This window comes from Arthrobacter paludis (genome assembly GCF_056782315.1).
The window spans coordinates 1-57,671 of record NZ_JBXAEW010000020.1 but is presented as its reverse complement, the minus strand read 5'-3'; the positions used below and the strand labels follow the sequence as shown (position 1 = coordinate 57,671).

46 protein-coding genes and 3 pseudogenes (1 of these 49 running past the window's edge) are annotated in these 57,671 nt (G+C 68.0%); 35 read left to right on the top strand and 14 right to left on the bottom strand.

Translation table 11 applies throughout. The features are described from left to right. The 20 genes from AC1Q5D_RS15570 to AC1Q5D_RS15475 all read left to right on the top strand — a co-directional run. On the top strand, window positions 1–315 hold the final stretch of the coding sequence (locus AC1Q5D_RS15570; protein WP_481739373.1) for an MFS transporter. It extends 1,041 nt beyond the left edge of the window; the window shows 315 of its 1,356 coding nt (coding positions 1,042–1,356); the start codon falls outside the window, past its left edge; its stop codon occupies window positions 313–315. A 397-nt stretch (window positions 316–712) separates the two neighbouring features. Then, a complete protein-coding gene (locus tag AC1Q5D_RS15565) occupies window positions 713–1,702 on the top strand; it encodes an ABC transporter substrate-binding protein (protein WP_481739372.1) in 990 nt (329 codons plus the stop codon). Further along, window positions 1,699–2,691 (top strand): ABC transporter substrate-binding protein, encoded by a 993-nt coding sequence (locus tag AC1Q5D_RS15560; protein WP_481739371.1) that lies wholly within the window; start codon window positions 1,699–1,701, stop codon window positions 2,689–2,691. Before AC1Q5D_RS15565 ends, AC1Q5D_RS15560 begins: the two co-directional genes overlap by 4 nt. Further along, window positions 2,688–3,461 (top strand): ABC transporter permease, encoded by a 774-nt coding sequence (locus AC1Q5D_RS15555; RefSeq protein ID WP_481739370.1) that lies wholly within the window; start codon window positions 2,688–2,690, stop codon window positions 3,459–3,461. Before AC1Q5D_RS15560 ends, AC1Q5D_RS15555 begins: the two co-directional genes overlap by 4 nt. A 1-nt stretch (window position 3,462) precedes the next feature. Next, window positions 3,463–4,254: an ABC transporter permease gene (locus tag AC1Q5D_RS15550; protein ID WP_481739369.1), complete on the top strand. Its 792-nt coding sequence runs from the start codon at window positions 3,463–3,465 to the stop codon at window positions 4,252–4,254. 61 nt (window positions 4,255–4,315) lie between these two features. Beyond that, window positions 4,316–5,134: an ABC transporter ATP-binding protein gene (locus AC1Q5D_RS15545; RefSeq protein ID WP_481739368.1), complete on the top strand. Its 819-nt coding sequence runs from the start codon at window positions 4,316–4,318 to the stop codon at window positions 5,132–5,134. Between the two features lie 49 nt (window positions 5,135–5,183). Further along, window positions 5,184–7,505 (top strand): sulfatase-like hydrolase/transferase, encoded by a 2,322-nt coding sequence (locus AC1Q5D_RS15540; protein ID WP_481739367.1) that lies wholly within the window; start codon window positions 5,184–5,186, stop codon window positions 7,503–7,505. Window positions 7,506–7,670: 165 nt separating this feature from the next. Further along, the gene (locus AC1Q5D_RS15535; RefSeq protein WP_481739366.1) at window positions 7,671–9,461 is read left to right on the top strand and encodes a hydantoinase B/oxoprolinase family protein; all 1,791 of its coding nucleotides are present in this window, start codon (window positions 7,671–7,673) and stop codon (window positions 9,459–9,461) included. Beyond that, on the top strand, window positions 9,458–11,599 hold the full coding sequence (locus tag AC1Q5D_RS15530) for a hydantoinase/oxoprolinase family protein (RefSeq protein ID WP_481739365.1): 2,142 nt from the start codon (window positions 9,458–9,460) through the stop codon (window positions 11,597–11,599). Before AC1Q5D_RS15535 ends, AC1Q5D_RS15530 begins: the two co-directional genes overlap by 4 nt. Window positions 11,600–11,845: 246 nt before the next feature. Next, window positions 11,846–13,168, top strand: a complete 1,323-nt coding sequence (locus AC1Q5D_RS15525; protein WP_481739364.1) for an aromatic ring-hydroxylating oxygenase subunit alpha — start codon at window positions 11,846–11,848, stop codon at window positions 13,166–13,168. Then, entirely contained in the window at window positions 13,165–13,770 is a 606-nt protein-coding gene (locus AC1Q5D_RS15520; RefSeq protein WP_481739363.1) for an aromatic-ring-hydroxylating dioxygenase subunit beta, read from the top strand. Before AC1Q5D_RS15525 ends, AC1Q5D_RS15520 begins: the two co-directional genes overlap by 4 nt. After that, window positions 13,770–14,057, top strand: a complete 288-nt coding sequence (locus AC1Q5D_RS15515) for a hypothetical protein (RefSeq protein WP_481739362.1) — start codon at window positions 13,770–13,772, stop codon at window positions 14,055–14,057. Before AC1Q5D_RS15520 ends, AC1Q5D_RS15515 begins: the two co-directional genes overlap by 1 nt. After that, window positions 14,054–14,803, top strand: coding sequence for a type 1 glutamine amidotransferase (locus AC1Q5D_RS15510; RefSeq protein ID WP_481739361.1), 750 nt, complete (start codon window positions 14,054–14,056; stop codon window positions 14,801–14,803). The genes AC1Q5D_RS15515 and AC1Q5D_RS15510 overlap by 4 nt, the downstream gene beginning before the upstream one ends. A 13-nt stretch (window positions 14,804–14,816) precedes the next feature. Beyond that, window positions 14,817–16,307, top strand: a complete 1,491-nt coding sequence (locus tag AC1Q5D_RS15505) for a glutamine synthetase family protein (RefSeq protein WP_481739360.1) — start codon at window positions 14,817–14,819, stop codon at window positions 16,305–16,307. Window positions 16,308–16,361: 54 nt separating this feature from the next. Continuing rightward, window positions 16,362–16,682: a 2Fe-2S iron-sulfur cluster-binding protein gene (locus tag AC1Q5D_RS15500; RefSeq protein ID WP_481739359.1), complete on the top strand. Its 321-nt coding sequence runs from the start codon at window positions 16,362–16,364 to the stop codon at window positions 16,680–16,682. Window positions 16,683–16,687: 5 nt separating this feature from the next. Next, window positions 16,688–17,920 carry an NAD(P)/FAD-dependent oxidoreductase gene (locus tag AC1Q5D_RS15495; RefSeq protein ID WP_481739358.1) on the top strand — a complete coding sequence of 411 codons (1,233 nt, stop codon included), beginning with the start codon at window positions 16,688–16,690 and terminating at the stop codon, window positions 17,918–17,920. A gap of 84 nt (window positions 17,921–18,004) precedes the next feature. Continuing rightward, window positions 18,005–19,189 (top strand): M24 family metallopeptidase, encoded by a 1,185-nt coding sequence (locus tag AC1Q5D_RS15490; protein WP_481739357.1) that lies wholly within the window; start codon window positions 18,005–18,007, stop codon window positions 19,187–19,189. A 13-nt stretch (window positions 19,190–19,202) separates the two neighbouring features. Beyond that, the gene (locus AC1Q5D_RS15485) at window positions 19,203–21,329 is read left to right on the top strand and encodes a hydantoinase/oxoprolinase family protein (protein ID WP_481739356.1); all 2,127 of its coding nucleotides are present in this window, start codon (window positions 19,203–19,205) and stop codon (window positions 21,327–21,329) included. Further along, the gene (locus tag AC1Q5D_RS15480; protein WP_481739355.1) at window positions 21,326–23,071 is read left to right on the top strand and encodes a hydantoinase B/oxoprolinase family protein; all 1,746 of its coding nucleotides are present in this window, start codon (window positions 21,326–21,328) and stop codon (window positions 23,069–23,071) included. Before AC1Q5D_RS15485 ends, AC1Q5D_RS15480 begins: the two co-directional genes overlap by 4 nt. 122 nt (window positions 23,072–23,193) lie before the next feature. Continuing rightward, the gene (locus tag AC1Q5D_RS15475) at window positions 23,194–24,066 is read left to right on the top strand and encodes an IclR family transcriptional regulator (RefSeq protein WP_481739354.1); all 873 of its coding nucleotides are present in this window, start codon (window positions 23,194–23,196) and stop codon (window positions 24,064–24,066) included. 34 nt (window positions 24,067–24,100) lie between these two features. On the opposite strand, the gene AC1Q5D_RS15470 is transcribed toward AC1Q5D_RS15475, so the two are convergent. From AC1Q5D_RS15470 to AC1Q5D_RS15460, 3 genes are all read right to left on the bottom strand, one after another. Then, window positions 24,101–25,012 carry a dioxygenase family protein gene (locus AC1Q5D_RS15470; protein WP_481739353.1) on the bottom strand — a complete coding sequence of 304 codons (912 nt, stop codon included), beginning with the start codon at window positions 25,010–25,012 and terminating at the stop codon, window positions 24,101–24,103. 11 nt (window positions 25,013–25,023) lie between these two features. Next, window positions 25,024–26,169, bottom strand: coding sequence for a maleylacetate reductase (locus tag AC1Q5D_RS15465; RefSeq protein WP_481739352.1), 1,146 nt, complete (start codon window positions 26,167–26,169; stop codon window positions 25,024–25,026). Between the two features lie 154 nt (window positions 26,170–26,323). Continuing rightward, on the bottom strand, window positions 26,324–27,523 hold the full coding sequence (locus AC1Q5D_RS15460) for a M24 family metallopeptidase (protein ID WP_481739351.1): 1,200 nt from the start codon (window positions 27,521–27,523) through the stop codon (window positions 26,324–26,326). Between the two features lie 84 nt (window positions 27,524–27,607). On the opposite strand from AC1Q5D_RS15460, the gene AC1Q5D_RS15455 reads away from it, so the two are divergent. Then, complete coding sequence (locus AC1Q5D_RS15455; protein ID WP_481739350.1) at window positions 27,608–28,399, top strand: IclR family transcriptional regulator; 792 nt, start codon at window positions 27,608–27,610, stop codon at window positions 28,397–28,399. A 129-nt stretch (window positions 28,400–28,528) separates the two neighbouring features. Here the strand turns inward: AC1Q5D_RS15455 and AC1Q5D_RS15450 are convergent, their stop codons facing one another. The 3 genes from AC1Q5D_RS15450 to AC1Q5D_RS15440 are packed head-to-tail and all read right to left on the bottom strand — an operon-like array spanning window position 28,529 to window position 31,959. Next, complete coding sequence (locus AC1Q5D_RS15450; RefSeq protein WP_481739349.1) at window positions 28,529–29,323, bottom strand: enoyl-CoA hydratase/isomerase family protein; 795 nt, start codon at window positions 29,321–29,323, stop codon at window positions 28,529–28,531. A gap of 26 nt (window positions 29,324–29,349) precedes the next feature. Next, window positions 29,350–30,570, bottom strand: coding sequence for a CaiB/BaiF CoA transferase family protein (locus tag AC1Q5D_RS15445; RefSeq protein ID WP_481739348.1), 1,221 nt, complete (start codon window positions 30,568–30,570; stop codon window positions 29,350–29,352). A gap of 15 nt (window positions 30,571–30,585) precedes the next feature. Then, a complete protein-coding gene (locus AC1Q5D_RS15440; RefSeq protein WP_481739347.1) occupies window positions 30,586–31,959 on the bottom strand; it encodes an SLC13 family permease in 1,374 nt (457 codons plus the stop codon). A gap of 122 nt (window positions 31,960–32,081) precedes the next feature. On the opposite strand from AC1Q5D_RS15440, the gene AC1Q5D_RS15435 reads away from it, so the two are divergent. The 3 genes and pseudogenes from AC1Q5D_RS15435 to AC1Q5D_RS15425 all read left to right on the top strand — a co-directional run. Further along, a complete protein-coding gene (locus AC1Q5D_RS15435; protein ID WP_481739346.1) occupies window positions 32,082–32,834 on the top strand; it encodes an IclR family transcriptional regulator in 753 nt (250 codons plus the stop codon). 118 nt (window positions 32,835–32,952) lie between these two features. Further along, window positions 32,953–33,666: a hypothetical protein gene (locus tag AC1Q5D_RS15430; RefSeq protein WP_481739345.1), complete on the top strand. Its 714-nt coding sequence runs from the start codon at window positions 32,953–32,955 to the stop codon at window positions 33,664–33,666. Window positions 33,667–34,495: 829 nt separating this feature from the next. Then, a pseudogene (locus AC1Q5D_RS15425) lies at window positions 34,496–34,687 on the top strand (IS3 family transposase); the annotation flags it as partial. A gap of 30 nt (window positions 34,688–34,717) precedes the next feature. On the opposite strand, the gene AC1Q5D_RS15420 reads toward AC1Q5D_RS15425, so the two are convergent. Beyond that, window positions 34,718–34,849: a hypothetical protein gene (locus tag AC1Q5D_RS15420; protein ID WP_481739344.1), complete on the bottom strand. Its 132-nt coding sequence runs from the start codon at window positions 34,847–34,849 to the stop codon at window positions 34,718–34,720. Between the two features lie 655 nt (window positions 34,850–35,504). Between AC1Q5D_RS15420 and AC1Q5D_RS15415 the strand changes: the two genes are divergently transcribed. From AC1Q5D_RS15415 to AC1Q5D_RS15405, 3 genes and pseudogenes are all read left to right on the top strand, one after another. Further along, the gene (locus AC1Q5D_RS15415; protein WP_481739343.1) at window positions 35,505–36,548 is read left to right on the top strand and encodes a fatty acid desaturase family protein; all 1,044 of its coding nucleotides are present in this window, start codon (window positions 35,505–35,507) and stop codon (window positions 36,546–36,548) included. 62 nt (window positions 36,549–36,610) lie between these two features. Continuing rightward, window positions 36,611–36,814: a ferredoxin gene (locus AC1Q5D_RS15410; protein ID WP_481739342.1), complete on the top strand. Its 204-nt coding sequence runs from the start codon at window positions 36,611–36,613 to the stop codon at window positions 36,812–36,814. 129 nt (window positions 36,815–36,943) lie between these two features. Then, window positions 36,944–37,132: pseudogene (locus tag AC1Q5D_RS15405) on the top strand (transposase); the annotation flags it as partial. Window positions 37,133–37,179: 47 nt separating this feature from the next. Here the strand turns inward: AC1Q5D_RS15405 and AC1Q5D_RS15400 are convergent. The 6 genes from AC1Q5D_RS15400 to AC1Q5D_RS15375 all read right to left on the bottom strand — a co-directional run bounded on the left by AC1Q5D_RS15400 (window position 37,180) and on the right by AC1Q5D_RS15375 (window position 45,219). Next, window positions 37,180–37,434: a helix-turn-helix domain-containing protein gene (locus AC1Q5D_RS15400; protein ID WP_481739341.1), complete on the bottom strand. Its 255-nt coding sequence runs from the start codon at window positions 37,432–37,434 to the stop codon at window positions 37,180–37,182. 48 nt (window positions 37,435–37,482) lie between these two features. Further along, window positions 37,483–38,160 carry a GIY-YIG nuclease family protein gene (locus AC1Q5D_RS15395; protein ID WP_481739340.1) on the bottom strand — a complete coding sequence of 226 codons (678 nt, stop codon included), beginning with the start codon at window positions 38,158–38,160 and terminating at the stop codon, window positions 37,483–37,485. Window positions 38,161–38,231: 71 nt separating this feature from the next. Further along, window positions 38,232–38,915, bottom strand: coding sequence for an 8-oxoguanine DNA glycosylase OGG fold protein (locus AC1Q5D_RS15390; protein WP_481739339.1), 684 nt, complete (start codon window positions 38,913–38,915; stop codon window positions 38,232–38,234). Window positions 38,916–39,012: 97 nt separating this feature from the next. After that, window positions 39,013–42,171 (bottom strand): C-terminal helicase domain-containing protein, encoded by a 3,159-nt coding sequence (locus AC1Q5D_RS15385; RefSeq protein WP_481739338.1) that lies wholly within the window; start codon window positions 42,169–42,171, stop codon window positions 39,013–39,015. Beyond that, a complete protein-coding gene (locus AC1Q5D_RS15380; protein ID WP_481739337.1) occupies window positions 42,168–44,036 on the bottom strand; it encodes a phospholipase D family protein in 1,869 nt (622 codons plus the stop codon). The genes AC1Q5D_RS15385 and AC1Q5D_RS15380 overlap by 4 nt, the downstream gene beginning before the upstream one ends. Beyond that, the gene (locus AC1Q5D_RS15375; protein ID WP_481739336.1) at window positions 44,029–45,219 is read right to left on the bottom strand and encodes a DUF6361 family protein; all 1,191 of its coding nucleotides are present in this window, start codon (window positions 45,217–45,219) and stop codon (window positions 44,029–44,031) included. Before AC1Q5D_RS15375 ends, AC1Q5D_RS15380 begins: the two co-directional genes overlap by 8 nt. 120 nt (window positions 45,220–45,339) lie before the next feature. Between AC1Q5D_RS15375 and AC1Q5D_RS15370 the strand changes: the two genes are divergently transcribed. The 6 genes and pseudogenes from AC1Q5D_RS15370 to AC1Q5D_RS15345 all read left to right on the top strand — a co-directional run bounded on the left by AC1Q5D_RS15370 (window position 45,340) and on the right by AC1Q5D_RS15345 (window position 54,693). Then, a complete protein-coding gene (locus tag AC1Q5D_RS15370) occupies window positions 45,340–48,108 on the top strand; it encodes a type I restriction endonuclease subunit R (protein ID WP_481739335.1) in 2,769 nt (922 codons plus the stop codon). Between the two features lie 303 nt (window positions 48,109–48,411). After that, complete coding sequence (locus AC1Q5D_RS15365; RefSeq protein ID WP_481739334.1) at window positions 48,412–49,341, top strand: restriction endonuclease subunit S; 930 nt, start codon at window positions 48,412–48,414, stop codon at window positions 49,339–49,341. Then, window positions 49,334–50,827 (top strand): class I SAM-dependent DNA methyltransferase, encoded by a 1,494-nt coding sequence (locus tag AC1Q5D_RS15360; RefSeq protein WP_481739333.1) that lies wholly within the window; start codon window positions 49,334–49,336, stop codon window positions 50,825–50,827. The genes AC1Q5D_RS15365 and AC1Q5D_RS15360 overlap by 8 nt, the downstream gene beginning before the upstream one ends. 108 nt (window positions 50,828–50,935) lie before the next feature. Beyond that, window positions 50,936–51,994, top strand: a pseudogene (locus AC1Q5D_RS15355) (HsdM family class I SAM-dependent methyltransferase); the annotation flags it as partial. Window positions 51,995–52,585: 591 nt separating this feature from the next. After that, on the top strand, window positions 52,586–53,653 hold the full coding sequence (locus tag AC1Q5D_RS15350) for an AAA family ATPase (protein ID WP_481739394.1): 1,068 nt from the start codon (window positions 52,586–52,588) through the stop codon (window positions 53,651–53,653). Continuing rightward, the gene (locus AC1Q5D_RS15345; protein ID WP_481739332.1) at window positions 53,650–54,693 is read left to right on the top strand and encodes a hypothetical protein; all 1,044 of its coding nucleotides are present in this window, start codon (window positions 53,650–53,652) and stop codon (window positions 54,691–54,693) included. Before AC1Q5D_RS15350 ends, AC1Q5D_RS15345 begins: the two co-directional genes overlap by 4 nt. Window positions 54,694–54,810: 117 nt before the next feature. On the opposite strand, the gene AC1Q5D_RS15340 is transcribed toward AC1Q5D_RS15345, so the two are convergent. Then, a complete protein-coding gene (locus AC1Q5D_RS15340; protein WP_481739331.1) occupies window positions 54,811–55,311 on the bottom strand; it encodes an ATP-binding cassette domain-containing protein in 501 nt (166 codons plus the stop codon). A 139-nt stretch (window positions 55,312–55,450) separates the two neighbouring features. On the opposite strand from AC1Q5D_RS15340, the gene AC1Q5D_RS15335 reads away from it, so the two are divergent. Both AC1Q5D_RS15335 and istB read left to right on the top strand, forming a co-directional pair. Beyond that, a complete protein-coding gene (locus AC1Q5D_RS15335) occupies window positions 55,451–56,776 on the top strand; it encodes an IS21/IS408/IS1162 family transposase (protein ID WP_481739330.1) in 1,326 nt (441 codons plus the stop codon). Continuing rightward, complete coding sequence (gene istB / locus AC1Q5D_RS15330) at window positions 56,773–57,612, top strand: IS21-like element helper ATPase IstB (protein WP_481739329.1); 840 nt, start codon at window positions 56,773–56,775, stop codon at window positions 57,610–57,612. The genes AC1Q5D_RS15335 and istB overlap by 4 nt, the downstream gene beginning before the upstream one ends. Window positions 57,613–57,671: the final 59 nt, after the last annotated feature.

The following is a 57,671-nucleotide window of genomic DNA, read 5'->3' as shown; positions in this document are numbered from 1 at the left end:
TTCGTCGCGCTGGCCGGCATCGGCTCGATCTCCACCTCGCTGGTGCTCACCGGCTGGGTCGCCGACTACTACCCGGCGTTCGCGCGCGGCACCGCCACCGGCTGGGCCCTGTCCTTCGCCCGGATCGGCGCCATCACCGGTCCGCTGATCGGCGGGTGGATCGGCTCCATGCAGCTGCCGTTCCACTGGAACTTCGTCGTCTTCGCCGCCATCGGGGCGCTCGCGGCGCTGTTCGTGGCGCTGATCCCGAAGCCCGCGCCCGCCGCCGCGCCGTCCGCTCCGGAGGAGGAGCCGGTCGCCGCCACGGAGGCGTAGCGGCAACAGACGCAGGAGGCCGGGTCCGCGCTGAGCGGGCCCGGCCTCCTGAGTTTTCCGGCCAGCTCGTCACGGTCATTTGTGAAGTGCGTCATATTCGTGTCCGGCTCTTCCGGACACCATATCCTCGTTGAGTCCGGCGGACTTCTAGGGTGGGCAGACCACGCCAGCTCTCACTGCTCGCCGGAAACGAGATCGACCGCTGCGGTGAACGGCAACCCGTTAAAACACCACAGGCGGCGACCCGCCGTCGACCAAGATGTCGACGGGTCGCTCCCGCCGCCGAACGCCGTTAAGCAAGCCGTCGGAAAGGAATCCCGCCATGACTAGCCCGCGATGGACCCCCTCACGCTTGATCCCCCAGCCCGCACGGAGAAGGCAAGGATGGCGGCATCCATTGGCGGCGATCGTTGCGGCGGGAACGCTGGCAATCACCGGCTGCTCCAGCACATCGAGCGCGGCGAGCGCTCCCGACGGACTCGAAAAGGTCACCATCGCCCACGACGGCACGGCCGACGGGGCCGCGGTGGGGCTGGGCATCGAACAAGGGTTCTTCGAGGACGAGGGCCTCGAAGTGGAGTACCTGACGGTCGGCGCGCCCCCGGCCACGGTGGCGTCCGTCCAAAGCGGCCAGGTCGACGTCGGGTCGATTCCCACGCTGCCGGCCATCACCGCCATGTCCCAAGGCATCAAAATCACGCCATTCATGTCGGGCAGCGGCTATCCACGGGGCTCCGATGACCTGGAGCAGTACGACCAGCTCAGCCTCTATGTGGCGCCGGACTCCGATGTCACGAGACCAGCCGAGCTGGAGGGGCGCCAGGTCGCGGTCCCCGCCCGGGGTGCCGTGATGGAGATCCTGATTAGTGACGCGATCCGCAGCGACGGCGGGGACCCGTCAAAGGTCCGGTGGATTGTCCTCGACTTCGGTTCGCAGGTATCCGCGCTGGTCGACGGCAAGGTCGAGGCTGCCGGGCTCTCACTGCCCTTCACGGCAGAGGCCGCCGAATCCGGAGCCACGCTGCTCATGGGGCCGGCCATCGATTTCTACGAAGAAGGGCCTCTGACCTCCTGGATCGCCAGCCCGGAAGTGGCGGCGGACAGCGACCTGCTCATTAAGCTCCAGCGCGCCATCCAGAAGTCGAACGCCTACGCCAACGAGCACCGGGACGAGGCCATGGCCAAGGCCGCCGAGCTCACCGGCATCGAGGAACAGATGTTCCGTGAGGCCCGGGGCTTCAACTTCTACCCCGTGGACCTGCGGCTCGAGGACTTCGAACGCGCCGCCGAAAAGATGCGCGAGCTCGGCTTCCTCAAGAAGCCGGTTGACCTTGCGAGCAAGGTGCGCACGGCGGAGGCGGCCCCGGCTGAGGTTGGTGCATCGTGAAAGGCGTCCGTAGCGTCCTGCTCGCGCTGGGGTTGACCGGCGCCCTGGCCCTGACCGCGTGCGGCTCGTCGGGATCGACATCGTCCGCGGGGGGTGAGGACGGCCTCCGAACCGTCACCCTTGCGCACGACGGGACCGCAGCCGCCGCGGCGGTTTCCCTGGGGATGGAACAGGGATTCTTCGAAGAAGAAGGCCTCGCCGTGGAGCACAAGGGCCTGGGGACCCCGCCCGCGATCATTGCGGCCGTCCAAAGTAACCAGGTCACCGCCGGGTCCGTTCCGACCATCCCCATGATCAACGCCATCGACCAGGGGATCCCCCTCACCGCGTTCGCCCCCGACAGCGGCTATCCGGCGGATGTCGAGGACATGGCCGAGTTCGACACGATCGGCATCTACGTCGATCCCGAGGCGGGCATCGGGCGTCCTCGCGACCTCGAGGGCAAGAAGGTCGCCGTTCCCTCCCGCAAGGCCGTCTTCGAGGTCCTCGTCGCCAACGCTGTCCGCAAGGACGGAGGTGACCCAGCCAAGGTCCAGTGGGTCGTTCTCGATTTCGGGTCCCAGGTCGCCGCCTTGACGGACGGACGCGTGGCAGCCGCCGGCCTGCCCATGCCATTTACGGTGCAGGCCGCAAATGCCGGCGCCGAACTACTGGTGCAGCCGGGGGCCGACTTCTACGAGCAAGGACCGACGAACGTCTGGGTGGCCGGCCCCGAGGCATCCGAGGACAAGGAACTGATCATGGCCCTGCAGCGCGCCATCAAGAAGAGTCATGAGTACGCCAACGAACACCGGGAAGAGACGATGGAACGTGCGGCGGAGCTCACCGGCATCGATGTCGAGACAATCGCCGCTTCCCCGGGATTCAACTACTTCCCGCCCGTCCTCAACCCGGAAGACCTGGAGCGGACGCACGACAAGCTCCTGGACCTGGGCTACCTCTCCCACGAGGTGGAACTCAAGGACAACATCGTGGGAATGGAACAGTGAACCTGCAGGGAAGCCGCAGGAGCCTGGCCCTGGGAGTGGCCGGAGTCGCGGTCGCCCTCGTGGTGTGGCAGCTGGGGGCCCTAGCGTCGACGGGAGCCGCGATCGCCTCTCCCGTCCAGACGGGGACAGCGCTGGCCGAGGCCTTCACAACAGCGGCCTTCTGGGAGTCGGTGGGCGACACACTGGTCGTCGCCGGGCAGGGCTTCGGATGGGCCATCGCGGTGGGAGTCCCACTCGGGATCCTGGTCGGCTGGTCCAGGCTGCTGGGGCGCGCCACCCGCGTCCCGCTGGAGTTCCTGAAGCCCATCCCGCCCATCGTGATCATGCCGAGCGTCATCCTGGTCCTCGGGCCGACGTCCGACATGGCGATCTTCCTCATCTTCTACGGCTGCGTCATGCCGATCATCTATCAGACGGCGACAGGCGTGAAGGAAGTCGACCCGGTGGCGGTGGAAACGGGCAGGTCGTACGGCATGGGAAGGGCGGAGATCCTCTACCGGATCGTTTTCCCCAGCGCCTCGGCATTCATCGGGACCGCCCTGCGCATTGCGATGCCAACGGCCTTGATCGTCGCCGTCGTCGCCGGCCTGCTGGGTGGCGGCCCTGGCCTCGGCAGGGACATCTTCCTGGCCATGGGCGCCGGGCAATACGACTACCTGTATGCCCTGGTGGTGGTCCTCGGTTTCCTGGGCCTGGCGGTGCAGTTCCTGGAGCACCGGGTCGAAAGGTGGCTCTTGCACTGGCACACCTCCTACCGGACGGGAGTTTGACGTGAGCAGCAACAGACTGATCGGCAAGCCGCTGCTGACGGCGGTCGAGTACGGCGTCCCCGTGGCGCTGGTGGTCCTCTGGTGGACCGTGTCCGCAAATTCCAGCAGCGCCTACTTCCCTCCCCTCTCAGACATCGTGGGGCGCTTCCAGGACCTGTGGATCTTTGCCCACCTGCCCACGGACATCCTCCCCAGTGTGGGAAACCTCCTGGTCGGGTTCCTCGCGTCGGCCCTGCTGGGCATTGTCCTCGGGACGGTCTTCGCGCTGATCACCCCGCTGCGGGAGATGCTCTACCCATTGGTGAACTTCTACCGCGCCATCCCCATCGTGGCGGTGATCCCCCTGTTTGTCGCCGTGCTCGGGTTCGGCAACGAAGTCCGGTTGACCACCATCGTGTTGGCGGCCATGCCGCCGACGCTCATCGCGACCCTAGACGGGTTGCGGGCCATCGACCCGCAGGTGAGGGAGGTCAGCCGCGTCTACCGGTTCACGCAGGCCGAATGCCTGGGGCGCGTCTACCTGCCGGCGGCCGCTCCGCAGATCTTCTCCGGCCTCCAGGTCAGTCTGCAGTTCTCCTTCATTGTCATGATCGCCTCCGAGATGCTCGGGGCGTCCCAAGGCATCGGGGCAATGACGCTGCTGGCGCAACAGACCTTCAGCAGCGCGGACATGTGGGCCGGGATCCTGTTGCTAGGGATCATCGGGTACCTGGCCAATCTGGCCCTGACTGCCGTGCGGAACCGGGTCCTCGCCTGGTACGACGGTGCCAAGCAGACCGCGCTTTCCCACTGATCGCCTTATGACACAACGCCCAAGCAAGGGAGACGAAAAGATGACTCTTTATGGAGAGGCCATGACTGACGCGGCAGACCAGCAGCCCCCGGCCACGACAGAGCATGAAGTGCCGGTCCTGGAGGTTGACAACGTCACCAAGGCCTACGGCTCCGGGGACAAGGCGACCACGATCCTGCAAGGGCTGACACTCGAGGTCCGGCGGGGGGAACTGGTCTGCATTGTCGGCCCCTCTGGGGTCGGCAAGACCACACTGCTCAAGTCCCTGGCGGGCCTACACGCGATCACCAGCGGCGAAGTCCGCGTGGACGGCCACGCCATCGAGGGGCCGCCGGAGGAGCTCGCCCTGGTCTTCCAGGACTACAACCGGTCGCTGATGCCTTGGCTGACGGTCAAGGGCAACATCCAGATGCCGCTACGGCACATGAAGCTGGGCCGGCAGGAGATGGAGCGCAGGTACCAGGAAGCCCTGGAGGCCGTGGGACTGTCCGGCGCGGGCAAGAAGTACCCGTGGCAGCTTTCCGGCGGCATGCAGCAGCGGGTTTCCATTGCCCGCGCCCTGGCCTATCAGCCCGACATCCTGGTCATGGACGAGCCCTTCGCGTCCGTGGACGCCCAGACCCGCTTTTCCCTCGAGGACCTGACGTTGAAACTCCGGGAGGAGTTCAACATGACGATCCTGGTCGTGACCCACGACATCGACGAGGCCGTGTACCTGTCGGACCGTGTGGTCGTGCTCGGGGGAAAGCCGGCGCACGTGATCGAAACGATGGAGATCCGGCTGCCCTCGCCGCGGGACCAGATCGCCACCCGGGCCCTGAAGGAGTTCGCGGTCCAGCGGACCCGGGTCATGGAACTGATCAAGGCGGCGACCCCCTAGCCAAGACGGTCACAGCCGGCGGAACCGGTACGGTCGAGAGGAAGACATCGTGAGTAAAGTACCCCCCGGGGCGCGCGGCTATGAGGGCTTCGCCGGGCGGATCGCCCCAACGACGGCCGAGGCTGAACCGGCGTGGCCGGAGGAACGGACGGCGCCTCCTGGCAGCCCCAACATCATCGTGATCGTGGCCGACGACCTCGGGTACAGCGACACGGGACCCTACGGTTCGGAAGTGGACACCCCGGCGCTCAACACGCTGGCACGCAACGGCGTGGCCATGACGAATTACCACACGGCGCCGTTGTGCTCTCCTTCGCGGGCCGCTCTGCTCACCGGCATCAACCCGCACCGAGCCGGATTCGGCCACGTCAGCAACTTCGACCCCGGATTCCCCGGCCTGCGCGTGGAATTCGGCGACGACATCGCGACGTTGCCCGAGTCCCTCCGGGACAGCGGGTACGCCACGTTCGCCGTGGGCAAGTGGCACCTCGTGCGGGAGTCCGCGATGCATGCGGGCGCGGACAAGGGGTCGTGGCCGTGCCAACGCGGCTTCGACCACTACTACGGTTCGCTCGAGGGGCTGAATTCGTTCTTCGAACCGAACCAGCTCGTCCGCGACAACACCCCACTTGACGTCGAACAGTGGCCCGACGAGTACTACATCACGGACGACCTCACCGACCAGGCCGAAAGCTACATCCGCAGCCTCAGGGCGCACCAACCGGAAAAGCCCTTCTTCCTCTACTTCGCCCATGTCGCCATGCACGCTCCCCTGCAGGCCAAGGAGGTGGACCTGCTCAAGCACAGGGGCAAGTACGAGGCCGGCTGGGACGTCATCCGGGGCAAGCGGTTCGAGCGACAACTCGAGCTGGGGCTGTTCCCACCCGGCACCCGGGCCGCGGGGCGCAACCGGGAACCGGGGTACGACGTGGGCGCCTGGGACGACCTCTCCCCGGAGGAGCAGCACCGCTTCGCGCTCTACATGGAGGTCTACGCCGCCATGGTGGACAGCATCGACCAGTCCACGGGCCGGATCATGGACCTCCTGGCCGACTTGGGGGAGCTCGAGAACACCATCATCGTCTTCACCTCCGACAACGGCGGCTCCGCCGAGGGCGGGGCGGCCGGGTCGCGCAGCTACCTGCGCCAGTTCCCGCGCAGCCTGAGCGAGGTGGGATGGGTGGGGGACACTCCCCTGGCCGAGGAACTGATCGGCACGCGCCGTGCCGGCGCCCACTACCCACGGGGCTGGGCGCAGGTGTCCAACACCCCCTTCCGGCTGTACAAGGGCCACACGTACGGCGGAGGCGTCCGCGTCCCCCTCATCGTTTCGTGGCCCGCGGGACTGCAGGCGCGGCAAGCTCCCCTCCATGGTTACGGCTACGTCACCGACCTGGCGCCTACCCTGCTGGACCTGGCCGGCCTCGACGCCTCGGCGTTCCGGTCCGGGATCCCGGTCCAGCCGATGGATGGCGTGTCGTTGGCGCGCCACTGGCGCGAAGGCGCCCCCAGCCCGCACGTCGAGCAGTACAGCGAAGTCGGCGGCCACCGGGGCCTCTACCGGGACGGCTGGAAGCTGCTCTCGCTGCACGATCCCGCGACCCCGGTCGGCGAGGCCCGCTGGCAACTCTTCGACGTGCGCGCCGACCCGACGGAGCTGCACGACCTGAGCGACTCCCACCCGGAGAAAGTCGAAGAACTGGCCAGGGCCTGGGAGTCCGCGGCCTGGAACAACACCGTGTTTCCGCTGTTCGAGACCACGGGCGACGGGGCTGCGGCCAGGGAGCGGAGGCGCCCGTCCGACGACTACCTCAGCCGGCCCCTGCGGATCCTCCGCGGCACGCCCACCCTAGAGCGCTTCCGTTCCCTCGAACTGGTCCAGTACCGGGATTTCACGGCCACCGTCGAGCTGGCCGGCTACCACCCGAACGACCACGGGGTCCTTGTCTCCCATGGGGACCAACTGGGCGGATACCTCCTGTTCATCGAGGCGGGCCGCCTCCGCTTTGGCTACAACGCCTACGGAGACGAGGCGTCCCACGATGTATGCGCCGTGCCGGCAGGCGCCCGCTTGATTCGGATGAGCGCCGCCGTCCGGGACCCGCTCCTGTGGGACTTCTCCTTCAGCATCGACGGCTCGCCCGCCGGCGCCGTGCACGCCTGCCCCCAGATGACCGGCATGGCGCCGTGGACCGGGATCAGCGTCGGCGTGGACGCCCGCGGTCCCGTGCTCTGGGACATCCGGCAAGATCACGGCGTGTTCCGCTACACCGGCGCCCTCGCCGGCGTCCACTACGTTCCCGGACGCCTCCGGACGCCGCGGGCGCTCATCGACGAGCTCGCCCTGTCCGCGGCGGAGGCCGCCGACTAACCCGCCCGCCGGAGTGCGCGGGGTGCGCGCCGCCCCCTTGTCCGGTCCTGCCGGACGGCACCCATCGGCCCCGCCACGGGGATGACTAACCTCGGAGCAGGCGTGACGCACTTCACGGATTCAGCCACTCGCCAGTTCCTCCCTCTTTCGATTGGAAGGCCCACCTTGTCAGCCACAGCAGCTTCTCCCCATGGCACCAACGCCATCGACCCGATCCTGGCCTCGGTCCTCCAGCGCCGGCTCGACGCGATCACCAAGGAAATGGCGACGCTGCTCATGCGCTCATCGCGGTCGCCGATCTTCAACGAGATCGGGGACCTGGTCACGGTCCTGTTCGACGCCAAGGGACGGACCCTGGCGCAGGCCGAGTACGCAGCCATCATCGCCTTCGGCGCCCGCCCGCCGCTGCAGTACATCATCGAGTACTTCGGGGACGACATCAACGAGGGAGACGTGATACTCCACAACGACGTCTACTCGGGCGGCAACCAGAACGCGGACACCGGCGTGTACGTCCCGATATTCGACGACGGCGGGCTCATCGGCTGGGCGGCCGCCAAGGGCCACTTGGCCGACATCGGCGGGATGACGGCCGGCGGCTACAACCCGAACACGACCGAGGTGTGGCAGGAAGCCTTCCGCATCCCTCCCGTGAAGATCTACGAGTCCGGGGTCCTGCGGCGGGACATGTGGGACCTGGTCGCGGCGAACATCCGGTTCGACTACGTCATGGAAGACATCAAATCGATGGTCGGGGCCTGCCAAGTCGGCAGCCACCGCTTCCGGGACGTGGTCCAGCGCTACGGGCGAGACGCGTTCGACCGGCACATGGAGTACGTGCTCGAGAGCTCGGCGCGGCAAGTCCGGGCCGAGGTCTCACGGTGGCCGGACGGCGTCTACCACGGGACGAGCACGATGGTCTCCGACGGGCTCGACGCAGCGCGCCGGTACAAGATCGCCTGCACCATCACCATCGCAGGGGACGAAATCACCTTCGACTTCTCCGAAACCGACGACCAGGCCCCCGGATTCACCAACATGCCTCCCGCGTCCGCGGCCGGGGCCGTCCGCATCGGCTTCCTCATGCTCGTTGCGGCCGCCGGCATCACGATCCCCACCAACGAGGGCCTCTTCGAGCCGGTGCACACCGTCTTCAGAAAGGGCTCCCTGCTCAATCCCCGGTTCCCGGCGGCCTCGGTTTTCGGCAACCAGATGTGCGACGAGGTGCTCGAGTGCATCATGGGCGCCCTCGCCGAAGCGCTGCCCGACCGGGTCACGGCCGGGTGGACGAAGAACCTCTCCACCACTCTCCACGGCACGGACCCCAGGACGGGCGAGCCCTACGTGACGCTGACGGTTTTCCAGCGCAGCGGCCCCGGCGCGATGCGCGGCTCGGACGGGTGGGATGCCTTCGGCTTCTGCGGAACCGCGGGCCAGATGCGGTCGCCCGACCCCGAGAAGTTCGAACTCCAGTCCCCACACTTCCTCGAATACCACGAATACCTCCCCGACTCGGCCGGGGCCGGGCAGTGGCGCGGCGGGCTCGGCACGCGGTCGGCCTGGGTCTCCCACGGCGCCAATGCCCAAGGCGTGACCATGGGGGAAGACGTCCGGTCCGAGAACCCGCCCCCGGCCAAGGGTCTCGACGGAGGCGAAGACGCGAGCCTGAACCGGCTCCTCATCGAGTTCCCCGACGGAACAACGCGGGAGTGGGGGTCCAAGGAGATCGTTGACCTCCCCGAGGGCACCCGGATCCTGTCCTGGTGCGGCGGGGGCGCGGGCTACGGCGATCCCACCGAACGCGATGCCGAACGCGTCGCGCAGGAAGTCGTCTCGGGGCTGCTGTCCCGGGACAAGGCCGAGCAGGCATACGGGGTCGTGATGGCTTCCGACACCGGCGGCATCGACAAGGCAGCGACCGTGCAGCGGCGCCGTGAACTGAAGGGAAGTGCATGATGGGTCGGCGTATAGGCATCGACGTGGGTGGCACCTTCACGGACTTCCTCGTCCTGGAGGAAGACGGAACCCGGGTCGTCCACAAGACCAGTTCGGTCCCGGCCGACCCGGCGACGGCAGTCACCCGGGGCCTGCGGGAGATCGCCGCCCGGCAGGGCGAGAACCTCGAGGACTTCATCGCCGGGATCGACACGATCGTCCACGGCACGACCGTCACGACCAACGCCCTCCTGACCCGCCGGGGGGCCAAGGTGGGCCTCCTCGCCACCGACGGGTTCCGTGACGTCCTTCCCATGCGGGACGGGACCCGGGAGGAGGCCTACGACAACCGGTACGCGCCCCCCGTGCCGCTGGTGACCCGCAACCTGACCCGCCCGGTGCGCGGACGCGTGGACGTGGCGGGAACCGAGGTCGTCCCCCTCGCCGAGGAGGACGTCAGGGAAGCCGCACGCGCCTTCCGCGACGCGGAGGTCGACGCGGTCGCCGTGTCGTTCATGCACTCCTACACGGACCCCAGCCACGAACGGCGCGCCGCCGAGCTCCTCCGCCAGGAGCTGCCGGGCGTGTACATCACCAGCTCCAGCGACCTGATCTCCCAGTCCGGATACTACGACCGCACCAGCACCGCGGTCCTCAACTCCTACGCGGGGCCGATCATCAGCGACTACCTCCGGGTGCTGACCGAGACCCTGGAGGCCGTCCGCTTCCGCGGCATCCTGCTGCTGATGCAATCCAACGGGGGGGTCGCCTCGCCCTCGGAACTGAGTGCCCGGGCGGCGCTGTCCCTCCTCTCCGGCCCCGCCTCGGGGCCGACCGCCGGCCTCCTGGAGGTCCAGGCCCACGGCTGGGCGAAATGCCTGACCGTCGACATGGGCGGGACGAGTTTCGATGCCGCCATCGTCGACAACGGACGGCCCCTGGTCATGACCGACGGCTCCATCGACCGGTGGCGCATCGCCCTGCCCATGGTGGACATCCACACGATCGGTGCGGGCGGCGGTTCGATTGCCGCCGTGGATGACGGGGGCATCCTGCGGGTGGGGCCCCAGAGCGCCGGCGCGGTGCCGGGCCCGATCTGCTACGGGCGCGGCGGGGACAGGCCGACCACGACGGACGCCGACGTCGTCCTCGGGTACATCGCGCCCGAATCCTTCCGGGTGACCGGCGGCATGGACCTGGACGTGGAGAGCGCCCGCCGCGCGATTGCGGAGCAGATCGGAAACCCCCTGGGGCTCGACGCCGTTCATGCTGCCGCGGGAATCTACGACGTCGTCAACGTCTCCATGGCGGCAGGGGTCCGGGGAGTCACCGTGCGCCGCGGGCTGGACCCCCGGGACTTCCCCCTCGTCGTCGCGGGCGGCGCTGGGCCGGTCCACGCGGCAGCCATCGCCCGCGAACTCGAGATTCCGCTCCTCGTGGTCCCCCGGGAATCGTCGATCTTCTGCGCGGCCGGCATGCTGGTGTGCGATTTCAAGCACGACTACGTGCAAAGCGTCTCCGGCAAACTGCACGAAATGGACGGATCCGACATCGCCCGCATCTGGGAGGAGATGGCGGGACGTGGACGGGAAGTCCTCCTCGGCGAAGGGGTCGCCCCCGAGGAGATCTCTTTCGTTCCGCAGCTCGATCTCCACTACAAGGGGCAGTGGTTCGAGATCACCGTGCCCGTGGACCCGGGCATGCTCTCGCGGCCGGACACCGCGGAAGTGGCGCGGTCGTTCCACGAAGCCCACGAAACGCAATTCGGGTACCACACCGAGAGCATGCCCATCGAAGTCCTCAACGTGCGGCTCACGGCCATCGGCGCCGCCACCCGGCAGGGGGCCCCGGAAGCCAGGGCGCCCCACTCGGAGGGGGGTTCGCTCGTGGGCCACCGCGAGATCTGGTCGCCGCACCTGCGCCGCATGGTCCAGGCCGAGGTCCACGCGGCCGGACGCCTGGGGGCAGGGGACCAGTTGCAGGGGCCGGCGGTCGTGGAAATGGAGACCACCAGCCTGGTCGTTCTCGACGAGTTCGACCTCGTCGTGGACGTCACCGGATCCTTCGTGCTGTACAGGAAGGACCGGGCCGCGGACCTGCTCCCCACTATCCGGGTGAGGGCGGACCAGGACGTCCAAGAGGTCGCCTGGGCGAGATAGCCAGAAGGCGCCACACCAGGGGCCCGTTGACCGGTACGCCGGCCACCGGGCCCCTGGTCGTGCCCGGTGTCCCCTGGCCCGTGGGCGACCCGCCGCATGATCTAGCTCACAGGGCGTCCGGTCCTGCGGGACGGAAGGGCCGAAGCGGGCCCGGGGCGGACCTACGGTGGCTCTAACCACACGGAAGCTTCCGGGAACCGCTGCGGCGGGCCCGCGGAAGAACCCGGAGCCGCTGAGGAGGAGCGCATGACACAAAGCACGGAACAGGTCGCCCACGGGCGGGAGTACCTGGCTGGCCGGTTCGACCAGTACCTCAAGCCCGACCGCGTTCACCGCGCGTTGTACACCGATGAGTCGATCTTCCGCGAGGAGATGCGCAAGGTCTTCGGCCACACCTGGGTCTACCTCGCCCACGAGTCCCAGCTCCCCGAGCCCAACTCCTTCCTGACGCTGAACATCGGCCTGCGGCCGATGATCCTCACGCGGGACCGCCACGGCGAGATCCACGCGTTGTTCAACCGGTGCGCGCACCGGGGGGTGACCGTCTGCCGCGAGGAGGCCGGCAAGGCCAAGAGCTTCCAGTGCCCGTACCACGGCTGGACGTTCCGGAATACCGGCGACCTGGTCGGCACCCCGTGGGCCGGCGGCTACTCCCCCAACTTCGACAAGTCCGAGTTCGGCCTCGGCGGGTTCCCCCGCGTGGAGTCCTACCGCGGCTTCGTCTTCGGGACCCTGAACATGGCCCTGCCGCCGCTCGCGGACCACCTCGGCCCGGCCACCGCCTGGCTGGACTACTGGATCGACCGGTCCCCGACCGGCGAGGTGCAGGTCCGCAAGTCCGTGAAGCGGATGGGGTACCGGGGAAACTGGAAGCTGGCCTTCGACAACGGCGGAGACGGCTACCACCCGTCCTTCTCCCACCGTTCGCTGCTGGCGACGGCGTCCCGGCTCGGGGACAGCAAGGACATGTCCTACTTCGGCGAGGCCCCGGACGAGGGGCCCATGACGATGACCACCCTGGGCAACGGCCACAGCGTGTTGGACCAACGTCCCAGCTACGACGGGCCGGGCAGCATCTGGGCGAACCAGCGCCCCCAGCCCGGGCGGGAAAAGTTCGAAGAGCACATCCGGGCCACCTATCCGCAGGACGCGGACCGCCTGCTGGACCTGGCGTGTGGGTCGCAGATCAACCTGTCGATCTTCCCCAACCTGCTGATCCTGGGAAACCAGATCCAGGTCATCGAGCCGCTCAGCGTCGCGAAGACGCAGCTGAACTGGCACTCGACCTCCATCGGCGGCGTCCCGGAGGAAGTGAACACGGTCCGGATGCGCACCCAGGAGGATTTCCCGTCCTTCGGCGAGCCGGACGACCAGGCGAACTTCGAGGAAGCCCAGCGGGGCCTGGAGATCCCGGAGGCCGAATGGCTTCTCATCAACCGCGGATACGAGGTCGAGGGCTGGCAACGGCCCCTGGAGGACGGGTCCATCCAGTCCCGCGTGACCGACGAGATCCCGGTGCGGAAGTACTTCGAGGCCTGGAAGCGGGTCATGGACGAGGAGACGATGTGAGCGACCTGAAGAGCCCCGCCCCGAACTACGAGGACACCTCCCGCTACTCGTACCACGTGGACAAGGAATGGTACGACCAGCTGAGGGGCTTCACGGAGGAATTCGCCCGCGACTGGCCGACCGCGGACGCGGCCACCCTGCACGAGGCCACGGCCTTCCTGACCAAGGAGGCCCGGCTCATCGACGAGGCCCGGTTCAACCACTGGCTGGAGCTGTTCACCCCGGACAGTGTGTACTGGGTTCCGGTTCTGCCCGGCGGACCGGACCCGGATTCCGAACTGTCCCACGCCTTCGACGATTTCCGCCGCCTCTCGGACAGGGTGTACTGGCTGCGCACGGGGCTGGCCTTCAGCCAGTTGCCGGCGTCCCGCACCCGGCGGGTGATCTCCAACGTGGAGGTGCTACCCGACGAGTCCCGGGGACTGCTGCTGGTCCGGTCGAACTTCGTCGTCACGGAGTTCCGCGCCGGGGTCACGAAGATCTATTCGGGATGGTACGGCCACGTGCTCGTCCCCACCCCCGAGGGGCTGGCCATCCGGGTCAAGCAGACGAACCTGCTGGATTCGGAGCAGGGCCACGAGAACCTCACCCTGGTGCTGTGATGGGCAACCACCGTGAGGCCGACGAGGAGCGGCAACGGCTCCTCCAGGAGAACGCCCGCCTGCGCGAGCAGGTCGCCGAGCTCACCCGGGAAGTGCGGACCATGCGTCCCGTGGTCGCGGCCGCCAAGAAGATGCGGACCTGGGACCACAACCCCTACGACGTCCGCCCCGACGACGCGTGGATCGCGCTGGACCGCGAGAGCGCGGCGGTGCTGATGCAGGCCCTCGCCGGCGTCGACCACTGGGAGCCGTGGACCCACACGATCGCCCCCAGGCCGCAGCCATGAGGATGCTGGTCATCGTCCACTGGGACCGGACGGACATCGACTCGATCCTCACGCTCTGCGCCGCCCGGGGCATCAGCCCCACCGTGTGCAACCCGAGCGCCGGGGAACCGCTCCCGCCCGCCGCCGAATTCGACGCCGTGGTCTGCATGGGAGGAAAGCAAACCGCGGTCGGTGCCGTCGAGGACTTCCTGATGGAGGAGATGGATTTCCTGCGGGCCGCGATCGGCCAGGCCAAACCCGTGCTGGGAATCTGCCTCGGTTCGCAGCTGCTGGCCAGGGCGTTGGGCGGGAGCGCCAGCGTGGGGGCGACCGGCTTGGAGGCCGGGTACATCGACGTCCACCCGGCGCCGGGGGCGGACCACGCCCCCGAGGTCACGGGCCGGTTCTTCTCCTTCCACACCGACACCTTCCAGCTCCCCCCGGGGGCGTCCCTTCTGGCAAGCAGCGACCGGTATCCGCAGGCATGGTCCTTCGGATCGGCCCTGGCCTTGCAGTTCCATCCGGAGCTCTCCCTCGAGGGGATCAGCCGGCTCCTGGACATCGAGGGCGAGCGGATCGCCCAGGCCGGTGCAGACGTGGACGCCATCCGGGCCGAAGCGGAGGCGCAGGCGCCCCTCGCTCTCCAGACCACCGAAGCCTCCCTCGGGGCGTGGCTTGACCGCGCCCTCGCGGAGCACCCCCACCGGCAGCGCGCTGCCTCCACCCACCCAGGCCGGCCCGATCCGGTCCGACCGTTGTCCCGCTAGAGGAGATCGACCCATGCGTAGCAAATTCGTCGAAGTACACGGCCTCCACTCGGAGGCGCAAATCGCCGCCGCCGAAGACTCCGAGAAGGCGATTCGGGAGCAGGGCATCGAGGTCGTCCGCCTGGCCTGGCCGGACCAGCACGGCCTGCTCCGGGGCAAGTCCACCAGCGTGGACGGGTACCTGTCCGCCCTGACCGGTGGCATGGACATCACGATGGCCCCGTTCGGGTTCGACACCGCGAACTCGCCGGTGCAGAACCCCTTCACCGAAGACGGCGGCTTCGCCTTCGCGGGGATGGGCGGCAGCCCGAACATCAAGATGGTCCCGGATCCGGCGACGTTCCTGGTCCTCCCGTGGGCGCCGGAAACCGCGTGGGTGATGTGCGACCTGTACATGACCAACGGACAGCCGTTCCCCTACTCGCCCCGCGGCATCCTCAAGAAGACGCTGCAGCGCCTCTCCGAGGCCGGCTACGGGATGGTGGCCGGGTTGGAGATGGAGTGGTACCTCGCCCGCATCGTCGACGACGGCCTCGGCCCGAACGCGGACATGGGCTCCCCGGGGAACCCCGCCCCGCCGCCCGTCGTGGCCCCGGTGAGCCGCGGGTACAACTACCTGCTCGACAGCCACCTGGACGAGATCGACCACGTGGTGCGGCCCCTGCGGAAGGCCCTGGACAGCATGGGGCTTCCGCTGCGGTCCTTCGACGACGAGTGGGCCCCCAGCCAGGTCGAGACGACCTTCGACATCCTCGATGCCCTCAAGACCGCGGACGCCGCGGTGGTCTTCCGGATGGCGGCCAAGCAGATTTGCCGCCGCAACGGGCACATCGCCTCGTTCATGACCAAGCCGGCGATCAACGGCGCCTACCCGAGCGGCTGGCACCTGCATACGTCGGTGTACGACCAGGAATCGGGCCAGAACCTCATGGTCCCCGGCGACGGCGAGGTGCTCTCCGAGCTCGGCCGCCACTACGTCGGCGGGGTGCTCGAGCACGCGGTGGCGGCGTCCGTGTTCACGACGCCCACCATCACCGGGTACCGCCGGCGCCAACCCTTCTCCCTGGCGCCGGACCGGTTGACGTGGGCCCTGGACAACCGGGCCGCCATGATGCGCGCGATCTCCACGCCCCACGACCCCAGCTCCCACGTCGAGAACCGGGTCGGGGATTCCGCCGCCAACCCCTACCTGTACATGGCCTCGCAGGTCGCTGCCGGGCTCGACGGCATCCAGCGGCAGGTGTCCCCCGGCCGCCCGAGCGAGAACCCGTACGCGGAGGACGTGCGGATCCTGCCCACCTCGCTGCACGAGGCCACCGACGCGCTCGAAGCCGACACATTCTACCGCGAGGCCTTCGGCAGCGACTTCGTGGACTACATGGTCGCCATGAAGCGGCACGAGCTCGCGCGGTACGAAGCCTGGCTCGAGGAGAACCCCGACCAGGACGCCTGGGTCAACGGCGTCAGCGGCTGGGAACACCGCGAGTACTTCGAGCTGTACTAGGCCGTCGCTGGCGGCCCGTCCACCCGGCACCGAGTCCCCAAGCAAGGAGAAACAATGCCCCGCGTCAACTTCACCACGCCGGCGGGCGACGCCATCGAAGTCGAATCCCGGGCTGGATCGACGGTCATGGAGGCCGCCGTGAAGCACGGCGTGCCCGGCATCGTGGCGGAATGCGGAGGCGGGCTGTCCTGCGCCACGTGCCACGTCTACGTCGCAGCCGAGTACGCCGACGCGGCCGGGCCGGCAGGAGAGTTCGAGGACGAGATGCTGGAGGACGCCGTGGCCGAACGGCGGCCCTCGAGCCGGCTGTCCTGCCAGATCACGCTGACCGACCAGCTCGACGGAATCGCCGTCGAAGTCGCCCCGGAGCAGTGACCGGGATGGCAACCCCGGGCACGGTCATCGTGGGGGGCGGCGAGGCGGCGGTGACCATCGCCGCGAGCCTCCGCCAGAGCGGATACGGCGACCCCGTCACCATCGTCGCGAAGGAGCCGGTGCCGCCCTACCAGCGTCCCCCCCTGTCGAAGGGATACCTGGCAGGGGACGTCCCCGAAGAGGGGCTGTACCTGCGCGATCCCGACTACTACCGGGAGCAGCGGATCGGCGTCGAGGTCGGGGACCCGGTGGTTGCGGTGTCCACCAACGGAAGCGGGGGGACGGCGCGGACGGCCTCCGGGAAGGAGTTCGGGTTCTCGCGGCTGGCCTTGTCGACGGGCGCGTCGGCCCGGCACCTCGGCGTGCCCGGCCAGGACCTCGACGGGGTCTTCACGGTGCGGGACCTCCAGGACGCCGCGAGACTGCGGGATGCGCTGCCTTCGGCGCGTAGCGCCGTCGTCATCGGCAGCGGGTTCGTCGCTCTGGAGGCCGCCGCCGTCCTGCGCAAGCACGACGTCGCGGTCACGGTCCTCGTGCGGGGCTACGGGTTGATGGGACGGGCGGTCGCGCCGCCCACGTCCGACTACTTCGTCCGGGCGCACGAGGCCATGGGAACCACGCTGCGCTTCGGCACCAATCCGCGGGCCATCGAAGGCGCCCGGGGCCACGTCACCGCCGTGGTGACCTCGGACGGCGACACCATCGACGCGGACATCGTCATCGTCGGCGTCGGCGTCGAGCCCAACGTGGACCTGGCGGAGCAGCTGGAGCTGGAGCTCGACCACGGGATCGTCGTCGACCGGGCCGCCCAGACGGGGAACCCGGTGGTGGTCGCCGCGGGGGACTGCACGGTGCAGCCACACGCCCTGTATCCGGAGGAAATGGTCCGGATCGAATCCGTCCAGAACGCCCTCGACCAAGGCCGGAAGGCCGCCGCCGCAATCATGGGCCACGAGCGGCCCTCCGTGCCGGTCCCCTGGTTCTGGTCCGACCAGGCCCACCTGAAGCTCCAGATCGTTGGCCTGTCGACGGGGTACGACCGCGTCGTGGAGCGCCGGGCCCCGGGCGAAGAACGCTACTCGCTCCTCTACTACCGCGACGGCCAGCTCATCGCGGCCGACGCGGTCAACAACCCCAAGGACTTCAACGCCGCGAAGCGGGCGCTGAACGCCGAAGCGTCCATCGACGCGGACGCGGCCGCGGATCCGGCCACCCCACTGAAGTCACTCATCAGCTAGACCTCCTCAAGCCCCTGGGCGCGAGCGGAGACCCCCTCCGGGGACCGGTCCCGCTCTGGCCACACCACCTACGGAAGGGACCCCATGTCAACCGCAACCATCAACGACGGGATCATCGCCAACGTCCGCAGCGAGGCCAAGGACAGGCTCCAGCAACGGCGGGTCGAAGCGATTTGGGACCAGATGCGCGCCGACAAGCTCGATGCGCTGGTCATCGGCGGCCGCGGGCTGCTGACCCAGTACGGATTCCTGGAGTACGTGGCGGGCTTCTGCCCGCAGGTCCGCCTCTGCTACGCCGTCGTGACCCCGGACGAGCAGCCGGTCCTGGTCATGCCCACGGCGTCGGACGCCTGGTACGCGCGGCAGGCAACCCGCCTGGTCGACGTCCGCGTCGCCGGCCAGGGCGACGTCATCAGCGACAGCGACGGCCTGCCCCCGGTCATTGCCCAGGTGCTGCAGCAGCGCAAGGCCGCCACGGGCACCATCGGCATGGTCGGGCTCCAGCACATCATCCCCGCCATGGACTACGCGCGGCTTCGCCAGGCGCTCCCCCAGGCCTCGCTCGTCGACGGCACCGCCACGGTGGGGCGCGTCAAGGCCGTCAAGAGCGCCGAGGAGCAGCAGGAGGTCCTGCGCTCCTGCGCCATCGCGGACGCCGGGCTCGAGGTCTTCATGGACCGGGCCCGCGTCGGATCGACGGGCTGGGAGCTGTGGGGCGAGGTGCAGCGGGAGGTGCGCAGCCGCGGGGCCCGGGACGTGCTGATCATGGTGAGCTCCGATCCCTACTTCAACGACACGCCCCGCAACGAGCCGATCGCCCAGGGCGATCTCGTCTGCACCTACGTGGAGATCTCCGGCCCGAACGGCTACTGGGTGGAAAAGGCCAGCCTCTTCGCCGTCGGCGAGATCGGCGACGCCAAGCGCCGCATTGCGACCGCCTGCCTGTCGGCACACGCCGCGGCGGCGGACGCGATGCGGACCGGCAACAGGGCGAGTGACGTCGCCGCCGCCCTGACCGGCGCCGTCGGCGACGAGGCCGTCGAGTTCGGGATCTGGCACGGGCACGGTGTGGGGGTCGACCACGACGTGCCGGTGCTCGGCTCGGGCGACCAGACGCCCCTCGTGGCGGGCATGGCCTTGGCCCTCCACCCGAACTTCGTCAGCGCCGACGGCGCGGTCGGCGCGAGCGTCGCCGACACCTACCTCGTGCAGGCCGACGGCCCGCCGGTCCGGGGTTCACGGCACGACCAAAAGCTGTTCACGATCTGAGAGGACGAATTCGATGACCTACACCATCGGAGTTGACGTGGGAGGCACGTTCACCGACTTCCTCCTGATCAACGAAGCCGCCAACACCCAGCACCAGCACAAGACGCCCACGGTCCCGTCCGACCCGGCGACGGGCATCCTGCGCGGCCTGAGCGAGCTGGCCGAGCACGAGGGCCTGCCGGAGTCCGAGTTCTTCGACCTGATCTCGCTCATCGTCCACGGGACGACGGTCGCCACCAACGCCGTGTTGACCAACAGCGGCGCCAAGACCGGCCTCGTCACCACGCAGGGCGTCCGCGACATCCTGGAGATGCGTCGGGGCATCCGCAGCCGCAAGCACCTCTACGACAACAAGTACGTCGCCCCGGCTCCCCTGGTGACGCGGGACCTGCGCAAGGCGATTCCGGAACGGGTGGACGTCGACGGCCACGTCGTGACGCCGCTCGACGAGGAGGCCCTGCGCACCGCCATCACCGAGCTGAAGGCCGACGGCGTGGAAGCCGTCGCCGTCTGCTTCATGCACTCCTACGCCAATGGCGAGCACGAACGGAAGGCCCGGGAAATCCTCACCCAGGAAGCCCCCGAGCTGTTCCTCTCCGTCAGCAGCGAAGTCCTCCCCCAAGTCCGGCTGTATCCGCGGGTTTCGACCACCGTGATCAACGCCTACCTCGGCCCGATCGTGCAGAAGTACATGGCGACGATCGTCGACCGGCTCCAGGGCCGGGGCTTCAGGGGCACGCTCATGGTCATGCAGTCCAACGGCGGCATCACCCAGCCGGAGAAGGTCGCACACCTCCCCGCCAGCATCACGCTGTCGGGTCCTGCCGCCGGTCCCGTGGCCGCCTACGAATTCGTCAACCAGCGGGGATGGCGCGACTGCACGGTCGTGGACATGGGCGGCACCAGCTTCGATGCCTCCCTGGTTCTGGACGGGGAGGTGCAGATCACCCGTGACGGGGAGATCAACCACCACGTCATCTCGCTGCCCACCACGCACGTGCATACGATCGGGTCCGGAGGCGGATCCATCGCGTGGATCGACGACGGCGGACTGCTTCAGGTGGGCCCGAGCAGCGCCGGCGCGACCCCCGGGCCGGCCGCCTACGGGCAGGGTGGCACGGAACCGACCGTTTCGGACGCATCGGTGGCCCTCGGCTACATCGATCCCGACTATTTCCTCGGCGGCCGCAAGCCCCTGCGCCTGGATCTGGCTGAGGAGGCCATCCGCACCAGGGTCGCCGAGCCCCTCGGGCTCGACGTCGTGGAGGCCGCCGCGGGGATCTACGAGATGGTCAACCTGCAGATGGCGGCAGGGACCAAGAACGTCTCCGTCGAGCGCGGATACGACCCCCGGGAATTCCCCATGGTCGTAGCGGGTGGCGCGGGGCCCGTCCATGCGGGGATGATCGCCCACGAACTGGAGGTTCCGGTGGTCGTCGTCCCCCGGCTCTCCTCGGTCCTGTGTGCCGCCGGCATGCTGATGGCGGACCTGCGGCACGATTTCGTCCGGGCCTTCACCTCCAGGATCTCAGGGATGGACATCGCCGCGGCCGCGGCCCTGGTGCAGGAGATGGTGGCCGAGGGCCGGGGGCAGCTGGCCTCCGAGGGCGTCCCCGAGGCCGACCGCGAGTACGTGGTCTCGGCGGACGTGCGGTACCCCGGCCAGCACCACGAAGTCACGGTCATGTTCGAGGTCGACGACATCGACCCGCGGCGGCCGGAGTCCGTGGGCCGGATCGCCGGGCTCTTCCACGACCGGCACGAGCAGCTCTACGGCTTCGCGGAGCGCGACGAGGACGTCGAGCTCATGAGTCTCCGGGTGGCGGCCATCGGGCGGCGCAAGGGCCTGGAGTTGGGGCACGACGACGCCGCCCCTGACGCGGAGGCCCTCCCCAAGGGCACCCGACCGGTCTACCTGCGCTCCGAGGGCAAGAAGGTCCCCGTGCCCATCTACGAGGGCTCCGCCATCCCCGTGGGCCGGGTGATCGAAGGGCCGGCCGTCGTCGAGGAACCCACCACGACGATCTTCGTGCCCGAATACTTCGACATCGAGCTCGATCGGTCGGGGAGCTATTTCATGGTCGCCAAGGGCTTCGACTGGACCCAGCTCAAGTCGCTCAAGAAGGAGGTCAAGCTGTGACCGCTACGGTGAATGCCACACTCAACCCGATCCTGGTTTCCGTCGTCTCGAGCCGGATCAAGGCCGTCGGCGAGCAAATGGGGGTCGTCATCGAACGCAGCGCCCGGTCTCCGCTGCTGGTGGAGGGCCGCGACTTCTCCCTCGGCATCTACGACGTCGACGGGCGGCTGATCGAGCAGACCGAGTACATCCCGATCCTGGGGTACGCCGCGGCGCCCACCATGCAGTACGTGGCCCGGAAGTTCCGGGGCAAGGTCGCCGACGGAGACGTCATCCTCCACAACGACCCCTTCACCGGCGGAAACCAGCCGGCGGACTGGAAGATCATCCGCCCGGTGTTCGCCGACGGCGAGCACTTGGCGTGGGTCATCATCTCGGCGCACCAGAGCGACGTCGGGGGTGCCGTGCCCGGCTCCTACAACCCGCACGCAACGGACGTGTGGCAGGAGGCCCTCCGGCTCACCGCGGTGAAGATCATGGAGAAGGGCCAGATCCGCGAGGACGTCTGGGAGCTGGTCTTCGGGAACGTCCGCCTGGCCACCGTCGAAGACGATGTCCGCGCCATGATCGGCGCCTGCGCCGTGGGGGAACGCGAGCTGCGCAAGCTGGTGGCCCGCTACTCGGCGCAGACGTTCCGGCAGGTCGTGGAGAGCATGCTCGACGCCGCCGAGGAATCGGCGAAGCAGGTCATCCGGAGGATCCCCAATGGCGTCTACACCCAGGAGTGGGCCGCGAACTACGACGGCATCACCGAAGGCACGACCCCCACCCTGCGGGTGCGGATCACCGTCGACGACGAGCACATGACGTTCGACTTCGCCGGAACCGATCCCCAGACGCCGGGCTACGTCAACGCCCCCCTTGCGGTCACCCTCTCCTCGGTGATGATCACGTTCTTCATGCTCGCCGACATCGAGGTGCCGCACAACGACGGGATCATGCGGTGCATCGACGTCAACGTCCCGGAGGGCACCTTCCTCAACTGTTCGTTCCCCGCCGCCTGCGGCTTCGGGAACCACCTGTCCGACCAGATCTGCTCGGCCCTCATGGCGGCTCTGGCCGGGGCCCTCCCCGAACGGGTCACGGCCGGCTGGAACCCCCTGTTGAGCGCCATCATCAACGGGGACCACCCCAGGGACCACCAGCCGTTCGTGGACATCCTGATCAACGCCTCCAAGGGCGGTGGCGGCGGCACGTACGGGGCCGACGGCTTCGATCATGTCGGCCTCATCGCCTCCGGCGGCGCACTTGGTGCCCAGGATCCGGAGATGTTCGAGATCATGACCCCGAGCTTCATTGAGAAGTTCGAGTACGCCACCGATTCCGCCGGGCCTGGCCGCTGGCGCGGTGGACTGGGCATCGAATCGGTGTTCCGCTTCACCGCCGATGGGGTCCAGGCCAGCATCTTCGGCGACGGGGACGCGGAGGAGTTCGTGGCCAAGGGAAGCAACGGCGGCTCCGCCGGAACGGTGAACCTCATCGAGTTCCAGACCCCGGACGGGACCAGGCTGACGCCAAAGAACAAGGACCTGGTCACGGGGCTGCCCGCCGGGACCCGGTTCCACCAGGTCGCCGGCGGCGGAGGCGGTTACGGCAACCCCCACGAGCGGCCCGTGGAACGCGTGGCCGAGGAGGTCCGCTTCGGCTACGTGTCGGTTGAGGCCGCCCGCCGCGACTACGGCGTCGTCGTGGACGAGGCCGGCGTCGTCGACGAGCGGGAGACGGCAAGGATCCGCGGCTGACCGCGCCGCAGCCCGCCCCTGGACGGGCCGGGAGCACGGGGGACCGTGCTCCCGGCCCGTCTATACTGATGCTTGGAACCGCGCCCGCGTCTCGGCACGTTGGCACCGCAGCAGGAGTCGTCATGAGCACCCGAGACACCAACGTGCAGTCCGTCGTCAAGGCGACCGCCATACTGCAGGCCTTCGATCGCCAGCACCGCTCGCTCTCGGTCCGCCAGCTCGCGGAGCGGACCGGCATCCCCCGGAGCACGTGCCACGCGTTGGTGACGACCCTGGTGGACACGGGGCTGCTCGAGCGTCAGCACCCCAAGGACAGCTACCGCCTGGGGGCGGCCCTGGTCGTGCTCGGCGGGCGGGTCATCGAGCGGGACCGGTTCCAGGACGTGGTCCACGAGATCTCGGCCAGCCAGCTCTCGGGACTGCAGATGGAGATCCACATCGCCCAGTACGTCGGCACGGGCGTCGTCTACCTGGAGAAAAGCGGCCAAGCGCAGCGGTTGGCGAACACCACCGGGCGGTTCCGTCGCCTGAGGGACTCCGCGTGCGGCCTGGCCGTCCTCATGGCGCTTCCGGGCGAGGAGGCCCTCAAGCACCTTCTGGATGTGCCGCCCAGCCGGCGCGTGGAACTCCTGCACGACCTGCACGCCCAGTTGCGGCGCGGCTACGTCGTCACCCCGTCCAGCCAGCCCGGCTACCTGGCCTTGGCCAGCCCCGTCCGGGACGCGGACGGCAACGTGATCGGGGCGATCGGCACCGCCGACAGGCAGGGCGCCATGAGCCCGCGGCGCGTCGCCGCCCTGGGGACGGCCTTTAGGGCGGCGGCGCTGGCCTCCTCCCGCATGCTCGGCTACGAGGGGCCGAAGGAGGGGATCTTCGATCTCGAGGAGGCGGAGCTGGCGGCCGCCGGCTCCGAGTCGGCGGAGGCCGTGGCCGCCCGGGACTGGGCGCGGTCGGTCCCCAGCCAGAACGGGCACGTGCCGCCGGGGTGGCAATAGCGGTGCCGCCGGCGCGGCCGACGGCCCGCCCTCGCTAGGTCCCGGCGGGCGCCAGGACGACGTCGAACGTCGTGCGGGCCCATGCCTGACCGCCGAGGTCCCGCCCGTCCGGCGTGGGCGTTCCCGCCGGCTGCTGGTGGAACGTCTTGACCAGGGAGTCCTTGACGCCGAAGACGGAGTCGCCGATCTCGAGCTGCGGGTCCCCCTCGACGAAGATGTGGGTCACGAGCGTCCGCAGCCCCGGATGGGTGACCATGAAGTGCAGGTGGGACGCGCGCACGGGGGACCGTCCGACGGCCTCGAGCATCTTGCCCACGGGGCCGTCGTGGGGAATCGGGTAGGGCGTCGGCGTGAGTCCCCAGAAGCAGTAGCGCCCCCGGGAGTCCGTGAACAGGTGCGCGCGGCCGGCGACGCGGCCGTCGGCATACTGGACGTCGTAGAGACCCTCGTCGTCGGCCTCCCAGACTTCGATCCTCGCCCCGGCGACCGGGTTTCCCCCGGTGTCCCGGACCGTGCCTTCGACCCAACAGGGCTGGCCGGGCGCGCCGCCGGCGATATCACCCCCCAGGGGGATTTCGGGGGCATCGGCGACGAAGAAGGGGCCGAAGACGGTCGCCTCGGTCGCATCGCCATAGGCCCTGTTGTTCACGGTGATGGTCTGCATCGAGGCACCGAGGACGTCGGAGAGCAGGACGAACTCCTGGCGCTTGTCGTCGGTAATGTGGCCGGCCTCGGTCAGGAACCGGATGGCAGCGTTCCATTCGTCTTCCGTCAGTCTCGTTTCCCGGATGAAGGCGTGCACGTGCCTGGTCAGGGCCTGCATGAGGCCCCTGAGACGCGGATCGGAAGCCCGGTCGAAGGACGCGACCACCGTTTCGGTGAGCTTCTCCTCGGCGGCAACCTGTTCGGGGGAAGCGGTCGTCGCTTCCTCGCGGGTCTCGTCCATGGCGGTTCCTCTCAAATGCTTGCGGTGGTCCCGGACCAGGCGGCCTCCAGGAGCGCTTCCAGGGCCTCCGTGCCGGCCGGCCGGGGGTTGGACTCCGGGATGACGGGCAGGATCAGGGCGGCGGCCTCCGGGATGTCGGCCCGCTCCATGCCCCAGTCCTTCAGGGCCCGGGGGGCATCCAGTTCGCCCCGGAGCCGGTTGAGCCCGGCCACGGCGTCGGCCGCCGCGCCCGCCCCGGTGAGGCCGACGGCGCCGAGCGCGGCCGCGGCCCGCGCCGCGGCCTCGGGAGCGGCGGGAGCGTTGAAGGCCAGCACGTGGGGAAGCACGATCGCGTGGGTCTGGGCGTGCGGAAGGTCGTAGGCCCCGCCGAGGACGTGGCAGATCTTGTGGTGCATCCCCGAACCCGCCGAGGCGAAGGCGACGGCGGAGAGGTACGCGCCGTACAGTGCCTGCTCGCGCCCCACGACGCCGGACGGGTCCCGCGTCACCGCGGGGAGCCCGGTGGCGAGGGCCCGGATGCCCTCCGCGGCGATGGCCGCGTTGATGGGGTCCGCGCCGGGACCCCACAGGGAATCGAGGCAGTGGGCCATCCCGTTGAGCCCTGAGGCCACGGACAGCCCGATGGGCAGGGAGAAGGTCAGCGCAGCATCGTAGATCACCGTCACCGGAAGGACCCTGGGATCGGTTCCCGTGGTCTTCCTGCCTGCCTCGGTCATGCCCCACACGTTCGTCGCCTCAGACCCGGCGTAGGTCGTCGGCACGGCGACGATCGGGATCCCGGTCGTGAGGGCCACCGCCTTGGCCAGGCCCGTGGTCGACCCTCCCCCCACGCACACCAGCAGGTCCACGCCGGCGTCCAGGGCGGCCTGCCTGGCCCGCTCGGCCACGTCCACGGGCACGTGCTGGGCGACCTCCGTGTGCCACAGCGCCACCTCCACGTCGGCCGCCACGTCCTGCGCAATGGCCAGCTCGAAGTCCGAGGCGATGACCATGGTCTTCGAGGCCTGGAGCCGCTGGACCTCTGCACGGAGGTTCCCGGCGGCCTGGCCGGTCCCGAAGAGGACCCGCTGGGCCAGCGTTTCGTGTTGGAAGGTGAGCGGCCGTTGTTCGACCCCTCCCGCCGGACCGGGCGGCGCTTGCTCTGTTGCACGTGTCATGTGATCCTCGCAGTCGCCCGCCGGCGCGGGCAGTCGGGTACAAAGGGGGAGACGCTCGTCGCAAGAAGTATGCGCGGGCGGGGACCGCTTCCGGGCCTGGCCGTCCGGCGGCGCCGGACGGCACTTGGCCCGGGGCGACGGAAGGCCCGGCGGGTCAGAGAGCGTCGTCCGCAAGCTCGGTGATCTGGACTTCGCCCTTGCTCAGTCGGTAGAGACCGGTCGGGTGCTCGGACAGTTTGCGGCTTCCGCCCTGCTCGACCACGAACGTGTCCGCCATGTAGCCGCTCACCTTAGCGGCTTGGTCCAGCACCATGGGATGCAGGGCGAGGACGTTGCCCGCTTGGAGCGGAATCTCTTCGGCCCCCTCCCCGTCCTCGACCACGTCCAGGCCGATCCAGGGCTGCTCCAGGACGTCGAGCCCGAGCGAGTGCCCGGACCAGTAGGAGGACGCAGCCCCCTCCTGCTCGATCGCGGCGAGCACGGCCCGCTGCACGTCCCCGGGGAGCGCACCCTCCTTCATCTGCGCGGACCCGGCGGCGATGCCGGCGGCGGAGGCGCGGGCCATCCGCGCGTCGTCGCTCCGGGGCGGGGCGAAGGTCACCATCCGGGACAGCTCGGTCCAGTAGCCCTTCGGGCCGACGATCTCGAACGAGAACGTGAAGATGTCGTGCGGCGCGAGCTCGCGCTCGCGTGCGGGCGCGAAGCTGGCCGAGACCGTGTCCCCGTTCAGCTCCGAGTACATGGTGAGGAAGAGCGGGTCCTCTCCCCCCAGCTGGTGTCCGACGCGATGCATTTCGGCGGCGACCTCCCGCTCGGTCGCGCCGGGGCGCACCACCTCCAGCAAGCGCGTGAAGCACTGGTCGAGGATGAAGGCGGATTCCTCGGCGCCCACGACCTCGGCCGGGCTCTTGACGGACCTGATCCGCTCGAACTCGGCCGAGTAGTCGGAAAACTCGATCTGGGGGTAGGCCTCGCGCAGGGCGAGGTACTCGTCCACCTTCATGACCTGCCCCATGCCGACGATGCCCACCCTGGCGACGTCGCGCCGGCCCTTGAAGGCCTCGACGAGACCCTGCGGGATCGTCCCGGGGAACCTGTAGTCGGAGACCCAAGCGCTCTGGGGGCGCCGTGCCCCGGCCAGGTTCCCGGAGAGGATGACGCTGGGCTCCTCGCCGACGAACATGACGGCGTGGCCCGAACGGTGGAACAGGTTGTAGTCGGCGACGTAGCGCAGGCTCCCCTTGTGCCCGCGGTAGTCGTTCGCCGCGAAGATCAGGGCGTCGACCCCCGTCTCGCGCATCGACTCGTTGAGCAGTTTCCACCGGCGATCGCGCTCTGCGAGCGATTGGGACATGACTTCCGCCTTTCGATTGTGCTGGTCCAGAGAATCTAGGCTCGCTATTCTCTAGAGAACAACAAGTTGAGCTAGGATTTCTCTATGGCGAATTCCGGGCCTCCGCCGCTCGACTCTGTCCACCGGGCCCTCCAACTGGCGATTCGGCTCCGCACGGGCGAGCGGTTGAGCGTCAAGGGGGCTGCGGAGATGCTGGGGGTCGTCCCCTCGACCGCGCACCGCCTGCTGACGGCGCTGTGCTACGACGGTTTCGCGGAGCAGGGCCCGGACCGCCGATATGGGGAGGGGCCGGAACTGGGCGTCCCGCGCGGCTCCTCTTCACTCGACGAGCTTCGCCGGACCGTCCATCCCGTCTTGGAGGCCTTGAACTCCACGCTGGACGAAACGGTCCAAGCGTGGGTCTTGGCCGGCGACCGGGTCCGTTACGTCGACGGGGTCGAGAGCAACCAGTCGCTGAGCGTCCGCGCCGGGCACTGGGACAACGTCCCCGCCTATTGCTCGGCCGGGGGGAAGAGCCTCCTGGCGCGCCTGAATGCCACCGACTTGGAGTCCCTGCACAGCGCCGGGCTCACGCCGTGGCGCGATTCCCAGATCACCACGGTCGCCGCGTTGAAACGGCACCTCGCCGCGGTGCGGCGCGCTGGATACGCCCTCAACCTCGAGGAATCCGCCCAGGGCATCAGCGGGTTGGCGGTCAGCACCCGCCCGGGTCCCGGAAATCCGGCTGTCGCCGTTTCCATAGCCATCCCCGCCAGCCGGTTCAAACGAAAGGACGTCGATCACTACGTGCGCGCCCTGCACGAGGCCGTCAACGACCTCGAGGGATCCTTGGCGGCCGTCAAGGATCCCCGAGCCCAGGCCGGGCGGTCCGTGTAGCCGTCGTCCCTGGGACGGGCGGCACAACACGATCGGCCGCTACGCGGAGGGGCGGTCGTGCCGGCACGGTCCAGCAGGACCGGGGCCAGCCTGCGGACGCCGGGGCTCCGCTCCGCGCAGCCCTCACCCCTACCCCCGCTCCCCCGGCGGCACCCACGTGAACACCGGCCGCCGCCCGGCCGCGAACGCCGCCCGCCCCGCGGCCAGGTCCTCGTTGGCGGGGAACTCCCGCCACGCGGACTCCCACGCCGCGTCCAGCCCCGGCCCGGCCGGCGCGTCGATGAGCGCCTTCATCGTGTGCACCGAGAACCGCGACCGCGACGCCACGCTCCCCAGGAAGGACCGCGCCGCGTCCTCGAACCCGTCCGCGGGCAGCGTGTCGGTCACCAGCCCCCACGCCGCGGCCTGCGCCGGGGACACCTCGGCCCCGGAGAACAGCAGCCACTTCGCCCGGTGCTCCCCCACCCGCCCGACCAGCCGCTCCAGTCCGGCCCGCGGGTAGAGGATCCCCAGCTTCGCGGGCGTGATCGCGATCCGCGCGTCGTCGGCGGCCAGCACCACGTCGCACGCCGCGGCGACCTGCCACCCCCCGCCCATGCACACCCCGCGCACCAGCGCCACGGTCGGTGTGGACACGGCGCGGATCGCCGCGTCGGCCTCGGACAGCCGGTCGGTCCCGGCCGGGTCTTCGGTGCGGTCGAAGAGCACGTCGTCGAGCTCGTGCAGCGCGGCCCCGGCGCAGAAGTCCGCGCCCGTCCCGCGCAGCGCGATGACCCGCACGGCCGGGTCGGCGTCCAGCTCCTCCATGGTGCGCGCGAGTTCCAGGCACATCGCCCGCGTCAGCGCGTTGCGCTTCGCGGGATGGTTCAGGACCACGACGGCGGCGCCGCCGTCGTACTCCACCTCCACGCGCCCGGCCGCCACCGGCGCCTCCACCGCTGGCCCCGCGTTCACCGCGAGCCCCAGGCCGCGGCGGCGAGCCGCCGGGCCCCGGCGACGCCGTCGCGCTCCAGCGCGTCCAGCTCGTCCGCCCCGATCCCGGCGGCGGCGAGGACCTCCCGGGTGTGCTCGCCGAGCGCGGGCGGCGCGCAGCGCACGGGCGTGGGCTCGCCGGCCACGCTGACGGGACCGCGCAGCAGCCGCAGCGTGGAGCCGTCGGCGCGCTCGACCTCCCGGACCATCCCGAGCGCGCGGGCCTGCTCGCTCTCGACGGCCTGCCGGTAGTCGTGGATCGGCCCGGACGGGATGCCGGCGGCCGCGAACGCGTCGATCCACTCGGCGGCTGGCCGCGCCAGCAGCGCCCCGGCCAGCAGCGGCTCGAGCTCGTCGCGGTGCGCGGTGCGCGCCTGCCCGTCGGCGAAGCGCGGGTCGCCGAGCCACTCGGACCGGCCGAGGATCCCGCAGAACGCGGCCCAGTGCTTCTGGGTGGTCACGGCGACGACGACGGGCTCGGTCGCGGTCGGGAAGCTGCCGTAGGGCGCGATGCTGGGGTGCCGGTTGCCCTGGGCGCGCGGCGCGGCGCCCGTGGAGATCGCCTGCTGGCCCTGGAACGCGGAGAGCGCCAGCGCGGTCTCGAACAGGGACGTGGACACGGTGCGCGCCCCGTGGCCGCGCTCGCGGCCGAGCAGGGCGGCGACGACGGCGAAGGCGCCCGTCATCCCGGAGGTGATGTCGATGACCGGGATGCCGACCCGATAGCCGGGCCCCTCCTCCGGGCCGGTCACCGAGGTGAGCCCGGAGACGGCCTGGATGACCTGGTCCAGTCCGGGCCGGTCGCGCAGCGGGCCGGCGTCGCCGTAGGCGTTGATGGCCAGGTGGATCAGGTCCGGGTTCTCGCCGGCGAGGACCTCGGGCCCGAGCCCCATCCGCGCCATGGTGCCGTGCTTGAAGTTCTCGACGAGGACGTCGGCGGTGGCGAGCAGCCGGAGCAGGACCTGGCGCCCGGCGTCGGTGTAGAGGTCGAGGGCGACGGAGCGCTTGTTGCGGTTGACGGAGTCGAAGTAGAGGCTGCGGTCGCCGTCGAACGGGGGCCAGGCGCGGGAGGGGTCGCCGCCGGCGGCGGACTCGACCTTGACGACGTCGGCGCCGAGGTCGGCGAGCATGGTGGTGCAGTAGGGGCCGGCGAGCGCGCGGCTGAGGTCGACGACGGTGATGCCGGTCAGGGGCAGCATGGTGGTCCTTTTCGGTTAGAGCATGGACGGGACGACGAGGGCGCCGACGAGGGCCACGGGCCCGACGACGACCATGGACAGGCCCCACCGGGTGAGCAGCCGGGTCATGCGCGGGCGCTCCTCCTCCTCGGCGGTGGCCACGAGCGTGGCGCCGACCGTGGAGAACGGGGAGACGTCGACGATCGAGGAGCAGACGCCGAGGGCGGCGATGACCGCCCACCCGGTGATGTCGCCGGTGGCGACGAGCGGGATGGCCAGGGGGACCAGGGCGGCGAGCATGCCGGTGGTGGACGCGAACGCGGAGACGAGCCCGCCGATCATGCAGATGACCAGGGCGGCGACGAGCGGGGCGCCGACGCTGCTGGCGGCCTGGCCGAGGAGGTCGACGGCGCCCATCTCGTCCAGCACGTTCACGAAGGTGATGATGCCGCCGACCATCAGGACGGTGGACCAGTCGATCTTGGCGACGGCGCCCTTGCCGGTGGCCGGGTCGGCGAGCGTCAGGACGGTGGCGAAGACGAAGCAGAGGATGCCGATGTCCGGGTCCAGGCCGGCGACGGCGAGGGCGATGACGCTGGCGACGAGGCCGGCCATGCAGGCGACGGTGAGGCGCTGGACCCCGGTGAACGGGGCGGGCGCCGGGGAGGCGGGCGGGTCCTGGACGAGCTGGTCCGCGACGGCGCGGCTTCGGGCGGAGTAGCCCTCGAGCTCGAAGGGGTGGCCGGGCATCGGGGCCTTGCCCTGCAGGTTCGGCAGTGGGCCGCCGCCGAGGCCGCCCCGGGCCTGGCCGCGGATGAGGCGGAAGCCGCCGAAGAGGGCGTATGCGGCGACGAGCAGGGCCAGGTTGGCGCCGAGCGCGATCCCGAACAGGACGAGCGGGTTCAGGCCGATGCCGACGGAGTGGGCGGTGCCGTAGGTGACGATGCCGAACAGGCTGGTGGGGGCGAAGCCGCCGGCGCTGAGGCCGCAGCCGATGGCCAGGCCCATGAGCATGCGGTCGATCCCGTACTTGCGGGCCAGGGGCATGCCGATCGGGGTCATGACCAGCCCGGCGAGCGGGGAGCCCATGGCGGAGATGCCGCAGGTGAGGCCGAAGAAGACGAGCGGCAGCAGGGCGGCGCGGTCGCCGACGCGGGCGACGGCCCGCTCGATGATCCGGTCCACCGTCCCGTTGGCCTGGGCGATGGCGAAGAAGTACGTGACCCCGACGAGCAGGACGAGGATCGAGACCGGGAAGCCGGCGACGACGGCGTCCATCTCCATGCCGGCCAGCCAGATGCCGGCCCCGGCGGCGGCCGCGAACATGATGACCCCGAGGTGGACCTTGCGGAGCGTGGCCAGGGCGAAGATCGCGACGAACGCGACGAGTGCGGTGATTTGGGCCGTCATTGCGCTTTCTCTCCTTCGAGAAATGCTTGTGGTTCATCCTGTGAACCAGCGGTTCATTTAGCGACGTCGGCTGTAAGCTAGCTCACAGAAAGTTGGGCGTCAACGGCATTTCTGGAGGTTGAGTGAGCACGCAGAGCGTGGCGACGGCGATCCGCGTGATCGAGGCGGTGTCGGCAATGCAGCCGGTCGGGCTGTCGGCGCTGGCGCGGGAGCTGGGGCAGTCGAAGGCGACCGTGCTGCGGATGCTCACGACGCTGCGGGAGCTGGACTGGGTGGAGCAGGGCGAGCCGCCGGCGTCGGCGTGGTCGCTGACGTTCCACGCGTACGCGGTGGCGGCGCGCAACGAGTCCGGGGCGAGCCTGCGGGACGCGGCGATCGGGCCGATGAGCGACCTGCAGCTGGACACCACGGAGACCATCCACCTGTGCGTTCCGGACGGGCGGGAGCTGATCGTGGTCGAGCGCCTCGACACCCCGCACGTGCTGCGCGCGTTCCTGGCCCTGGGGACGCGGATCCCGCTGCACGCGTCCGGCACGGGGCTGGCGTTTCTGGCCGCGTCCGACGACGCGTTCGTCGACGAGTACCTGGCCGGCCCGCTGGAGCAGCGGACGCCGCAGTCGCTGGCGACGCCCGAGGCCGTGTGGGAGGCCCTGGGCGCCGTGCGGGAGCGCGGCTACTCGATCAACGAGGGCGGGCTGAGCGACGGGATCACGTCCCTGGGCGCCGCGATCGTGGACTCGTCGGGGACGCCGGTGGGCAGCGTGTCGATCTCCGGGCCGGCGAGCCGGATCGTGCCCGCGAAGTTCGAGGAGTTCGGCGAGGCCGTGGCCGCGACCGCGCGGGCGATCGGCGGGCGGGTGCGGGTGAGGGCCTAGGCTTTCGACTTGGCCCGGGGCAGGACCCTCCATTCCGTCACACCATCTGGCTACGATGAAAGCGGCCGTCAGGGGGCCGGCCACACAAACATCGACGTCCCCGCTTTCGGGGGGATCGATGGAACACGAAGTCTCTATCCTGACGTCGAGCGCAGCGTCCTTGGACCTGGCAGAGCGCACTCACCGGTGGGGGCACCTGTCGCCGTGCGTTCTGGATGCTACGTTCTCCATCAACGCGCGGTACAACGCCGCCGTCGCTCCTACTGTTCGCCGTTACGCGGACTGGGCCAACCTGTCGGACGCGCTGGTCGGGGCTTCGCACTCGCCCCTGAGTCCGCGCGACGGCGAACAGACGTTGTCTGAATTCCTGGCGAGCATCGACGGGATGGACGATGAGTCCTTCGCCGCGGACGTCCTTCGGAACCGCCAGGTCACGTCCACCCGCGGCGGCATCCGTAAGGCAGCGGCCGTACGGCAGCTTGCCGGTGCCCTCCGCGACCATGGGGTGGAGATCCTCGCGGACGTTCCCGTCCTGATGGCCGACCTCGACCGGCTGGCGACAGTCGAAGGGCAGCTCAACAGCGTGAAAGGCAGCGGCCTGACCGGCGTTCGCACCGGATATATCTGGATGACGGCCGGCGACGACCACACAGTGAAGCCGGACCGCCACATCCTCAAGTGGATCCAGAAGGCAATCGGGCGCCGGACGTCAGTGACGGAGGCCCGCACCCTCCTGAAGGAGACGGCCCACCGGCTTCAGGTCACGCCATGGGTCCTCGACGCCGCCGCCTGGAAGCACATGTCGCGACGCAGCGCCAAGACGGAAGGCTGAGTCGGACATGCCGATCTCCGTTGACACTCTGTTCTCGGCGGCAGGGGCGACGACGTCTGGCGTCGTTCCCTGGGGCGCCGAGATCCACGACGACCGTCCCGGTGTGTACTGCATCTCCTGGTGTGAGGACCCGAGTGTTGCGCATGTGCCGTCCCCGACCTATCGGCCCTCGATCCAGGCGTTTGCCACGCTTCTGGACGCCCACCCCGGTCTCCCCGTCGACGGGGCGGCGGCGTCCTACGAGTCCTTCTCGGACCGACTGGGTCGATTCTGGTTACCGAATGAACCGGTCCTCTACATCGGCAAGGCCGGCACCTCGATGTCATCGCGTATCGCACAGTACTATTCAACGCGCTTAGGCGCCCGTGCCCCTCACTCCGGTGGTTGGTGGCTCAAGTTGATCCATGACTTCGACCAGTCGTTCGTTCACTTCGCCGCATGCCCTACGCCCGACGCTGCAGAGCAAGCCATGCTGCAGGCATTCCGGGACGCGGCAGACCCTGCCGCGGTCGCGGGCCTGCACGATCCCGACCGGGTGGCTCCCTTCGCGAACGTCGACGTCGCCAAGCGCCTACTCAAGCGCCATGGCCTCACGAACTACAAGGAGAAGCGTTCGCCCGTCAAGGCGTCTCCCGTCCCATCCACCGCGCCGTCGGCCCCGGTCATCGGGGAACGAAGGGGTGGGATGCCTCGGGCGACACAGGTCCTGAGCCAGATCGTCACGGACAACGATCGCGCCAAGAGCAACCTCCGCATCCCGGCGGCTTCGAAGCACGCTTCTCCCGACCATCCGGTTCGCGTGAACATCGAGATCCACGGCGTTACTCGCGAGAGCTTCTTCTTGGCGCTGAAGAACGAGCGCGTCCACCGCACCGTGTACGCGACGAAGGCCCAGGCCCGGCGGGACCTGATCCGCTACATCGAGGGCTTCAACAACAGCCGCCGACGCCATTCGGCGCTCGATTACCGGCGCCCCAACGAGGTCCACTACAGTTACCAAACGCCGGCGACGGCAGCGTAGAAAACCAACGAATCCGCTGTCCGAAATCTCCTAAGCAGCCCACCTCTCGGGGATCCACAGGTGGCCGACGAACTGCTTGCCGCCCTTGGCCATGTTCACCCGCCGGTGCACCCCCGCCCACTCGTACAGGTCCTGGAACAGGTACCGGTGGATGGCACGCACATGGTCCCCGCCGAAGGACCGCGCGATGGGGCCCTACCCATGATGATCTCCGCGCTGCGCCGGGCCACGATGTGCCGCACGAGCCGGTCCTCCGGCACCGCCCCGGTGACGGTACGTCGACACCCGAATCCTGGCTGATTGCGACGACAGGTGCCGCCCGCCGCCTTGGGGGACGGGGCGGGCGGCGGATGCCGGACCATGGTGCGATGGCCGCGGGGAGCGTATTCTCGCCGTATGAGGCGCCCGGAGAAGTGCCCGCAGTGCGGCGTGGGAAGCATCGCCGAAGCGGAGGAGCAGCGGTGGGACGAGGACCAGGACGAAGCCTGGGACGACGACGGAGGAGCCGGGGCCGAGCCGTCTCTTCACGAGCAGCGCCAGGATGTTCCTTTTGTGATGCGCCGCGTCCGTTGGACGTGCCAGAACTGCGGCTGGACGGACGTGGGTTTCACTGCGGTCAGCCCCGAAGAGGGCCCCTCGAACGAACAGTAGACTCGACGGACCGGAGGCCCGGCGGGCCAGGGGCCCGGGCCGCGGCGCGGGCGCCTGCCCTTCTGGGACGCGGACCCGACGGTCCGGGTCCCCTGTCCCGGCGGCCTGATCCCGTGGTTGAATGCGCGGTAGTGGCCGCTCTCAGTTTCCGGCGGTGGGAGGACCGATGGCTGGCAACCGGTACGCCGTGGCATACCTCGATCTCTTGGTACGCGTCCACGACGCGGGTCTGATGCAACGCCGGTACGGCTTCTACTGGGCGATGCTCCTCGCATGGACACTCTCCGCCGGGGCGATTCTGGTCGCCGTGGCCACCCTGGATCACGCCTGGTACCAATTGGGGCTGGCCGCACTGCTCGGGCTGGCCATGGCCCAACTCGGTTTCCTCGGCCACGAGGCCGCGCATCAGCAGATCTTCGACAGCCACGCGTGGAACGAGTGGACCGCCCGGGTGCTGTCCGGCCTGTTCGTCGGCTTGAGCTATGGCTGGTGGGTTGACAAGCACGGCCGCCACCACGCCCATCCGAACCAGGAGCGGAAGGACCCCGACGTCGACCCCGGCGTCTTGACCTTCACCCCCGACGGCACGGACCGGCGCAGGGGCCTCGGGACGAGGATCGGGAAATACCAGGGCTATTACTTCCTGCCCCTCTTGTTCTTCGAAGGCCTCACCCTGCACGTCGCCTCCTTCCGGACCATCGCCACCGACCGGCACGTCCCGCGCCGCTGGACCGAAGTCCTCTTCCTGGGGGGCAGAACATTCGGCTATCTCGCGTTCCTGTTCACCGTCCTGCCCTTCGGTCTGGCCGTGGCGTTCGTCGCCGTCCAGGAGGCTGTCTTCGGTTTCCTGCTAGGCGGGGCGTTCGCACCGAACCACATCGGGATGCCGACCGTCCCGCAGGACGTCAGGCTCGACTTCCTGCGTCGCCAGGTGCGCATGTCACGCAACATCCGCGGCGGCTTCTGGGTGCACTTCCTCATGGGGGGACTTGAATACCAGATCGAGCACCACCTCTTCCCCAAGGCACCACGGCCGAATCTCCGGGCGATCCGGGCGATGGTCCGGGAGCACTGCGCCCGCCACCGGGTCCCCTACACCGAAACCACACTGCGCGAGGCGTACGCCAGGATCATCCCCTACCTCAATCAGGTCGGACTCAGGAACCGCGACGCCTACACGTGCCCGCTGGTCCGGCAGTACCGCGGTTGAGTGCACCACCCACGCCCCGGACGCCTGCGTGCCCGGCGCGGCAACCCGAAAGGGACCGACCCGTGAAGATCGTTGTGAACCACGAGACCTGCGTTGCCTCGGGAAACTGCGGGTTCCTCGCCCCGCACATCTTCGGGAACCCGGAGGAAGACGACGGGTTCGCCCGCCTCCTGGACTCGCATCCCCCCACGGAGGCATGGGACATCGCCCTGGAAGCGGCGCGGCTCTGCCCGACCGCATCCATCCGCATCGACGGGGCTGCTTAGGCGATTTCGGACAGCGGATTCGTTGGTTTCTACGCTGCCGTTGCCAGTTGAGTCCCGCATAGTGGTGTAGCGCGCGGTGGTCGGGCACGTCGCCTCAGACGTGGACGCGGCCACCGTGTGGTCCTTCGAGTCGGCGCCGAATGGGGCCACCCAAGCTCCTCCCGCACCGTCCAGCGCAACGGGTACCGCCACCGGGACCTGGACACCAGGGTCGGCACCGTCGACGTTGCCATCCCCAAGCTCCGGTCCGGCACGTACTTCCCGGACTGGCTGCTCGAACGCCGCAAACGCGCGGATTCGGCGCTGATCACCGTGGTCGGGACACTCCTGCGCACGGACTCACAGCCATAGCCCTACTCATGACGTCAAGCGCCTTCCTTTGATTCAATGGCCAGAAGCCCGAGATAGCGGTAAATGGTGGCCCGGCTGACTCCTAGCAGTTTCCCGATTTCGGGAGGAGTCAGGCCGGCGGCCCGGTACTGGCCGGCCTGGCGAACCTTTTCGGAGTCGGATGTAACGCCTGGTCGGCCTCCCTTGCGCCCGCGGGCCGCCGCTGCGGCGAGGCCGGAGCGGGTGCGTTCGGCCAGCTGGTCGCGCTCGAGCTGCGCGAAGGCAGACATGACAGTTGGGCTGCTTAGGAGATTTCGGACAGCGGATTCGTTGGTTTTCTACGCTGCCGTCCCAACAGGGCGTGTCAAGAAATCTGTGTACTCGACCCACGAGACTTCCAGATTCGAATTGATCCAATGAACGATTGCTGCATCGTCGGACGGCGCAAACGTGTAGTTGCGCTGATTCAGCTTCCCAATCAATGACCCTGGAACCGGCCTGTATCCCAAAACGGCACCGATGCTCCGGAAGAATGTCCCGTGTCCTCTTGCCCGGAGTTCCTGGTCGAGGAGGCGCCGCTGCAAGCTGCGCTTGGCCTCGCCAAGATAGACAAGGCGGTCACCGCGCTTCTCTGCATGCACGCGAAAGACCTCGGGCAGCACCTTGATGTCGATGACCCGCGCGGCATAGAGACCGGGCCGATCAGGGATTAAACCATCTATAGTCCCAGCAGGAATGAAGCTCTCGTCGGCCAGCAGGGAAACCTCGACTCGGCCTGCGTCTTCGACGAGGGCCTCCTCCGCCCCATAGTTGTCGTCCGGTGAATCCGCTGACGCCCACTGCCCCTGCAAAGTCGCGCCTGGACGGGGCGCTTCTCGATACGCCAGCCGCAGACCTCCGTCGGCATGCGTGAAGAGGTGAGGGTATTTCCTTGCCCGCGCGCTGATCTGCGAAGGAGGTACCGGCTTCTCGTCTTTGCGAACGTACATCCGCCCTGAGTTGACGGCATCTGCCACTTCTCGGGTTGTCAGCGGGCGATCGGCGTTGGCTAGGACCCGTTCCATCGCCTCATGAAGGGTCGACACGACTACGCCCCGCCGAGCAATGCTTTGCCATGCTGGAAGGCGGCGAACTCGATATGGTCTGCAGGGACGTCGGCCCGTTCCGCCCACGCATGCATGTACCTAAGAGCCTCTTCATAGGTCCGGACACCGAACCCAAATGCCGGCTTTAACAGGGCAAGGCCGGTCTCGGCATGCAGGGCCGCGAGGACGAACCGGTCCACGATTAACGATGGATGATCCTCTTTCCCGGCCCCTGTGAAATACATGAACTTCGTAAAGAAAGCTGGTCCAAGATACTTCAGCGCGGTCCTCCCCCGGGGCATAAAGGTCTCAAACGCCTCCACCGGAGACTGCGCGGCCAGTTCGCGCCCCAGCTGCAGAATATTGCCGCTTGTCGGCAGCGAACGGACGGAACTGATGCGCCGCGCGTTGTTCCGATGTCGAGTCCCCGTTCCCCAGGCGAGTGCGTTCCAGAGGACGCGCTCGAGATCCGCAGGAGACGAAGCTTCCTGGGCAAGCTGAAAAATCTGGCCGCGGCTGATCGTCGCACATGCGGACTCATTGTTCGTCGCGACAAGGGCATGCTTACCCACCTTGCGCTCCCACCAGGAGGTTGCGACGACAACATCATGGCCAACGATGTCAGTCTGGCGGTCAAGCTCATTGAGCTTCAGTCTGATTGCAGTCGGAACGGACGCTACGCCCATATCGCTTCCCCCCCACCCCTGATCCGGCAACCCGAGCGTTCCCGGCACGGTCAACCTACCAAGCACTACTGATGAAATAGCGCCGAACAGGCGAACTCTAAGGCCGCAGATCCAGCGCGCGCATCTCCGTGTTCCTCAGCGTCTCCAGCAGGTCGTCCTGCCGCGCCTGCCCCAGCGCCAACCGGTACTTCGCCAGCCCGGACAGCAGCCGCTGCGTGCGCGGCACGTCCCGGCTCAGCGGGTGGTCCAACAAGCGGCGCTCGATCCGGTGCTCGCCCCGGTGCACCCAGTAGGGCGCGAACTCCCGGACGTGCTCGGGCTGCTCCCCCGCGGCGTCCTCGGCCCGGCGGAACAGCTCCTCCCACGGGTTCCGCGGCCGCCCCCGCAGCACCTCGGCCGCGTGCGCGGCCGCCACGTTCTTCCGCACCGCGTGCCCCATGTACCGGTGGACGCGGCCCTCCCGCTGCTCGAAGTCCACGGGGTTCGTCGGCACGTTCCAGTGGATCACCGAGTGGCTCCACCAGTGGAAGTCGATCCCCTCCTGGCCCACGGACGTGGACGCGAGCACGAACGGCCAGAACGGGCTGTTGAACGCCGCGCGCACCTCGGGCAGGCGGTGCGCCGCCCCGGCCTCGGTCCTGCCGCCGGCGTACCTGACGGCGAAGCGGGTGCCCATCGTGAGGGGCTTGTCCCCGCTCCCCGGGGCCTTCGCCTGCAGGGACGCCACGGTCAGCGACAGCGCCTTCCGCACCCCGTCGGAGATCCCCCACAGCTGGTCCACCGTGGTCGCCCCGCGCGGTTGCTGGCTGCGCAGCTGATACACGTACTCGTCCAGCACGGCCTGCAGGTTCCCGTCCGCGCAGTACCGCAGGATCGCCTGCCAGTAGTCCAGCCCCGGGTACTCGGCGTCGAGCAGCGCCGTTGCGTCCTGCCGGTTGAACAGCGTGCGCAGCCCCTCCGCCGCGTGCAGCGCCGCCAACCAGTGCTCCTCCGCGTCGAACGACGGCGGCAGCACCCGCCCCAGCGCCCGGTACATGCAGTTCGCCGGCGAATTCAGCGCGAGCGTCCCGACGCCGTCGCGCCACCCGCCGCGCCCGGCCGCCGCGGTCTCCAGCATGCGCTCGGCATGGAGCATGAACAGCGAGTGGCCCTGCGGCTCCGGCGCGGGCGCAGGCGACGGCGCGGCGCCGCCGTCGGCCGTCCTGTCCGCCGCCTCCGCGATGGCCGCCCGCGCCGCGTCGTGGTCCCGCGCCCACGCGCGGGGCAGCGCGCCGCGGATCCCGAAGTACGCGGCCCAGAGGCCCCGGTCGTCCGAGGCGTCGGCCTCCCGCGCCGTGGCGCGGACGGCGGCCTCCGCCGCCTCGGCGAGTGCGGAGGACGACGGCGGCGCCCCCGTCCCGTCCGCCTCCGCGGGCAGGGCCAGCGGGTCCGCGGCGGCCGCGAGGGCGGCGTGCGGGATGAACAGCGCCGCGGCGGACATCGCCGTCGGCTCCCCGTCCCGCACGCGCCAAGCCAGGCGCGGGGCGAACCGGGCCCGCGCCTCGGCCGTGTTCTCCGCAGGCTGCTTCGCCCGGGCCATGATCCGGCGCTCGGCCTCGTAGGAGAGCAGCGTGCTGACGGCATTCGGCGTCGCGCTCCAGGCGGAGAAGAGCACCTGCTTCGTCGCCGCCGCCCCGACCTCCGCGTACGCCCCAGCCGGGCGCGCGTAGGGGCACGACGGCGGCATCCACAGCAGCCGCCACAACCCGGAGTCGATGACGTGCCGCTCCACCTCCCGGTACTTCGCGTTGTCCCCCTCGAGGCGCCCGTAGGCCCGGTGCGCGTCGGGGTCGATCACGGTCAGGCGCGGCAGGTGGGGCCGGACCTCCGCGGCCGGACCAGCCACGGTCCCGTCGATGACCTTGCCGAGCTGGTACTCGCCGAGGAAGTTCGCGAAGTAGGGCACGGACTTCCAGTACTCGATCGGGTTCCCGGCACCCGCGGCCCGCGACGCGGCGGTGAGGGCCGCAAGGCTGCGCAGGTCCGCCGGACGGACGTCGCTGGGGGCCATCTCCAGGACGCGGAGCATGTCATCCTCGCCCAGCTGCGGGCGCTCGGTGCGGCACATGAAGCGCTTCAGGTGCGTCTCGACGGCCTCGGCGTTGTCGCCGGGCTCGATCCCGGCGAGCTGGTGCCGCCTCTGCAGCAGGAGCCGCTCCAGCCGGTCCATCCAGCCGGGCTCGTCGCGGGAGAGGAACCGCAGCAGCTCGAGGAACTCCTCGGCGTGGTCCTCCCCGTCGTCGCCCGCGGACGTGTGGGCCTTGTAGGGGGTGGCGGAGAGCAAGAGCAGCTTGGCGCCCTCGTAGTTGAGGAACTGCCGCGCCAGCTCGGCCGCGCCGGCGATCTCGGCGTCCTCCTCCGACCCGTACAGCAGGTCCTGGAAGCGCTGGAACTCGTCGAGGATGATCAGGTCCGGCTCCAGGGCCTCGAGCCCGGCCTCGGCGAGGACCCCGCGCAGGTCGCGGATCAGGTCCCGCAGCTGCTCCTTGAGCCGGTCCGTGGTCTCGGCGGAGCGTAGCAGCCGCCGGAACGAGCGCAGGAGCCCGGCATCGGTGGCGCGCCGGCGGAAGGTGGCGACGACGTCGCCCGGGAACCCCTCCGGATGCCGGCGGGTGAGCTGGCCGACGTGGTACAGGAAGCCCCTTCGCCCGGAGTTGCCGCGGAGCAGCTCGATCGCCCGTTCCCGCGCCTCCTCCGGGAAGCGCCGCGGCTCCCGGCGGTTCTCCCGTTCGCCGAGCACCGCCTCAAGCATGAGGAACAGGACGGCCCGCTCCTCCGCGTTACCGAGCCGCTGCCCCTCGTTGAAGGACGTGCCCGGGGTCAGGGAGATGAAGTTGACGCGCTTGCCGGTCCCGGGTCCCGGCTCGGCGTTGAGCCGGCCCAGCTCCAGCGGCAGCAGGGTCAGGCGCGTGGCCTCGACGACGTCGGCCTGCCGGGTGACGTTGACGCGGTCGAGGTTCTGCTTGGCCAGGTCCTGGTTGGAGCACATGTAGACCACATCGATGCGCCCCACGGTCTCGTCCGCCTCGAGGTGCTCGATGGCCCGGGCGACCACCCCCGCGGCGACGACGGACTTCCCGAGCCCGGTCTCGTCTGCGACAAGGAACCGGTCGGTGGGCCGGCTGGACGTGTAGAAGCGGCGGTGCACGTGGTTGACGGTCCGCCGTTGGAAGGGCTTGAGCCCGCGGAGCGTGGGCTTGGCGCTGAATCCGGTCACTGGTCCTCCTCCACGGCGGCGACGGCGGCGTCCCACAGCCGCCGCACCTGCCCGATCTCCTCGTCGTCCCCGGCCAGCTGGTAGAGCCGGTCCATGATCGGCTTCAGGTCCCTGAACAGTTCCCCCGCTTCCGGGCTGGTGGCCGCGGTCGCGACCGCCTCGAACAGTCCGGCGAAGGATCCCCCGGCCCCGATGTTCCCGAAGCGTCCGGCGAACAGGCCGCCGCCCCCGAGCGGCGCCTCGTCCTCGGGCGTGAGGAAGAGCAGCAGGAACTGGCGCAGCTTCTCGGGGGTGTCGAGCTGGCTGGCGATGACCTGGTCGATCCTCCCGTCCACGTCGGTGCGCAGCGTGCCCTGGGCGACGCCGGTGCGGACCAGGCCGGTGGCCGTGTCCGTGAGCTCGAGGAGCACGTACGGGGTGACCTGCTCGAGCGCGAGCCCCTCGAACGCGTGGCGCCCCTCCCCCGCCGGGTCGATGGCGGCGAGCCGGCCGGGCAGGGTCAGGAGCCCCAGCCTCGCGGTGATGCCCGACGGCGGGGCGTAGTCGTGCCGGACGTCCACGCGGTAGGCGCCGTCCCGGTCCCCGGGGGCGGCGTCGAGCAGGTAGGCGTGGACCGCGGCGGCGATGAGCGCGTCCTGCAGCCGCCGCTCTGCCTCGTCCTCGGCCGTAGGCGACGCGCCGCCGTCGCCGTCGAACTCCAGAAACGGCAGGCCGGCGAGGGACTCCCTGATCTTCTCGGTCCCGATCCGGCTCTTGGGGCCGGTGAGTTCGACGGCGAACTCGACGTTGCGGCCGAACGCGGCCCGGGTGGCGTTGGCGGAGCCGATGAGCGCGTGGGTGGTGCGGTCGAAATCGGTGAAGAACGCCTTGGCGTGCAGCCCGCGCAGGTCCCCGGCGGCGGGGACGCCGGAACCGGCCGCGCCGTCGTCGTCCTCGTGGTCGTCGGGCGCGAGCCCGACCTCGTCGATGGCGTGGAACGCCGCCTTGCCCCTGAGGGTGGCGGGGGCGAGCTTGTCGAACTCGCCGGCCCGCCCGTAGACGTCGAGCGAGCCGCACCACGAGCCGGTGAGGACCTCGAGCGTGGCGTCGTCGACGAAGGGCGCGATGACGAGGCGCTCGCGGCCGAAGCCCCGGCGCTCGCCGCGTTGCCCGTTGAGGCCGACGGCGGTGTCGGGGTCGCGCAGGAACGCCGCGAGCGAATCGGCCGGGTGCTCGGCGCCGGTGCCGAGGGGCCGGAAGGCGGCGGTGCGGATGTCCTGCGGCAGTTCCCAGCGCACGCCGGCGAGGCGGCGCGCGAGGCCGCTGATCCGCTCGGTCCGCGCGGGCGGAAGGTCCACGGCGGCGAGGCCGGGAAGCGCGTCGATGAAGCCGGCCAGGGGCGCGTTGTCGATCGGGGCGGCGCCGTCGTCGTCCTCCCCGATGCGCCCGTCGAGGCGGACGAGCAGGTCCCAGGTGGCGTCGGGCGTGAGGTTGCGGCTGCTGCACAGGAAGCGGTAGGCGCGGTCTTCCCCGGATTCGTACTCGAGGAGCCAGACCTTGGGGTGGAAGAGCGCGCCGGGTCGCGGCGCGAGGACCTGGTGGACGATCGGCTCGAGGACGGCGAGCAGGTCGCTGGCCTGGCGCGGGGCGCGGATGAGGCCGGCCTGGCAGAAGACGTCGATGCGGTCGGAGACCTTGCGGATGGCGTTGAGGACGGCGACGGCGTGGCCGGGGTCCTCGCCGGTGCCGCGGACGAAGCTGAGCGGTACGGCGAGCGCGCTGACCATGTCCAGGGTGAACGTGGTGCCGACGGCGTGGGAGAGGCGGTAGCCGGCCGGGGGCCGGAGCTGTTCGGTGAGGGCCTCGCGGGCTGCGGGGTCAAGCACGGGCCAGTCCCTCCCGGATATCGATGAGCATGGTGCGGACGACGGGCCAGCGGAAGGCCTGCCGGTTGGCCCGCTCGGGCGGGGCCCAGGCGCGGAGCCGGCGCTCGTTGGCGAAGCGGGAGTTGGTTCCCTTGGCGCGGCGCTCGCGGTCGCGGACCATCCGGTGGAGGCGCTCGTTGGCAGTGGGGTCGGCGCCGGAGGCGAGCTCCGTGGCGGTCTGGGCCAGGAACGCTGCGGAGGCGGGCTGGATGCGCGGGTTGACGGTGCGGGCGCGGGCGATGAATCCGGCGGTGTCCCAGTTCCGGAGCAGGCGCTGCTGGTTCTCGTCGGCGTGCCAGTCGCCAAGGATCCCGGCGACCTGCTCCTCCGTCTCCGCGTCGACGGTGCCGACGCGGCGGCGGGCCTCGCGGGCGACGAGGAGGAAGTAGGTGGCGTCGAGCCCGTGCTGCAGGGCGGAGTAGGCCTCGGCGTGGCGGAGCCAGTCGACGGCGTCGCCGCTGGCGTTGGCTGCGGCCGGGTCCTCCCAGGGGACCTCGGATTTCTTGTCGACGCGCTTGGGATTGGCGACGAGCTGGCTGAGCAGGGAAGCGGGAGTGGTGGCGAGAATGCGGTCGCGGATCCACTCGGCCTCGGCCCGGTCGAGTTCCATTCCGAATTCCTCGGAGGAGGGGAAGCCCTCGGGTACGGGCGGCAGGCCGGCGTGCCAGACGGGTTCGTGCGGCAGGCCGTCGCCGTGCGCGGCGGCCTCCTCGAGCATGGCGTCGCCGATGGCCGCCCGCTCGACATCGACCCGGACGATGCCCCAGGCCCGGAGCGCGGACCAATAGGCGGCGGAGGGCAGCTGGGCGACCCGGTCCCCCGCGAGGCGGCCGATGAATCGGTCAAACTCCAGATCCTGGAAGCGGCGGATGAGCCGGCGCTCGGTTTGCTCTCCGGCGGTGCGGAGCTGTTCGCCGGTTCTGGCGTTGCCGGCGGATTGGAAGCACCACGGGACGAGCAGGAGGTACCGGGCGGCGACGTGCAGGACGGACGTGCCGGGGAACAGCGAATTGCTGATGCTGTCCCGGAACTGGCCGAGCGCGAGATCGTCAACGCTCTCAGGCGTGCCGAAGAGCTTGACGATCTCGCGCATGCGGCTCGTCTCAGCGGCGCTGGCGTCGAGCCAGGAGATCAGTGAGGGCACGGTTCAGTTGTACCCCGAGGTCTTCAACGGTTCATAGCAGCTGTAGCCGTCGTCGATTTCGAAGCGTGGCATTGGCGGTCGCCTGTCGGCGTCACATCCCGCTAGGCTAGACTCGGCGATGTGTCTGACGATGTCCGTCTTGCCTCCGAGCAGCAGGCGCGCGTCCTGATTGACTCTCAACTTGCAGCGGCTGGGTGGGTCGTGCAGGACGCCCAAGCCCTGAACTTGTTCGCCGCGGACGGCGTCGCGGTTCGCGAGGTAATTTTGACCTCCGGCCACGGCCGCGTGGATTACCTGTTGTATGTCGACAAGCGGGCCGTCGGGGTGATTGAAGCTAAGCCAATTGGCACACCACTGTCGGGCGTGGAGTGGCAGTCGGCGATGTACGCCAGGGGCCTTCCCGAAGGTCATCGGAAACGTGCGGTTCTCTGCGATGACCGGCTCCCGTTCGTGTTCGAGGCCTCCGGGACCGAGACGCACTTCACCAACGGCTTCGACCCGGATGCGCGGTCCCGCCAGCTCTTCAATTTCCCCAAGCCGTCCACACTCGCACGCGTTATCCGGGACGCGGATGCAGACCCGGAGTGCCCGACGTGGCGAGCCAAAGTACGCGCCTTGCTTCCGTTGGACGAGACTCCACTTCGTCCTGCACAGATCATGGCAATCAAAGGCACGGAGACCTCTCTGGCCGAACAGCGGTGCGACCGAACCCTGATCCAAATGGCCACCGGGGCCGGCAAGACCTACACCGCCGTGACCCTTGCCTACCGGTTACTGAAGTACGGCGGGTTCTCCAAGATCTTGTTTCTCGTCGACCGCAACAACCTCGCCGATCAGACCCTCGCAGAGTTTCAGAACTACACTGCACCGGGTGACGGACGCCGGTTCTCTGAGGTGTACGCGGTCGACAAGCTGACTGGCGCCGGCATGCTCTCCTCCTCGAACGTGGTGATCTCCACGATCCAACGTGTGTTCAAGGTGCTGAACGGCAATGAGGTCCTGAGCGCCGATGACCCGCAGCTGGATGACTACGTCCCCCAATTCCCGGTAACCGTGACGTATGCGCCAGATATGCCGCCCGAGACCTTCGACCTGGTGATTGTCGACGAGGCTCACCGCTCCATCTATGGCCTGTGGCGGGGTGTGCTGGAGTACTTCGATGCGCATGTAGTTGGACTGACTGCGACGCCAGGCAAACAGACGTTCGCGTTCTTCCGCCAAAACTTGGTGTCGTCGTACACCTTCGAGGAGTCCGTGTCAGACGGGGTGAACGTGGACTTCGACATCTACAGGATCAAGACACGGGTCACTGACCGGGGTGAGCGCATTGAGGCCGGCACTCTTGTGCCGAAGGTTGACAGGCGCACACGAGTCCAGCGCATCGAGCAGATCGACGAGGACCTCGTCTATACGGGTGGCCAACTCGACCGGGCAGTGACGAACCCTAACCAGATCCGCTTGGTTCTGGAAACGTTCCGCAACCGGTTGTTCACTGAGATCTTTCCCGGCCGGTCAGCGGTGCCGAAGACGCTGGTCTTCGCGAAGGACGACGCTCACGCTGAGCAGATCCTCACCACCGTTCGGCAAGTGTTCGGCAAGGGCAACGATTTCGCCGCGAAGATCACCTACACCGCGAACGATCCCAAGGGGCAACTGCGGGCATTCCGCACCTCGGCCAAGCTGCGCATCGCCGTCACAGTCGACATGGTCGCGACCGGCACAGACGTGAAACCGCTGGAGTGTGTCTTCTTTATGCGGGATGTGAAGACCGCTCAGTATTTCGAGCAGATGAAGGGCCGCGGAGCGCGCACCATCGCACCGGCCGACTTTCAGGCCGTTACCCCGGACACTGCAGCTAAGACCAAGACCCGCTTCGTCATCGTGGATGCCGTTGGGGTAACCGAACACGACTTTGTCCAGCCCCCGTTGAACCGTGAAAAATCCGCCTCATTGGAGCAGTTACTGAAGAAAACGGCGAAGCTGACTATCACCGAGGACGAGGTAGCCACCCTCGCCTCCCGTCTGTCCGCGCTCGAACTGCAGCTCGCGCCCGAGGAACGAAGCGAGCTCGACAAGGTTGCCGGCCAGCCGCTCAAGCAGCTTGTGCGCGCCCTGGTCGAGGTGGTCGACCCCGATGCCCAAGCCAAGGCCATCGAGGCCGCCGGGCTGGATGTGTCATCGGCCGAGGTCGTGCAACAGTTGATCGACAGGGCGATCAAGCCACTGGCCGCTAACCCGGATCTGCGAACTCGGATCGTGGAACTGCGCCGTACCCACGACCAAATCGTCGACGAGGTGAATCCCGACGAGCTTATCGACGCGTACGGCGTAGTCGATCCCGACCGCGCCCGGTCGCTGGTCGAGGACTGGACCAAGTACCTGCACGCGCACCGGGACGAGATCACTGCTATCCAGCTCATGGACGAAGCAAAACATCGCCAGGTGCCGTTCGAGACAATTAAGGAATTGGCTGACCGCATCGCCCGTCCTCCGCACAATTGGACTCCGGACATGATCTGGGCGGCCTATGAACAAATTGACGCTGGGCGCGTCCGACACCGCGACAAGCCGCGCTTGACCGATGTGGTGTCACTGGTCCGATTCGCCCTCGGAGTAGACTCCCAGTTGGTCTCGTTCGCGGAAACCGTGCAGCAGCGATATACCGGATGGCTACTCACCCAGGAACAGGCCGGGACCACATTCACTGATACGCAAAGGTGGTGGCTCGACCGTATGGTCGACGTGATCTCCAACTCCGCCGGCATCGCCACCGACGATCTCGACGTAGCACCCTTCGACGAACGGGGTGGCATCGACGGCGCGCTGCGGGACCTCGGCGACAACGCCGAAGAACTCATCGAGGCCCTCAACACGGAGCTGACTGCGTGAACGCTTCACCAGCCGAGTGGCGCTCTGTCACTCTGGGCCAAGTCATCACTCCGCAACGCGACCGCGAAATTCCTCAGAGTACGAGCAAGCTCCCGTTCATTGGCATGGAACATGTCGAAGCACATAGTGGGCGCGTCATTGGGCGCGGCCGGGCAGCTGACATTAGTAGTTTGAGTCCAAAAGTTCAGGCGGGGGACGTTCTGTACGGACGACTTCGTCCCTACCTGAATAAGGTTGCGATCGCGCCGGAAGACGCTTTCGTGTCGGGAGAGTTCATTGTCTTCCGCAGCAATGAGAACGTGCGTGGACGCACGCTGGCTTAAGTGGCGACTGACCGCTCAAGATTTTGTTGAGTTTGTGACTTCGCTGAATTCGGGTGACCGCCCACGGGTCAAGTGGCCACAAATAGCGAGTTTCACGCTGGACATTCCAACCGTCGAAGAACAGCGACAGATCGTCGAGGTCCTCGAAGACCACCTTTCCCGGCTCGATTCTGCCGAGATAAGTCTGCAAGCAGCAGCTCTTCGGAACCGAAACTTTGTCAAAGCCAGCGCCACAACACTTGTCGATCAAGCGGAATCGGCCCCGAACGTTCCTCAGATTCTTCTCTCCGACATTGCGAAAATCGGTAGCGGCAGTACTCCGAAGAGGGGCAACGCAAAGTACTGGAAAGACGGATCAATCCCTTGGATCACGAGTGGGGACCTCTCGCAGGGAGTTGTAACCGAGGCGACACAGTTTATAACCGACGCAGCCCTAACCGAGACGGCAGTGAAAATTTGGCCAAAAGGGACACTTCTCGTCGCAATGTACGGTGAGGGAAAAACGCGCGGAACTGTCGGTGAGCTCGGCCTTGATGCAGCGATGAATCAAGCATGCGCGGCCATTAGCCTTGCAGATTCCTCACCCGTCGCTCGGGCGTGGTTACGTCTAATACTCGAGTCCCGATATGACATGCTGCGCCGTGAATCGAGTGGTGGCGTGCAGCCGAACTTAACGCTCAGATACTTCAAGTCACTTTCACTTCCTTGGCCGAAATTGACCCAGGCAGAAGCGATAGTGGATCAGCACCGTGACACTGTCCGCCGTGCCCAGCGCCTCAATCAAGGTGTCGACGCGGCGCTGAAGCGGTCCGCTCGGTTGCGGCACGCCCTGTTGGTCGCCGCGTTCGACGGCCGGTTGCCAGAAGCAAATACAGATGTCGAGCAAGTGAAGGAGATGGCTGGTGTCTGACGTCCGTCACTTAGTGGGCAAGATTTGGTCCTACGCCCATGTCCTGCGGGACGACGGCGTGGGGGTTCTCGAGTACACCGAGCAACTGACGTACTTGCTGTTCCTGAAGATGGCACACGAACGTGCGACCCGGAGGCTCAAGCCAGAGCAGATCCTCCCGTCTGAGTACTCATGGCAGCGGCTGCTGGATACTGAGGGCGCTGCGCTGGAGACGGAGTACACTTCGATCCTTCAGGGCCTGGGCCACCAATCCGGAACTCTGGGCACGATTTTCCGCAAGGCGCAGAACCGGATCCAAGACCCGGCCTTGCTCAAGCGACTGATCCACGATCTCATCGACAAAGAGCACTGGTCTCGCGCCGGTACGGACATCAACGGAGATGCGTACGAGTCACTGCTCGCCAAGGGCGCCTCGGACAAGGGCTCAGGAGCGGGGCAATACTTCACGCCGCGCGCAGTGATTGCGGCCATAGTCGACTGCGTCCAGCCCACAATCGGGGACTCCGTCGTCGACCCCGCCTGCGGCACCGGAGGTTTCCTGCTCGCGGCGCACGACTATGCCTCTCGGGGTGCGGAAAGTCTGACTCCGCCAGAAAGGGAACACCTCCGTAAGACGTTCGTCCAGGGAACCGAGCTGGTCGACGGCACCGCCCGGTTGGCGGCAATGAATCTGTTGCTGCATGGCATCGGCGAGGCCAACGGGAAGTCGTTGATCGAGGTCAAGGATTCCCTGGCCGCTGACCCCGGCCAGCGCTGGTCGGTGGTACTCGCCAACCCGCCATTCGGGACCAAGTCGTCCCTGACGATGGTCGGCGGCGACGGGCGCGAGGCCACTGACGACCGGGCGGTGCAGCGTCAGGACTTCGTCGTGACGACCTCGAACAAGCAGCTCAACTTCCTACAGCACATTATGACGATCCTGGACATCAACGGGCGCGCTGCCGTCGTGCTGCCCGACAACGTTCTATTCGAAGGCGGGGCCGGGGAGACCCTCCGCCGCCGGCTGCTCAACGATTTCGACCTGCACACCGTCCTGCGACTGCCCACCGGGCTGTTCTATGCCCCGGGCGTGAAGGCGAACGTGCTGTTCTTCGACAAGAAGCCCGCCTCCGAGACGCCGTGGACGTCGAAGCTGTGGGTGTACGACCTGCGCACGAATCAGCACTTCACGCTCAAGCAGAACCCTCTCACTCGGGGGCACTTGGACGGCTTCGTCGGCTCCTATGCGCCTGGCAAACCGCGAGATGAACGCGTCGAGACCGAGCTGTTCAAGTCGTTTACGTACGAGGAACTCATCGCGCGCGACAAGCTCAACCTTGACATCGTTTGGCTGCGCGACGCCTCCCTCGAAGACCTCGACAATCTGCCTGTGCCGGAAGTCATCGCCCGCGAGATCGTCGAGGACCTCACCGCCGCGTTGGAGGAGTTCGCTGCTGTCGCAGCAGCACTTGAAGCGCCTGTAACGATAGAGAAAGGATCTGAGTAGTCGCGTCAACCGTGACAGTCGGGCCCGCAGAATGTCGTTGGGCAGTCGCCTTTTGAGGACTAGGTTGACCATAGTCGGTGCCAATAGAGCTTGGAGCCTTAGGGGGCGATGTTGAAGAGTGAGGACTCCGCAAGCAAGATTGCTTGGAATCTGACCGAGGCTACAGGGGGTAGGCTTGGCCTAGAGAACGGGTTGGACCTTACCCTCGTATTGCTGTTTCTACGATATAGCCTGTCCGACGAAGACTGGGATCTCGTTCGCTCGGATGTGTCCTATGCGAAGAACAGTTCCGAGGTAATTCGTCGAGCGGTCACAACGCTCTTGCCGGGGCTCGTTCGAGATGCAGCGCTTCCCATTCCTAGGCTCGAGGGTGGTCAACAGGCGGCTACCTTGTTCCGCGGTCTGGAGCGTTCCTTGTCCGGCAACCCCGACGAGCTACTCCAGGTCTTCGAAGCTCTACTGACCGACTCAAAGCTCACAAGGTTCTCTGGAAGCCTTGAGGCTCCCACCCCGCTACCTTTGGCGCGTCTGATGGTTGGCCTCATCAGCACCGGTGGAGCCTTCTACGACCCAGCGTGCGGTTCAGGAACGCTCCTACTGGAAGCGCACCGGCAAGGAGCCCCACTCGTTGTGGGATCAGATATCTCATCTCGATCTCTCCTCCGCTCCGCGATGCGCCTCCAAATGCACGGCGTAGAGTTCCACCTCAGTCGAAGAGACAGCCTAAGCGGCCCTCCCGCTTACGGTGAGTGGGAGAACAGCCTCGTTAGTGTAGGAACTCATCCACCATTTGGCCTCAAGCTCGATGACAGTCAACTGGGCTTTCTCGAAGCGCGGCTAGGTTCCAAGCTTCGCCGTAATCAGAGCGACGCCGCGTGGCTGGCCTTGATCGCCCGATTCATTCGCCATCGCGGCCGAGGCGCCATTGTTCTGCCCTCGAGTTCGACCTTCCGGAACGGGGTGAGCCCACAAGTCCAAGATTGGCTCATCAAGGAAGGTCTACTGGAAGCGATAATCTCGCTACCTCAACGAACGCTTTCTGGTACTACCGCAACCCCGACTTTGTGGCTCCTAAACGGGACCGACGAAATAGCAGACGGTTTCCTCGCTCTTGACGCCGGCGCAGCCCTTGCCGAAATATCCGAAGATCGGCCAGTACTTGACGGAGAGTCCGTCCGTCACATTACTTCGATCCTCAAGGATTGGCGACGAGACCGTTCCGTCCATGCTGACAGCCATATTGCGGTTAACGTAAGGTACCAAGACGCTTGGTCACCCGACGTACAGCCGCGACGCTTTCTTGACCCGCAGCCTTCGCCAGGTGTTGAGCGGCCTCAATCGCCGGTTCATTTGCTTTCGCAGATTCGAGTCCAGAACCTCAAGTCGTTCGCAGGCCCGTCTAGCGCACGGCTCGCTCCCATTACCCTTTTCTACGGGCCGAATTCGGCAGGAAAGTCGACAGGGCTCCAAGCGCTGACGCTACTGAAGCAGTCCCTAAGGGGTGCCAGCAGCTTGCAGACGAACGGCCCACACACTAATGCAGGTAGTTTCCTTGGCATAGTTTCGGGTCATGAGGCAGATCGTGCTCTAGAGCTCGGCCTTAGCTTCGGCGCGTTGGACCTCGCCGACCCATCAGTGCGTGTGCCCGACCCGTCAATGACTCGACATATGGACTGGGCGTTCGAGCTCGATGGAAGCGGCCAAGGGGGCCTTCGCTCGCTCAGCGTCGCCCTCAGCCGTCCACCAGATTCTCCCGTCGTGAGAGTCGAGCTGGCCCGGGATGAAGAATCAATGGGCAGGGGGACGTCGACTTTCTGTACGCCAAACGGCAACCTGGGACCTTTAATGTTTCATCTGAGCGAGAGCAATTTGCTGTTCCCGCCACTTAAAGGAAGCCCGGACCGAATTGAGTCGCCTTTCCCAGGCCGAGTTGCGTCGACAACGCGTCAAGTGAAGCGACTGCTGGAGAAGATATCGGGGGCTGACCGCCATAGCTACATCAACCTCGACGGTTTGCTGCCTTCTTTGGTCGACGCACGAACGCGTCGCGAATGGTCATTGTCGAACGAGCGGGAGGCCCACCGCTACCTAAATCAGATCGAGGAGTTCTTTGCCGGAATGGGCCAAGAGGCCAGTGCACTATTAGACGGACTGGTGTATTTGGGCCCCCTACGCTCGATCCCCGCTCGCTACTATCCCCGCAGACAGTCAGAAAGGGGGGCTTCCCTCGAGGGTGAAAATTTTGCAAACCACTTGTTTGATAGTGCAAGTGACAGAGCCGCCCTCAACTCATGGCTTCACAAGCTGGAGATTCCATACAGGGTGGATGCTGTCGCAGTGACAGGGCCAGATAGTGCTCACTTCGCTGGAGAGCTAATCTCCATCGTTCTCACCGACGCTAGATCGAATGTGGAGGTGTCTCCCACTGATGTGGGCTTCGGAGTAAGTCAGGTTCTCCCCATCGTGGCGGAATCGGTTTCTCGACAAAACTCCGTCATCTGCATCGAACAGCCTGAGATCCACCTCCATCCAGCCCTGCAGGGCAACCTAGCCGACTTGCTTATAGAGAGTGCTCAGCAGGATGGCCGAGCCAATCAATTCATCATCGAGACTCATAGTGAGCACCTTATGCTGCGCCTTCAACGTAGAATCCGTGAGGGCGAACTCGACCCTCGAGCAGTCGCTGTGAATTACATCGTGCAATCCGAGAATGGGCAGGCGCATTTTCAGGAACTACGGCTTGATTCGGACGGTGACTTTATCGACGCTTGGCCCAATGGCTTCTTCGATGAAAGGCTTGGCGAGGTCTTGGGGGATTTCTATTGATCAGCCGCATCAGCATCCTTCCTGAGGCGCTGGATGATCTCACCAAAAACTCCGGCACGAACGCAAAGCTAGTGCATTCCGCCGTTGTCGATGCATTGTTGAGGCACGGGCTCCTTCAGTTCACGTCGCCTGAGGACGCCAAGGCCCTGGCCACGTCTATTTCGCGGCAGCCTGAGTCCATTAAGAAGATCTGGGATGCAGCTCTGGCAACATTACGATCCAGCAAGCGACTCAAGATGGCTGATCCCCCATCCCAGCCCCTTAAAGCGATAACTACCTTGGAGCAGATGCGTTCAGTACTTCAAGGTCATGCACAGCTGTTTGCGGTCAGTGACGGGATAGCTCGCTCTCTTGGTGTCTCGAGCGGCCAGTCACTTCGCGATGCTGTCAGCGATATTGAGGTGGCGGAAGCACCCCTTCTCCCTGAGGCGTTGTCCATCACAAGATTCCGTGACCTGGCGCTACAAGGCCATTTTCCCTCCGGAACCGCACGAAAGGACATTTGGGCGAGGGTCTTTAGACCGGCGGCACAGATTGCGAGTCGTGTTGTCATATACGACAGATGGCTTTTACAACGTCTCCTCGACCCAAGACAAGCTGGCCCGGACGAGCAAGTGGTCTGGATGCTGAAGCAACTAGCTTCCGACATGCCGCCTCGATCTTCGGTGTCGTTGCTAACCTCTGACGAAGGCTGCTTTCCCGGCCAAGGTTCAGTGTCCAGCGCTGAAATCCAACAGGCGATAAACACGCGTTGGCCCCAGACAGGCAGCCCCGGAAATCTCGATGCAGTTTCAGTGACAATGGGACCTTGGCGTCAGCGAGGCCAATTGCTTCCTCACGACAGGCACATTCGCTTCAACTGCGGCGTAGGAATCATTTCGACCCAGGGATTTGACAGGCTCGCCAAGCCCAGCGTGGTTGCGGCCGATGGATTCAAGTGGGAGTACAAGTTTGGAAGTGCCCTCAGCGTGATGCTAGACGAGGAAAACACTCTGACTGATCCGAGAAACCAAGGCATGAGCACCTTCGGTATTGTCTAGCGTATCTTTCGTTCACGCAGGGCGACTACTTCAGTGGACGCCATGCAGGTCAGCGTCGGGGCCACCTCGCTAACTTCGCGTCGTGGATTAAATCGACGTGCAACTTCGCCTCCTGGGTCAGCTCGAACCCGAGCCCGGACCTCGCCGTACCGCTTCAGGCCCTCCGTCTCGATCTCGCCCCGCGGGTCGGCAATCTGTCTCGATGTTCTCCGAGACGGACGTCGGCGCCCCGGAGAGCACGAGCACCCCGTCCGCCAGATACACGGCCTCGTCGATGTACTGGGTGACGAACAGGACCGTCATGTTGTGCGCGTCGCGCAGGCGCAGCACCCGATCCTCCAGCTCCACCCGGGTCTGCGCATCGACGGCCGCGAACGGCTCGTCCATCAGCAGCAGGTCCGGGTTGTACGCCAGGCCGCGGGCGATCACTGTGCACTGCTGCCTGCCCCCGGACATCTGCCACGGGTAGAGCGTGCCCTTCCCAGCCAGGCCCACAGACAACAGGGCCCGGTCCACGCGCCCGTCCAGCTCGGACTTCGGGAAGCGCCCCTCGATCGTCAGCCGCACGTTCTCGGCGACCGTCATCCGCGGCACCAGGGACAGCGAGTAGTCCTGCAATGATCACGCTCATCGAAATTCCCCACCCGGCGCTCACTGAATTTCCCCAGTTCGTGTCAGTCCCTGAATAGGGGCGGGCCCTCCCCGAAGCTGGTGGTCTCTGACCACACACCGGCTTTCGAGAAAGGCCCGTCCCTTCATGCTGCCATGGAAGGAAGACGTGGAGATCCACGCGTTGAAAGAGCGCGGCTGGAGCATCAGCCGCATCGCCAAACACACGGGGCGGGACCGCAAGACCGTCCGCGCCTACCTCAACGGGGAACGGACCCCGGGGATGCGCCGCCGCTCCGGACCGGATGTTTTCGCCCGGTTCGAGGCCTACGTCACCGCCCGGCTGGCCGAGGACCCGCACTTGTGGGCGTTGACCCTGTTCGACGAGCTGGCCGGGCTGGGCTATGACCGCTCGTACCAGACGCTGACCCGCCAGATCCGCGCCCGCGGGCTGCGCCCGGCGTGCGTGGCGTGCGGGAAGGTCACCGAGCGCCCGAACGCGGTGATCGAGCACCCGCCCGGGGAGGAGACCCAGTTCGACTGGCTCGAGCTGCCCGACCCGCCGTCCGGCTGGGGGCCGGGGCGCAAGGCGCTGCTGCTGGTGGGCTCGCTGCCGCACTCGGGCAAGTGGCGGGCCGTGCTGGCAGAATCGATGGACCACGCGCACCTGATGGAGGCCATCACCACGCTCATCGCCCTGCTCGGGGGCCTGACCCGGGCCTGGCGCTTCGACCGGATGGGAACCGTCGCGGTTGCCGGCAGTGGGGACATCAACCCCGCCTTCGCCGGCTTCGCCAAGCACCACGGCGTCGAGGTGCTCCTCTGCCCGCCCCGGTCCGGGCACCGCAAGGGCGTGGTGGAGAAGAACAACCACACCGCCGCGCAACGCTGGTGGCGCACCCTGCCCGATGAGACGGGCTTCGAGGCCGCCCAGGCGAGCGTGTTGGCCTTCGCCCAGTCCCAGGACGCCCGCCGGCGCCGCGGGCCCCAGGGCTGGAGCACGGTGGCGGCGATGGCCGAGGTGGAGGTGTTGCGCCCCGCCCCGGCGGCCGCCTACCCGGTCGCGGTCCAGGACGAGCGCACCGCCTCACGGCAGGGCCTGGTCTCCTGGCGCGGCAACCGGTACTCCGTGCCCCCGGAGCTGGCCGCGGCCAGGGTCGTGGTCACCCACCGGGTCGGTGCCGGGCACCTGCAGATCCGCTCCGGGAACGCGGTCGTGGCCCGGCACCGCATCGCCGAGCCGGGCTTGGGCGCCACCATCCGCGACACCGGACACGTCATCGCCCTGAACGCGGCGGCGATGGCCGCGGTGAACACGGCCAAGCCCCACCGCCGCAAGGAACGCATCCCGCCCGGGGCCGCCGCCCGCGCCGCCGCCGACGCCCTGCTCGGGCGCCCCGCGGCGCCGGAGGCCTCCGTGATCGACCTGGCCGCCTACGAGGCCGCCGCCCAACGAAAGAGCTACCTGCCATGACCACCACCCCCACCCCGGCCGCCGTTCCGTCCACGAACGCGCAGGCGGCCACCTACCAGCGGCTGCGCGCCCATCTGGCCACGCTCAAGCTCGCCGGGGCCGCCGAGGCGCTGCCCGCCGTCCTGGACCAGGCCCGCGCCGACGGCTGGTCGATGACCGAGACCCTCGAGCGCCTGTTGGCCGTCGAGGTCGACAGCGCCGAGGCCCGGCGCCTGGCCGGACGGCTGCGCTTCGCCAGCATCCCCACCCCGGCTACCCTGGCCGGGTTCGACACCGACCACGCCCAGGGCGTCGACCGGTCCCTGATCAACGAGCTGGCCACCTGCCGGTGGCTCGAGAACGCGACCAACGTGCTGCTCATCGGCCCGCCCGGCACCGGCAAGACCCACCTCGCCGCCGGGCTGGCCCGCGCCGCCGTCGAGGCCGGATACCGCACCTACTTCACCTCCGCGGCCGACCTGGCCGCCCGCTGCCACAAGGCCGCGATTGAGGGCCGGTGGGCCACCACCATGCGCTTCTTCGCCGGCCCCACCCTGCTGGTCATCGACGAGCTCGGGTACCTGCCCCTGCCCGGGGAGGCCGCCTCGGCCCTGTTCCAGGTCATCAACCAGCGCTACCTCAAGACCAGCATCGTGATCACCACCAACCGGCCCGTCGGGGCCTGGGGCGAGATCCTCGGCGACACCACCGTCGCCGCCGCCATGCTCGACCGGCTCCTGCACCGCTCCGTGGTCCTGAACCTGGACGGGGACTCCTACCGGCTCCGAGCCCACCACGACGCCGCCGAACAGCTCCGCCGAGCCACTACAGGCACCCCGAAAACGCTGCTAACCTAAACCCCGCGACTGGGGACATTCACCGAGCACCAACCGGGGAATTTCGATGAGCGTCATCA

Bases quoted from the DNA above. Each gene is read 5' to 3' on its own strand.
- AC1Q5D_RS15500 (WP_481739359.1), top strand. From the start codon at position 16,362: ATGCCCCGCGTCAACTTCACCACGCCGGCGGGCGACGCCATCGAAGTC.
- AC1Q5D_RS15400 (WP_481739341.1), bottom strand. From the start codon at position 37,434: ATGTCTGCCTTCGCGCAGCTCGAGCGCGACCAGCTGGCCGAACGCACC.
- AC1Q5D_RS15475 (WP_481739354.1), top strand. From the start codon at position 23,194: ATGAGCACCCGAGACACCAACGTGCAGTCCGTCGTCAAGGCGACCGCC.
- AC1Q5D_RS15465 (WP_481739352.1), bottom strand. From the start codon at position 26,169: ATGACACGTGCAACAGAGCAAGCGCCGCCCGGTCCGGCGGGAGGGGTC.
- AC1Q5D_RS15460 (WP_481739351.1), bottom strand. From the start codon at position 27,523: ATGTCCCAATCGCTCGCAGAGCGCGATCGCCGGTGGAAACTGCTCAAC.
- AC1Q5D_RS15545 (WP_481739368.1), top strand. From the start codon at position 4,316: ATGACTGACGCGGCAGACCAGCAGCCCCCGGCCACGACAGAGCATGAA.
- AC1Q5D_RS15510 (WP_481739361.1), top strand. From the start codon at position 14,054: ATGAGGATGCTGGTCATCGTCCACTGGGACCGGACGGACATCGACTCG.
- AC1Q5D_RS15525 (WP_481739364.1), top strand. From the start codon at position 11,846: ATGACACAAAGCACGGAACAGGTCGCCCACGGGCGGGAGTACCTGGCT.
- istB (WP_481739329.1), top strand. From the start codon at position 56,773: ATGACCACCACCCCCACCCCGGCCGCCGTTCCGTCCACGAACGCGCAG.
- AC1Q5D_RS15335 (WP_481739330.1), top strand. From the start codon at position 55,451: ATGCTGCCATGGAAGGAAGACGTGGAGATCCACGCGTTGAAAGAGCGC.
- AC1Q5D_RS15455 (WP_481739350.1), top strand. From the start codon at position 27,608: ATGGCGAATTCCGGGCCTCCGCCGCTCGACTCTGTCCACCGGGCCCTC.
- AC1Q5D_RS15470 (WP_481739353.1), bottom strand. From the start codon at position 25,012: ATGGACGAGACCCGCGAGGAAGCGACGACCGCTTCCCCCGAACAGGTT.
- AC1Q5D_RS15430 (WP_481739345.1), top strand. From the start codon at position 32,953: ATGGAACACGAAGTCTCTATCCTGACGTCGAGCGCAGCGTCCTTGGAC.
- AC1Q5D_RS15440 (WP_481739347.1), bottom strand. From the start codon at position 31,959: ATGACGGCCCAAATCACCGCACTCGTCGCGTTCGTCGCGATCTTCGCC.
- AC1Q5D_RS15515 (WP_481739362.1), top strand. From the start codon at position 13,770: ATGGGCAACCACCGTGAGGCCGACGAGGAGCGGCAACGGCTCCTCCAG.
- AC1Q5D_RS15505 (WP_481739360.1), top strand. From the start codon at position 14,817: ATGCGTAGCAAATTCGTCGAAGTACACGGCCTCCACTCGGAGGCGCAA.
- AC1Q5D_RS15490 (WP_481739357.1), top strand. From the start codon at position 18,005: ATGTCAACCGCAACCATCAACGACGGGATCATCGCCAACGTCCGCAGC.
- AC1Q5D_RS15390 (WP_481739339.1), bottom strand. From the start codon at position 38,915: ATGGGCGTAGCGTCCGTTCCGACTGCAATCAGACTGAAGCTCAATGAG.
- AC1Q5D_RS15415 (WP_481739343.1), top strand. From the start codon at position 35,505: ATGGCTGGCAACCGGTACGCCGTGGCATACCTCGATCTCTTGGTACGC.
- AC1Q5D_RS15445 (WP_481739348.1), bottom strand. From the start codon at position 30,570: ATGCTGCCCCTGACCGGCATCACCGTCGTCGACCTCAGCCGCGCGCTC.
- AC1Q5D_RS15495 (WP_481739358.1), top strand. From the start codon at position 16,688: ATGGCAACCCCGGGCACGGTCATCGTGGGGGGCGGCGAGGCGGCGGTG.
- AC1Q5D_RS15530 (WP_481739365.1), top strand. From the start codon at position 9,458: ATGATGGGTCGGCGTATAGGCATCGACGTGGGTGGCACCTTCACGGAC.
- AC1Q5D_RS15485 (WP_481739356.1), top strand. From the start codon at position 19,203: ATGACCTACACCATCGGAGTTGACGTGGGAGGCACGTTCACCGACTTC.